Raw genomic sequence first — 57,671 nt, forward strand, 5'->3', positions numbered from 1 at the left:
TCAGCGATATCTATTAGGTAATGCAGCATAAACAAAGCGCCTACCAAATGATAGACGCCTTACTTGAAATCTTTAATTATTTCCACTGTCTACTTGACAGGGGGCAGTTCACTTTATGAACTCCCTTTTATCAATTTTAAACTATTTAGCAATAGAGATTTCTCTGTCATAACCTATAGAAAAATTGGGTTTATTCGACTTTTACATCAAGTTCAAGTTTTAGAAGTTTTGCAACATATTTGGCTGTGCTAGCTTGAAAAGTTAAAGTAATAATGATTGCCATAAATGTAACAGCTGAAATTATTGGTGCGTTATTAATTTTCAAACTAATAATCATTCCGGATAATGCTGCTGGTATAACACCAGTTTCTCTAGTCCACATAAGGTACAATACCTCATTTAGTTTCCATTCAGCCTTTTTATCAAGGATTACTGAAATAAATACGGAAACTGGTCTAGCGACAAATATAAATAATAGAATAACAAATGAAGCATGTATCCAATACTGTCCTAATAACACAAAGTCAATTTGTGTACCTAAAGTAATAAATATCATGATTCTAAGTAAAGAAATAAAAGTATCTTTAAAGTTAACATGTAAATTTAAATTTTCTTTATCCATTTTAAGATTTAAAATTTGCTTATTTCCACAAACCATCCCTACCATAAACGTCGCCATAAATCCACTGAATCCTAAACGTTGTGCTATAACATATGATCCTAAAATGGAGGCAATTACAACTTCAGCAGAATGTCCATGCAAAAAATTGTATTTCTTATCTGAAAGTAATACAGAGATTGCATATCCTACTAATAATCCAACTATGATACCACCACCAGCTGTGATTATAAGTTGGATTACGCTATTACCAAGACTAAAATTTCCTCCTTGAATTATTCCTATTATTGAGAAGGTTATAATAGCACCTGCAGCATCATTAAAAGCTGATTCTGAAATTATTGTTTGTTTTACTTTGTTGCTTATATTTATTTTTTTAAACAATGGGACAAGTACAGAAGGATCTGTTGATGCAATAACTGATCCTAATAATAGTGCAGACATAAAATCTATATTTAGTATTTTATATGCAAAAAAGCCAGTTATGAAAGAGGACACCAAAACACCTACTGTGGCTAGAGTGAATACCGATGTTTTTACCTTATTTAAAACATGTAACTGTACTTCCCTTCCTCCATCATATAAAATATATGCTGCTCCAAATGTAAGTATTAAATGATTTCCAGTAGTAAAGTGATCAAAGTCTAAGATATTAAGAAACGATGGTCCTAAAATTATTCCAGCGACAATAAATAATACGACATCGGGAATAGGAATACTTTTGCTTATTTTCACGCAAACAACACCTGTAAATATTAAAATTGCTAATAGTGTCATTAAGTTTTCTGTTACATTTGCTGCATTTCCACTCATAGTTAAACCTCCTTGATTTGTATTTAGTGTATTCATAACTATAGTTTATCACAATATATAATGATATTTCAATAATTATTGATAGGCATTATCATTGTCATAAAGTTCTGGATTTTAAAACTTGAAAATTTGTAAATTACAACATGTATCTTCGCTATATACATAAATATATATATATTTGTATTAACTGTAAATCTACAACTTAAAGTTTATAAATGTAATATTAAGTGTAATATTAAGTGTAACAATTCATCAATACGAATTTTGCTAATCTTACAAACTGTTTATTGTATAATATCATTGTGAGGACATTACTCTTTTAGAGTTTGCGATTACTACAGAAAAAAATACTAGTGATAATGAGTAATCACTAGTATTTTTGATGGAGATTAGAATAACTTTTTTCTACATATTTAACATCATTTTTATACATTTTGCTAATTGTTGTCCATGCATACCACATACATGAATGCATTGGGCTAATGCTAATCCGAACATTAAAACACCTCTTTAAACTACCTATCTATAATTATAATATAGCCTAAGAATATGTAGATATTATGAAGAAATAAAAATTATTGGGGTATATGCATTATTGTGTATTAAACATAGTAGTGTTTGATAATCAATTATTTAATACACTACTTTACTTACCGTACGAAGTCTGCCTTTAATAGGTTTTTCTTGTAATTCATTAAATACCAACTCACCTTTATTATTTAATATTTCTACAAAGGTAGATACATCAACAATATTAATGATACCTATATCGTCCTTCGTCATGCCTTCAATACTGCAAAGTGTGCCTACGATATCTGCTGCCCTCATCTTTGTTTTCTTACCTGCATTAATATGTAATTTTAGAATCTCTTTGCTGAGCTCTGCGCCTTTTGCTTCTTTAATTTCAGGTTTTGTATCCATTTTATATTCAAATTCTTGTTTAGCATTATCTACGGTTTCTTTTTCTGGGTTTTCCTTTAAAGGAATCTCTTTGCCAATATACTGTTGTATATCATTTAAAAATCTGCTTTCGCGTTGAGTTACAAAAGTGATTGCTCTACCCATTTTGCCTATGCGTCCAGTTCTTCCTATCCTATGAACATAGCTTTCCTTGTCGCAAGGTATGTCATAGTTAATTACAAGCGTAATGTTATCTATGTCTATCCCTCTAGCTGCAACATCCGTAGCTATAAGATATCTGAAATAACCTTTTTTAAAATCATTCATTACCCTTAATCTATCACTTTGTTCCATTCCGCCATGTATTTTCCTGCAAGTATACTCGAGGTCTGCCAGCTCATTATAAACTGAATCCACCTTTAGTTTTGTATTGCAGAAGATTATACAGCTATCAGGGTTTTCTATAGTTGTTAAATCGCTTAAAAGTTCTATTTTATCCTGTTCATTTACGTTATATCTTTCTTGAATAATATTATCTGACGATTTATTTTGTTCCTCTATTTCAATGTATACAGGATCTTTCATGTAATTGTGACACAAAGTATCTATGTCTCTGGGCATTGTTGCTGACAATAACATAGTCACGCGTTCACTGGTTAAACTATTTATTATTATTTCTATCTGATCTACAAATCCCATATTTAGCATTTCATCAGCTTCATCTATTACAAGATACTTTATATTTGATGTATCGAGTGTTCCTTTGTCTAAATGATCTATAATGCGACCAGGGGTACCAACCACTACATGCGTCTTCTGTTGAAGTTCTTTTCTTTGATCGTAAAAAGGAGACTTCCCATAAATTGCAGCTACTTTAAGTCTTTTAAATCTACCTATGTTAAAAATATCTTCTTTAACTTGAATAGCAAGTTCTCTTGTTGGTGTAAGAACTAATGCTTGAGGTTTATTTTCTTCCCAATCTACTAACTGGCAAATAGGGATGGCATAGGCGGCTGTCTTGCCGCTTCCGGTTTGGGACTTTACCACTACATCCTTTTGCGCAAGTACTGCTGGTATAACCTGCTTCTGGACTTTCGTGAAGCCTTTGAAATTCAACAAACTAATTGCTTTTAATAACTCACTGCTTAACTGATAATCGCTAAAGTTTTCTTTTATCATTTGATCATCTCCCAATACATATACTAACCTTTTTATTATATCATACACATGAATGTCAACATAAATAAAACACTGAACAATTATGTTCAGTGTTTTATTAGCGACTATTAATTAAGTTCTACTATGTAACAACTTTGCAACAAAATTTTTTTTAGCTTCTGTTGCTAATACATTCGGTTATTAGAGTTAAAAATTAAGAACTATGTATAGACTAAAGTTTTTCATAAGTGGTTCTTCGACATTTAGGGCATATAGGCAAAGTATTAGAATCTAATTCTAAATGAACTATTTCCCCACAAGTAGAACATTTGTAATCGCCTTTTCCTGGTTTTTGTCCTGAAGTATACATTGTTATCACATCCTTTACATATAAGTATTCAATATTATTTTGTGAAATCCTGCTAGAATACTTTAACTAAATTTAATGTATTTATATAGTTGCGCCAAAGGATGTTTTTGTTAGGATTATTATTAGATATAAGTAAAAAAAAGCTCCACCCTTGTGTTATAACACAAGGGTGAGGCTTATACAAAAAAATAAAAAAACCATTAAATAGTTAAACTATTTAATGGTAAAATACTACTATTAAAGAACAGTAATATTTTCTGCTTGAGGGCCTTTAGGTCCTTTAACTATGTCAAAAGAAACCTTTTGACCTTCATCAAGTGATTTGTAACCATCTGAATTAATTTGAGAGAAATGTGCGAAAACATCTACTCCGTCTTCTCCTGTAATAAAACCAAATCCTTTTTCACCATTAAACCATTTAACTGTACCATTCATATAATGTAAACCTCCGAAATTTTATTTCTTAAACTACTTGTAATAACTACCCAATAAAATTTTGATATCAAAATACTATATTTTAAATGTATTCATTGAAATATATCTGCGCTTCATTATTTACTATTCATTTAAGTCAATTCCTATATTATCACAATATATTATAAAAAGCAAGTTATATCGATTATAATGCTTTAAATATTATTTTTAATGCCCTACTTAGGTATTTGTTAATCCGATATGATATATAATCAACTGGCCGGTCAATACAAAAAGAGGTGGAGACATGGCTAATATAAATACAATCAAATAAAATGAAATGATATACCAATCCATGGATGGATATTTTGATTCCGTAGAGAAAATGGAAGATTACCAGATGTATAGTTTTCAAATCTCTATGCAGGAACAGAAGGAACATATGGCTTTTCAATGGAGTCAGGTATAGATGAGTTATATTTGAATTATGATTTGTATTATTATGAATTTCCAGATATGAAAACTGGGATAATATATACTTTAAGTAAAGTAGAAAAAAATTGTTTATGAGGTGATTATAACTTGCTGCAATAATATAGGAAAATAAATTTCTGAAATTTTATTGAATTTTACATATACTTGTTAAAAAATTACACAATTTTATATTGTTGTATTATTATGATATAATAGAATAATATTCCATGGTAAGTACAGGGGATTTAATTTTTGGGGAAAGCTTTATGTCAAATCAGCGTGCAAATACCCAACCCGTAAACTAGCCTGAGAGGTATAAGGAGGATGAATAATGACCAAATTTAAAAGTCTTAAATCTATTTTTTTAGCATCAGTATTAACAATTGGTGTCTCAACAATTACATCACAAAATGTATTTGCAGCAGCAACAGCTAAAACTTATACTGTGAAAAGTGGGGATTGCTTATCTAGAATAGCGAAAAAGTGTGGACAATCATTAGCTCATTTGAGGAAAGCTAATAATAAATGGAATGATTCCATTTTTCCTGGACAAGTTCTCAAACTTTCAGTAGCAACTAGTTCTACCGTGAAACCGACTTCACAAACTAAGGCGAACTCACTTAAAACTTATACGGTGAAAAGTGGGGATTGCTTATCTTCAATAGCAAAAAAGTGTGGACTATCATTAAATAATTTAAGAAAAGCTAATAACAAATGGAACGATTCCATTTTTTCTGGACAAGTTCTCAAACTCTCAGTAGCAGCTAGTTATACAGTTAAACCAACTACTCAAACGACGAGCAATTCACTTAAAACTTATACGGTGAAAAGTGGAGATAGCTTATCTTTAATAGCGAAAAAGTGTGGACTGTCATTAAATAATTTAAGGAAAGCTAATAATAAATGGAATGATTCTATTTTTCCAGGACAAGTTCTTAAAATTACGGCAACCAGTTCTACTGCTACAAAAAAGTCAACTTCAGTGCATGCCAAACCTGCAATAATAAGATATACAGAAAGTGAATTGAACTTGCTTTCAAGATTAATAACTGCAGAAGCAGGAGGGGAATCTTATAATGCTCAGGTTGCTGTAGGAGCAGTAGTTGTAAATAGAGTTAAGAGCAGCTATTTTCCAAATTCACTTACAGCTGTTATTAAAGAACAAACAAATGGGAGTTATCAATTTAGCCCAGTAAAAAGTGGTAGCATTAATAGACCTGCAAGTGCAATTGCTATGAAGGCTGCATTGGAAGCGCTTAAGGGTAATGACCCAACAAATAATGCATTGTTTTTTTATAATGGCAGTACTCCGCAAAAATTGACTTCACCACAACCAGTTTCCATAATAATTGGAGAACTAACATTTGTACACTTATTAAAAAAATAGTATAGAATATATCTAATGTTTTTTCTGATTGTTTAGTATTTTGTAAGAGAGGTGCAACAAAAGCATAATTCATACATATAGGTATATCAAACGATATATCAGATATTGCTAAATTAGATAGAGAAGGAAAGAGCAACAGTCACTGCTACTAAAAAATAATATAGCAGTACATAATAAGGAATTAAATTGAATGGCACTTGTAGAAACTTTGCAGGTGCTTTTTTAATAGTTTAGTGGAACAGTAATTACTATATATTACATGATTATAAAAAGTTAAATACAAGTAGCATATCTAAGTGTAATCAACTGATTAATTACATATGATTTTACTATTTTATGTTTAATAATTCTAATACTTTTTTTATTGCATATACAATCGCAATTATTCACATTATCCTCTCCAGTTCTATGTTATTATATTCTTAAAAGTATATAATCATCATGTAATCTTCAACTACATTCAACTAAACACCTTTTTTAACTATGACATTAAACATTATACTAATTAAATACGTCATATATGTTATTTCATTTCATCTATTAGCTTAATAAGCAAGCTACTGTTGGATAATGATTATTAGTATCACTGACAGTTTAAAGTATATATTGATTATTTGAATTTTACAAGTGAATATATGGAATTGTTTAGTGAACGGAATAAAGAATAAAAAAAATTAATACCATAATTATACAAACGGGGGGAGGTAAAGCTATGTACCTGTTACTAGTAGATGGATATAAACGGGGAAAAACTATTAGAAAACTAATACAGAAAGAATTAAAAGAAAAATTAAGAAAGGCCAATGTAAATCTGGTTCATTCTAATTGTTTATGGATGAATGTAGATAAAGAAGTATAGGAGGACGATAAGTATAATTATTATGTTTCACAACAAAAGAGCTTGATTTTTTGTATTAATCAACTTATAATTGTACAGTATGTACATGTATGAAAGAAGAATAAAAATTGAAAAATAAAATATAGGTTTAATTAAAATTAATTAATTAAAAGGGAATCAGGTTGAAATCCTGAACTATCTCGTAGCTGTAATAGATGAATTTAAGTACATTATGCCACTTGGAAACGGGGAAGGCGTACTTAAATAATGATTCTTGAGTCAGAAGACCTGCCTGTGTTTTTGCACCGCAAACTCTACGAGTGATAGGGAGGGCTTTATAATGTAAATCTGTTTACGGATTTTATATGATTAAACAGATTTTTAAATCGTTTCCTTTTAACGCTTTAGTTAGAAGGCTTTTTTGTTTTACATAGAATAGTTGGGAATTAAATTAAAAACATATTAATTAGTTATGTTTTATTAAAAAGAGATATACGGAGGTATTATATGCAAGTAATTAAAAGGGATTCGAGAATAAAAAAATTTAAACCAGAGAGAATAGCAACAGCAGCTGGGAAAGCTTATATAGAAGTATATGGAAGAGAAGATAAAGAATTCAATAATCTTGTCTTAAACAAAGTAATTGGCACCCTTGAACAAACGGGAGAAACATTGTTTCCAATAGAAAGAATACAGGATATTATTGTTGATGAAATAAAATTATTAGACAATACAGTAGCACTAGCTTATATAGAATATAGAAATGAGAGAACTTTTGAAAGAGATAAAAAAGGCGAGTTAGATAAAGAAATAGATAATATAATTAATGCAGTGTCAGAGCAGACCAATTCAAACGGCAATCTTGATGGTAGTAAAATTCAAACTATAAGGGCTTTAATTTCAAATGTTGTCGGTAGCAACTATAGCCAAAGACATAAAATACCTAAAAAATATTTAAAGAAACATAAAAAAAGTATATATATACATGATGAGACTTATTTTGGACTACCTCTTTTCAATTGCTGCCTTGTTGATTGGATTAATATGTTTGAAAATGGATTTGACCTAGGTACAACTCTTATAAGAACACCAAATTCCATAGAGACTGCAGTTAATGTATTATCACAAGTAGCAAGCCATATATCTAGTAATACATATGGGGGAACTACATTTCCATCTTTAATAACAGGTCTCACTCCTTATGCAGTTAAAAGTTTAAACAAACATAGAGCAGTAGGTAGGATATGGATTGAAGATAAGATTAAAATAGAGGAATATGCTTGGGATAGGTTAGCTAAAGAAATAGAAGATAGTATGCAATCACTTGAATATGAGGTTCAGACATTAATGACAAGTAGAGCTGAGACCCCATTTTTAACACTCGGAATAAATAATGTAGATTTAAATGCTAGTGATGAAAATCAAAAAATTCAAAAGATGGTAACTGAGGCTATACTAAATCAAAGAATTAAAGGACTAACTGGAGGCGTTACTCCTGTATTTCCTAAACTTGTATATCAGAATACAAAAGGAAATAATCTTAATCCCGGGGATAAATATTACGGCCTATTTAAATTGGCTGTGGTATGTAGTGCACATCGTCAATATCCAGATTATATTAATACCGATAAGGCTATTGAAGTTACTGGTGATTATAAGGAATGTATGGGGTGTAGATCATTCCTCGGAAGCTATTTAGACGAGGAAGGTAATTATAAAACTGCTGGAAGATTTAATTTTGGAGTAATATCAATAAACTTAGTTAGACTTGCAATTGAGGCAAAAGGAAATGAAGATTTATTTTTTAAATCTCTATATGAAGCTTTAGATGATTGTAAGGATTTACTTATGATAAGATATGATATATTAAAGAATGTTAAAGCGAAGCAGGCGCCTATATTATATATGAGTGGAGCAATTGCAAAATTAAATGCAGAAGATACTATAGAGCCATTACTTAATAATGGATATGCTTCGGCGTCGATTGGGTATGTTGGATTACATAATTGTTTAACTGCTTTATATGGCAAAGGGCTTAATGATAAAACAGAAGAAACAGCTAAAAGAGCAACTAAAATCATGAAATACCTCAGAGATTATTGCGATGATAAAAAGGAAGAAACAAAAATAGGATTTAGTTTATATGGATCTCCAGCAGAAACCTTAGCAACTAAATTTTGCGCTGAAGATGTAAAAGATTTTGGAGTTATAGATGGTGTAAATGACAACGGGTATTATGAAAACTCATTTCATTATCCTTCAAACGAATTGATATCACCTTTTGATAAATTAGATTTGGAATCAGAATCATCCTCATTATCGTCTGGTGGAGCAATATCATTTGTAGAACTAGGAGATATGACTAAAAATTTAGTAGCACTAGAAGATATTATAAGATACTCATATGACAAAACTCATTTTTTAGGTATATCTTCAATAAGTGATAAATGTTTAAAGTGTGGATATACAGGAGAAATGTTTACAAAACAGAATAGTGATATAGAGTTTGAATGTCCTATATGTAAAAATGACGATAAAATGTTATTAAGTATAATTAGAAAGCTTTGCGGATACCTAGGGAGCATATTTGAAAGACCAGTGGTTAATGGAAAAATGAAGGAAATTAAGAATAGAAAGAATAATAAAGGCTGTAATTAAGATGAATTATGCAAATATATTCTTTGATGATACTGTAAATGGAATAGGCTTTAGAATATCATTGTTTGTTAGTGGATGTGCGAAGCATCCTCCTTGCATAGGATGCTGGAGTCCTTTAGCGAGGAGCTTTGATTATGGTAAGACTTTTACCAAAGAAACTAAAGATTCTATTATAGAAAGCCTAAAAAAGCCATACATAAAAGGATTATCTATACTAGGAGGAGAACCAATGGATAATTTAGGGGATGGGACTTTGCTAGATTTAGTAAAAACGATTAGTAGAATGTTTCCTGAAAAAACTATATTTTGTTGGAGTGGGTATACTTTTGAAGAACTTATTAAAGACCCTGTTAGATTAGAGTTTCTACAATATATAGATATGTTAAGAGATGGTGAATATATAGAAGAGCTTAAAGACATTACTCAGTATTTAAGTGGTTCAAAAAATCAAAGAATAATAGCAGCTAAGGAAAGCCTCAAACAAAATAAAGTTATTTTTTATATTTAAATTGTTAATATTTTTATTGTTTCAAGACCATACTATCACAAGAGGTGATAGTATGGTCTTGAATTTTGTAATAGGATTAATTATTCCATGGATATTTATTATAATAGCCATGGGTCATTAGAAATAAAGTTTAATTTATACGCTTTAATTTAATGTCATATTTATTCTTATATTTAGCCATCCGAGGATCATTTTTAAAATAACTCTCGTACATACCTTTAGCGACATTTGCAGCATCACTACCATAACCTCCATCAAATATAACTACAGATATTGCAATTTCAGGATTGTTAGCTGGTGCGTAACCTACATACCACCCATAATCTCCTCTGCCCACTTTATTCTGTATATCAGCTGTATTAAATTGTGCAGTACCTGTTTTACCACCTGTAGGTATAGGAAAATCACCAAGTGCTTTAGACGCGGTACCATCTGTATTACCACCTGCACCTGTAACGTTATTCATGCCTTGCATAACTAAATCTCTGGTTTTTGCACTCATATCGGCCTTGTCTAAAACCTTAGGTTTTGTTTTAGATACTAATTTTCCATTAGAATCTTTTATGTTATCAACCATATGAAGTTTGTATCTTGTCCCACCATTCGCAATAGTTGCTATATAATTTGCCATTTGAAGAGGTGTGAAATTGTCCATACCCTGACCAATTGACGCAATATGCATATTGTATGGATAACTTAAATAACTATGTCCTGTCTGTACTGCTTGGAAGTTTACATCGGCTATAATTGCTTGTATATTAGCCTCAGTGAAAATTACTGCTTTATACTTAGGATCAGCCGCAATCAATTGCTTAAATAATTTTTTGTAATTAGACTTTGAAAAAGTTCCTTTTTTTACAGAGTCTTTAATATTATCTTTAATTTCGGTTTTTATCTCTGAAAGTTTTTTTCCATCATAAACAATATCATTATCTCCATCTTTATCGTATAAATCTATCTTTGGAAATATGGAAGTTTTAGATCCAGTACCGCTAGCTCCATTAATTAAATCTTCCTCAACACTTAAAAGATATTGAGATGCAGATAAATTTTTCTGGGATACTGTATTATATACTTGCCCAAAATTTTCATTTATCTCTATACCTGTACCAGGATTTATTGAATTAGGATCGGCACCAAGTCCAAACTGTCGTGCATATTTAGCTAAAATGTCATCTCCATATTTTGATCTTAATAAACCACCCACTTTCATAAAAAATGGGTTACTGGATTTTTCTAATGCACTTACTACGTTTACGACACCAAGAGGACCATCTGTTATGAAATGATCTATAATTCCTCCGCCTATATCAAACTTGCCTTGATCAAGGTATGTGTAATTACCATTTATAACTCCAGTTTCAAGACCTGCAATAGCGGTCATTGGTTTAAAAGTGGAACCTGAAGGAATAAGTGACATAGTTGCATAATTATATAAGTTCTTTGGATAGTAATCAAACTTATCCTTTCTAATTGTGGTATTTCCCTTTATACTTGTGTCTATTGGGAACATATAGTTAATTAAACTTTGTGGTTTTCCCTGAGCTTTTGCCATCTTCTCATAATCTGGATTAAAATATTTTTTTGATTGAGTTTCCGTTAGACCTTGCGCCGTAGAAAAATCATTAGGATTGTAACCTGGCATGCTAGCAAGTGCTAGTATGCCACCAGTGTCGACATCTATGGCTACGGCTGCCCCTCTTGTAGCGTTTGATACATTTAAGCCATTAACAGTTCCTTTATTTTGTAATGTCTTCATCTCACTATTCAAAGCCTTTTCCGTGCTGTACTGTAAATTTGCATCTGTTGTAAGCTGTATATTTTTTCCGGGTGTTGTCTTCGTGCTAGATGATTCATTCTTCACCCTACTTTGATTATCACCCTGCACATCTTCTCCTCCGTTATCTCCTTTGAGAGAACTTTCCATTGCAGCTTCAATCCCAGAACTTCCAACATAATCTGCACTTGTGTCATAACCTTTTGCTGAATATTTTGCCTGATCAGAAGAGTTTATTTTGCTTATATATCCCAAAATCGATGAACCAAGCTTTCCATAGGGATATTGCCTCATAGGCTCGTTTGCTACTTTTATTCCGGGCAATACTGAGAGACTTTGCTCGAAAATAAGTGATGTATTTTTCTTTATATTAGTTGCTATATTAGTTGGTTTATCTTTAGAAAAACCATTCATTTTAACAGCGTCTTCTACAACTAAATATCTTCTTAATACATTCGGTGTTTGTTTAATGTGTAAACTTGATACTCCTTTTATTACACCATATTCATTAAGAAGTTCTTTGTATACATGCTCTGGCGTTAATTTTAAAAGTTCATTATTAAGCGTCGTAGTTTCATATGAGGTTAAATCTGTTTCTTCTTTATTTTTAAATTTCCCTTTCAATATATTATCTTGGAATCCTCTATCTTTTAAAAATCTTAACTGCATGATTTGTATTTCCTTAGGATCACTTGAACTAAATTCAAATCTGTATGGTTCAATCTTTAAAGGAAAACTATCTGTTTGAACTTCTCCATTTCCATCCAAAATGCTAAATACTTTTTGTAGTGTAGGAAATATCGGTGTACCAGCCTTAGCGGTGTATGTAAGATTATAGCCTGGTACTTCAGTTGCAAGTTCTATCCCATTTTTATCTGTTATAAGGCCTCTTGGTGCCTCTACTGTTATATCTTTATGAGCATTAGCGTTTGCTTTATCCTTGTAATGTTGTCCATTTATGACTTGCAAATAATATAACTTTACACCTATTATTGAAAATACAGTTATCATAATTACTACTAGGCCAGTATACCTATTAAGTTTATTTTTTTTGTCCATTGTATCACCACTTTAAACTTTCGCTTTTTATTTTATATATAATAAAACCCTTTTGATATCCAGGTAACACTCCTAAATAAAACAGAGAAAATCATTAAGTCTCCACTATTCCTTTAAACATAATGTTTAAAGGAATAGGGAGACTTAATGTAAGTTATATGCTTCTTATGCATTGTATCGCATTTGAGCACAATTTATTTAGATTTATTTGCAGATTTCTCAGCAATTCTTTCTTTATATTCTTTATCGTGAGTCTCTTGTATCACTTTTTTTAGCGCTTCATTCTTTGCACACTTCTCATCTTGTTCCATCTTTTCTAGAGCTTCTTGTGTAAGTATTTCTTTATTATTACTCATATTATATAATTCCCCCTGATAGTTTCTTGCATTATTAACCATTATCTTAAATTAGTAATCCATTCATTAATTAATTAGAGTTATATTTTCTTTGTTCATAGTAATATAAATCTATTATTAGTTCACCACAGATTTATTAGTAAATAATAGGCCAATGGCTTTCAAGAAAAGCCAGATTAATTTTTGACAGTGTGTACTACTTAAATTATCATAAATCTAACAGTCTTACAATGGTGGAATATGTATTTTTATATTTCAAAGCATTTTTAAACAGCATCATATATAAGCATTAGCCGGCGCATTTGAATGTGTGATTAATGATCTATCTCAATAATATCATACTATTAATAAATATTTAGAAAAATTGATTCAAATCAATTCTTTATTTTTTAATACTAATTATAATAAGGTAATAACATAATTGCCTCAAGCATTATAAGAAATATCGTGAGTAACATATGTTACGGACAATATAATTGGTAAATAGTATACTGATTTTATCAGAAGTATAAAGATTTTGGAAGAGTATAGGAGAAATTATAGGAGAGACTATAAAGTAGTAAGTAATAATTACGCCATATAGGAATAGGTGTAAGGGCAAATAAAACCTACCAGTTTACACATTTATTCTAAAATAGGGTTGTATCAAAAGGTACAACCCTATTTTATATGTTAAATGTCTGAAAGCTTTTTCAAATGCTTTTCAGAGATTTCGTTTATCTTGTCCACTCGTAATTTATATTTAGGAGTATTAACAAGATACTCTGTAGTTAACCATGTCTTCACAATTTCAAGTGCTATCCCTGAACCAATTATTTTTCCACCTATACAAAGAATATTTGTATTAGAATGTGAACGTGCTAATTTTGCACAGAATGGATCCTGACAAACAGCGGCATATAAACCATATATTTTATTAGCAATTAAAGCACTTCCATACCCAACTCCGTCAATAAAAATTCCTCTATCAGCTTTTCCTTCTGCAACAGCTAAGGCTGCAGGATAAATAAAATCTGATAAATCACAAGATTCTTCACTATGGGTTCCATAATCTTGAACTTCATATCCTTCTGCTTCTAAAAACACCTTTACCTCTTTTTTTAAAGAAAATCCAGCATGATCACTTGCAATAGCAATTTTCATTTTATGTAACCTCCATATTGTTTTTTAGTTTTATTATATTAATATTAACACTTGTAAACTTCAAAAGTAAAGTAAGGGTGATTAACACTCATAATTAAACTTTTGCAAAGTATGTAGCTTGCTTGATTTTAATTATCGTTTAAAATTACCCCATTATTAGAGTCTACTGTCACAACGGAGCCTGATTTTAATATATTCATTGCGTCTTTAGCACCTATAATAACTGGAATATCTAAAGAGGATATAAAGGTATTTACATGGCTGTCAATTACAGTTCCTTCAACTACTATTGCTGAAGCATTTTTCAAATGAGGCCTCATATCATTATCTATATGAGGTAGGACTAGAATATTTCCATTTTTAAAGTTTTCATTTATTTGATCTGCGGAAGATGCAACGCAAATTTCACCGGACACTTTTCCTTTAGAGAGTCCAACGCCTTTTACAAGAATATTACCTACTGTTTGAACTTTTAATAGATTGGTTGTTCCAGCTATGCCTACTGGACCTCCAGCTGTTATTACAATGATATCTCCTTGTTTAACTAATTTAATGTCTAAAGCTTTTTTAACTCCAATCTCAAACATTTCTTCAACGTTTGTTGCTGCTCCAACTAGTAATGGAATTACACCCCAGGAGATAGATAGCTGTCTTTGAACTCTTGGATTTGATGTAGTTGCTATTATGGGACAGGATGCCCTAAACCTAGAAATCATTCTAGCGGTTTGTCCAGATTGAGTCGCAGAAATTATTGCGACTGCCTTTAATTGTAAAGCAATTGTACAAGTTGCATAACTTATAGCATTTGTAATATTCTCCATAGTGTCAAATTGAATTGCAGTTAGCTTACTTCCATAATCGATAGACTCGTCTGCCATTTGAGCAATCCTAACCATAGTCTTTACGCTTTCAATAGGATATTTACCCATAGCACTTTCTCCTGAAAGCATAATTGCACTAGTACCATCATATACAGCATTTGCTACATCACTAGATTCGGCTCTAGTTGGTCTTGGATTTTTAATCATCGAATCTAGCATTTGAGTTGCGGTTATTACTGGTTTACCATTTTCATAGCATTTTTTGATTATCATCTTTTGTACAATTGGAACCTCCTCTGTAGGTATTTCTACACCTAAATCTCCTCTGGCAACCATGATGCCATCTGAAACCTTTAATATTTCATCAAAATTACTTACGCCTTCTCTATTCTCAATCTTTGAAATAATCCTTAAATCCTGTCCACCATATTTATTTAATATCTCTCTTACTTCAATTACATTTGAAGCCTTTCTTACAAATGAACAAGCTATAAAATCAAATCCGTTTTCTATGGCAAACTTTATATCTTCAATATCCTGATTTGTTATTGCAGGCAAATGGGTATCTGTTTCAGGAATATTTACTCCCTTGTTATTACTTACGGTTCCACCATTTAATATAATGCAATGGATGTCCTTGCCAATCACCTTTTGTACTTTTATTGCTACAAGTCCGTCATTTATTAATATTGTTGTACCAACCTTAACATCTTTATATAGTTCCTTATGGGAAATAGTTGATTTTTCGTCAGTTCCTAATATATTTTCATTTACAAGTACAAATGCATTATTCTCTTTTAATGTTACTTCACCTTTTTTAAATTTACCTAATCTAATTTCAGGCCCTTTAGTATCAAGCAATAATGGGACTGGAACGTTTAATTTTTCTCTGATTTCCTTTACTCTATCTACTCTTAATTTTTGTTCTGCGTGAGTGCCATGAGAAAAATTTAATCTTGCTACATCCATACCTCCTAGTATTAATTGTTCTAATAAATTATCATCATCTACAGCAGGTCCTAAGGTACATATTATTTTAGTCATTCTCATTGTTTATTATCTCCTCTCATTTGGGTATAAACACATAGCCATCAATCTAAGCAATATTAAATATAGTATGTCATTATCAAATACTGTATTTTCATGTCTATGTAACAAAGATAAGTAGTTTAAGAAGGCTTAATTTCTAAAAGTTTCATTTTTATTTACTCTAGATTATTATATCATTTTTTCATTTTAATAGTCTTAGATCTAAAATTACTCTTGGCAAAAAAACTCAGTGGGTTTTATAATGAATGTAACTTTTGTACTTATATAGTTATCTACTTATGGTACAATTAAGCATGGAGTTAGTAGAAGGTTAAGGTAATACATCCCGGCATTTGAGGGATGGTAAAAAATATAATCGTATTATTATAATATACAGAAATTAATACAATAATATGGAGAGGAAGAGTCCATTGAATTATAATTATTATGGATTTGGTATATAGTTTTATAATCAATGGAATAGTAAGACTTGTTAGTATGATAAAATTGATTAACATAATCCAAAATAAAGAGTTGAAAAATGGAAACAGGGATTTATATAAATAAAACAAAGATAGTGTTTACACTATCCTTATTATAATGGAGGAATTATTATGAAAATGAATGAATTACCTAAATATTTTAAAGAAATTGATAATGTACTATGGTTTGAGGAAGTTGAAGTTGAAAAAAAGAATTTAAAAATTAGTTATAAAGTTAATAAATGTTTTTCATATTCTAAATCTCCATATCAAGAGGTAGCTTTAATTGATACTGATGCATTTGGTCCATGCCTTGTGCTCGATGGTGTTATGCAAACTACTTCTGCAGATGGTTTTATATATAATGAAATGATTACGCATATTCCAGTACTTACTCATAAATGTCCAAAAAATGTTTTGGTAATCGGTGGAGGAGACTGTGGAGCGGTGCGAGAACTATCAAAGTATGATGAACTTGAAACAATTGATATGGTAGAGCTTGACGAGTTAGTGACAAGGGAGTGCATAAAATTTCTTCCGGAAATAAGTGGAGGTTCTGAATTTGATAAAAGGATCAATTTTAAATTTGGAGATGGAGTTGAATATGTAAAGAAAACTGATATTAAATATGATGTAGTAATGGTCGATTCACCAGATCCCGAGGGCCCTGCAAAGGATTTGTTTGGAGAAGAGTTTTATAAGAATGTAAAAAGAACATTAAAAACTGATGGAGTAATGGTATGCCAAAGTGAGTCTCCAATGATTCATCGTAATATAATTGAGAACACAAGAAGGATTTTAAAGAATAACTTTAAGATTGTAAAAACATATATAGCAGTTGTTCCGACTTATCCAGGTGGATTATGGAGTTTCACAATGGCTTCAGATGTTTATGATCCTAGCGATATGGATGTAAATAGATTGCCTATTGATACTCGTTATCTAACAAAGAAGATTGCAAAGGGTTGCTTTGAACTTCCAAATTTCATAAATGACTTAAAATAGATTTCAGTTTTTGTTATAGATTACGTGGTAAGGCTTTTGAGTATGTGTGTTTGTGCTTATATAGTATTGTTTGTTTATTATAATAAATCAAAGAAAACTGATAAAGGGGGAGTTCACTTTGTGAACTTCCCTTCACATTTGGATCACCATTTCGGTTAATCGTAATAAAATTTATAGAAGGAATAATGATAATAATTACTTGTTTTTGGTTAATATATACATTTAACTTTAAGTTCATTCTGAAACATAAAATTAGATATTCAGTGTACATACAGTCAAATAATACAAAAATAATATATAATTAATACAAAAATATTATGTATTATTATAAATCGCATTTAAGAAATTAGATAAAGGATTAAATTTATATAAATGTAATACAAAATTAATATTAAAACATTACATATGAATTGAAATAATATTATATTTATGCTAGAATTATATTATAAATATAAAAATAATTTGATGGGGGTTAAAAAAATGAGCGAAATAATTATGAAAATAGGAAACGATAATGGTAATTCAGAACATGATATAAAAATAAACGGTAAGCTAATAAGTAGACCTAATGTTTATGCCAAGGTAAGAAAGTTACCTAATTTTGATGAAGTCAATAAGGATTATGTACTGCAAAACATTGAAGATAACCTAATTGTTACATGTGAAGATCCAAGTGGTATTTATTATCTAGGGAATTATGCGTTAACCTCGGGTAAAACAGTTAGAAGTATAGAAATTGGAATTGATAATAATAAAGTTGAGAATGATATAATACTTGTTAATACATTGGCAGAAATTGCTGGATATGCAGCAGTAGAATATTTTAATCTGGTTGGAAATTTTGAGGATATTATAAGGACTAAAGTTGATATGACAACTTCATTGCCAGTATCATATTATTCACATAAAAAAGCTTTAGATTTTTCAAATAAATTTTTAGCGAAAAAACATATAGTAACTGTTCATATTGGAAATAGCAATGCTAGAGTTGAAATTGAATTTACTTATGTAAAAACAATTCCTGAAGGAGTTACGGCAACATTTGCATTAAATGTAGCGCCTAAAGAAATGTTTGAAGAACACAATGAGAAATATACTGATGATTTAAATAAAGAATTCTTTACTAATGCTAAAGTGCTTCATGTTGCTATTGGTGAGGGAACTACAGAATATCCAATAACTACAGGAATTGAATTTAATCCTGAATTTATTCAAGGTACTAATAATGGGGTTGGTCATGCAATAGATAAAGCTTTAGAAGAATTCAAAACAGCAAAGGGATTATCTAAATTTACTAGACAAGATTATTCAGAGGTTATTAAAAATAAAAATCACAAATTTCATGAATTTGCGGTAGAATTAGTAGAACAATACGTTGAAGAACAGGCAGAAGAAATATTACTTCATGCTAAACAAGAAATTCAAAAAGCTAATAATGATATTGATGTTGTATGTGTATATGGTGGAGGTTCTATTTTAATGAGAAAATCACTTGAAGAAAATCTGAAAATATTTTGTGATAGAGCTCAAATCAAATTGTTTTATGTGCCAGAGCAATATGCTATAAACTTAGAGTGTGAAGGCTTATATAATTTTACTAACAGTAAAATATTTTCTGTTTTAAAAGATAAATATATAGGGAGTAAATAAAGTAATTATAATAAGATAAAATCCTATATAGGGGAGGTTTTACCCTATATTTTAATGTTACATAAAATATTGTATTAAAAGTTAAAAGAAAGAGGTGTTATTATGGCTACTGAAAAGAAGAGAAGTGGATATTCATTTTCTATTAAGAAAACGGATAATCCAATTATAAAAGAATTTATTACAGCACAAGATAATTTTTCAGAATCAATAAGATATCTGATAATAAAGTATTGTATGGAAAATGGAGTTGAGGATGTTTCATCTAAATTAAATGAATTAATTTATAGTCTAGCATATTCAAATACTAATACTAGTAATTCTAATGAAATGAAACAAAGTAGTACAGAAGAAAAGATAGTTGAAAAGGCTAAAGCAGAAAAGGCAGTAGACGAAATAAGCATAGATTTAGAGAAAGCTGATATACCAAAATGTTATCAATAGAAAATTAATAACAATTTTTATTTAAAAATTTAATTTAATATGTAAGTGCCCATTTTAGTATTAAACATGTAGGATACAGAAGGAGAATATAGTTAGATCTGTGAGATAACAAATCTAACTATATCCTCCTTTTTCTATTTTTAAAGAGATGGGAACAGCTTATTGAGTTAAAGTCTATGTTAAAGAAAGTACTTAAGCTTTACACAGATTGTATATATATGTAAATAGCTGTGTTACAGTAGATATAGACCCCATAGATATTTATGAATTTAGTTCTCCTAATAACTCATCTAATGATTCTTTCAACTTCTTAAGTTTTTCGAAACTGCCACCAAGTTTGCAATACATTGTTTCTGGAACTTGGAGAATATTTTCTTTTAATGCAGTACCTTTTTCTGTTAATTCAATTATTACTGTTCTATCATCTTTTTTATCCCTATATTTTATAATCAATTGCATGCTCTCTAATTTTTTTAAGACAGGAGTAAGCGTCCCTGAATCTAAGTGTAATTTTTGTCCAACTTCTTTAAATGAAATTTTTTCTGCTTCCCATAATACCAACATTGTAATATATTGGGTGTATGTTAGATTATATTGGTCAAGTAGCGGCTTATATAGTTTTATAACTTCTCTTGACGTTGCATAAAGTGAAAAGCATAACTGATTATCAAGTTTAATGTTTTCGTATTTATCCATAATTCAGCCTCCTCTTTTAATTTGAGTAAATCTAATTTTGTAAAATCAATATTATGAATATATCACCATGTTTTTAACTTGTCAAGTGAAAATGATCCATCATTTAAGTTCTGGGCTTTCAATTGTTGTAGAGCAAGACTCACTTAATATAATGGTAAGATATAACTTAAAGAAAATTATGGACAATTTCCGTTTGCTAAATAAAAGCAATAATCGCCCACATGAGTAAAAAGCTTATTATAATTGTGAAATTATTGACAGTTCCTACGAACTTAGTATCATAGCCAAATTCCACTGAGTAAGGAATTACAGTGAAACTTATTGGTAATATAAAACCAATTAGCATAGTTATTTTGAACATTGGATCTATGGGCACTAAATTATAAAGAAGTATACCTACTCCCAATCCAATCAGGTATCTTAAAGCAATTATCTTGGCCATATTTTTTAAGTATGCCTTCTTAAAGGAAAAGCTCAGGTATAAGCCAAGCACCAACAATGCAAGGGGCATATTTGCCTTGGATAGAATGCCTGTAATTTCTATAATCGGCCTTGGGATGCTAAGGCCCAAAAGATTAATTGACAAAGTAACAATGTATGTAAGAAAAGGTATTGAATGTAGTGTTTTAGAGAAAATGTTCTTGTATGAGATTTCGCCTTCGCTACTTGCATATATACTTGCAATAATATAACAAACAGCAAAAACAATGAAGGAATTCCCCATATCAAACATCCCAAAGTATTTAAGCCCTTCTTTGCCCCATATTGACTCAACCAGAGGATATGCGAAAAGCCCAACATTGAAGGAAGGAACTAGCATTGTTAGCATTCCTTTTTCACGTCTCGATTCTCCTTTAAATGCAATGAAGGCTACTATTGCCATAACTAACCCGTATATAAGGCAGATTATAGGAACAAGTAGAAGGTTTTTGTCTATAGACATTGTACTGAAAACATTTATGACAATTGCGGGAAGAGTGACATTAAAAATTAACCTGGATATCACTTCTCCATCGCTTTCCTTTAAAACACCCATCTTCTTTAGAAAGTATCCTAATAAAATAATACTTAATGACATTGCAAACTGTGAGTTAATAGTGTTCATTTGTTGTCTCCTTGTTATGTATTTCAGATTTAATATTTCTACATTATAGCATGGAGTAAATAAAAAAACATCTTAAATTTACAGTTGCAAGAAATAAGAAAGATAAAAGATCGAAGATCAATCTTAATATAAACATTAAACATATAGATATTGTAGGTATTGCGTTATAAGAAATTAATGGTAAACTTATTAATATAGTTAAACGAGCAGAAACAATAAGCTTAAAACACAGGTTCTAAGTGTAAACCGAAAATAAGGAGGGTTTTAGATGAGCTCTAAAGTGGTAATAAAGACAAATTTTGAAGTAAAACAACAAGGTGAACTAAAAAGGAGTTTGCAAGCCAGACATTTAAATATGATTGCGATTGGCGGAGCAATAGGTACTGGATTATTTTTACTTAGTGGAGGAACAATAAGCCAAGCGGGACCTGGAGGTGCAATTGTTGCATATGCAGTTATGGGCATTTTAGTATATTTTTTAATGACATCCCTTGGAGAGATGGCAACATTGTTACCAATTTCAGGATCTTTTGAAACATATGCCACAAGGTTTGTAGACCCTGCATTTGGATTCGCTCTAGGTTGGAATTATTGGTTCTGTTGGTCTACATGTGTGGCCTGCGAATTAGTCGCAGGATCCATCATTGTTAAGTTCTGGCTTCCGCATACTAATGCAACTTTGTGGAGTGTACTGTTCTTAGTTGTTCTATTTATACTTAATCTTGCATCAGCAAGAGCCTATGGAGAAGGTGAATATTGGTTTTCCAGCATTAAAGTTATTACAATAATTGCATTCATAATTGTAGGTACTCTAATGATAGTGGGCATCATGGGTGGCAACTCGCCAGGTTTCTCTAACTTTACAATATCAGATGTTAATGGTAATAAGGGTCCATTCATAGGCGGTATATTTGGGATGGTAAATGTGTTCTTATTGGCGGGATTTTCTTTCTCTGGTACTGAACTAGTGGGTCTTGCTGCAGGTGAGTGTGAAAATCCACAAGTTAATGTTCCAAAAGCTATCAAGATGGTTTTCTGGCGTATTCTTTTATTTTATCTTGGCGCAATCATAGTAATTGGGTTCCTAGTTCCTTTTAATGACCCTAACCTTTTAAAAAGTGATACAGACCAAATAGCATTTAGTCCGTTTACTATGGTGTTTCAACGATCAGGCTTAGCATTTGCTGCAAGCCTAATGAATGCAGTTATTCTTACAGCGGTGCTTTCGGCAGGAAACTCAGGTTTATATGCTTCATCGCGAATGCTTTATGCAATGGCAAAGGAAGGAAAGGCACCTAAACTTTTTGGAAAAGTAAATAAGCGAGGGGTTCCCATGAATGCGCTTTACCTTACAACTCTTGTTGCTTGCTCAGCTTTTCTTGCATCTCTCGTTGGTGATGGTAAAATATATTATGCACTAGTTAACATTTCTGGTATAACAGCTTTCTTTGCATGGTTAGGTATAGCAATATGCCACTATAGATTCAGAAAAGCATATATTGCACAAGGAAGAAAACTTGAAGATTTAAAGTATCGAGCTAAGTGGTTTCCATTTGGACCAATTATGGCTATGGTACTTTGTACTATTGTTATATTTGGTTCAAACATATGGATATTCCAAGCTCCTACCTTTGATTGGTTTAGTTTTATTACAAATTATATGACTATTCCGTTATTTTTAATTTTATATTTTGGTTATAAATTTATAAAGAAGACCAAGATAGTTCCTCTTATGGAGTGTGATTTTGAACATAAAGAATATGAAAAAATAGAATAATATTAATACTTAAAGGAAGGGGAGCTCATATTATGAACTCCCCTTCAATATATATAAATATTTAATTTTGAACTAATGAATTTAGTTATTTATGAGAGTTTATAAATATTATATATAATATGGTTACATTGTGCGAATTATGTTAGTGCTACGTAGTATACTTAGTGTATTGTCATTGTCATTTTGCCAGGGGTTATATTCGTATAAGGTCCAGTTGGAACTTATATATTAATAATGGTTAGACAAATAAACTGAATTTAAAATAGGAGATATAAAAAAATATTAGAAAAATATAGTACAAGGTTAGTTAATGTTAGTGCAAGAAACAGAAAAAATAGATAAAAAAACAATTTGGAGGTGCTAATATTAATAATACATTTTACTATGAAACGATAATTGGGAAAATAGGAATTGCTGAGAATGGTAAGGCTATTACTCATATGTATATTGCAGAAAGAATTCCTGAAGATATACATATGAGTGAAACCAAATTGCTGAAAAAGGCAAATCAACAACTTCAAGAATATCTTATCGGAAAAAGAAAAACATTCGATATACCACTTGCACCTCGTGGCACAGAATTTCAGCAAAAGGTGTGGAATTCATTACAGAAAATCCAGTATGGCAAAACCAACAGTTACAAAGATATAGCGGAAAGTATCGGTAATATAAAAGCAGCTCGTGCAGTAGGGATGGCAAATAATAAAAATCCAATCATTATCTTCATTCCTTGTCATCGTGTAATTGGTGCTAATGGTAAATTGGTTGGTTATGCAGGTGGTTTGGATGTAAAAGAAAAACTTTTAGAAATAGAGAAACAAAATGAGTCATATGTTTGAATCGCACTTAGGAGAAATGGCTGCACTCGCAACAGCGGTATGTTGGACAATTACTGCTGTAACATTTGAAACTGCTGGAAAAAAAGTTGGTTCTATATCTGTAAATTTGATAAGGCTTATTTTTGCATTTACACTAATATCAATATATAATTTATTTTCTAGAGGAATGATTTTACCAATAGATGCCTCAAGTTCTGCGTGGCTATGGTTAACCTTTTCGGGGATAATTGGTTTTGTTATTGGAGATCTATTTCTATTCCAGGCGTTTGTTGTGGTAGGCTCACGTATATCTATGTTAATTATGTCAACGGTACCACCAATAACAGCAATTACTGGATTCATTATTATGGGGGAGAGAATTACTCCATTAGGGTTAGCTGGAATGTTAATAACTATTGTAGGTATTGGTATTGTAATTCTAACTAAAAACCCGGATGATAAAAAGGTGAGGCTTTCCCATCCAATAAAGGGTCTAGTATATGCTTTCATAGGGGCATTAGGACAAGCTTTTGGACTTGTTTTTAGCAAATTTGGTATGGGGTCATATGATCCCTTTGCTGCAACTCAAATTAGAATTATTGCAGCAATTATTGGGTTTTCAATAGTTATCACTATATCAAGAAACTGGGGGAAGGTATTTGTGGCTTTTAAAGATATGAGGGCTATGAAGTATATTTCAATTGGTTCATTATTTGGACCATTTGTAGGTGTATCATTATCTTTGCTAGCTGTTCAACATGCATCAACTGGCATAGTTTCAACAATTACTTCTATTACTCCGATACTATTAATACCAGTATCAATAATTATATTTAAGGAAAAAGTAATTCCAAAAGAAATATTTGGAGCAATTATAACTTTGTTAGGTATTTCACTTTTGTTTATATAAGTAAAAACAACAGCCTAATATACTTATTAAAATAATATGATCGAAAATGTTGTATACGAAAGATTTATTATAAAAGTTAATGCCACATAAAAGATTTTTTATTTATGTCCATTGTATTTTATTAAAATATCCTCAATTTTTTTATTCTCACAAAGCTCTAAGGGAGTGTATCCTAAAGAATTTCTTGTGTTTATATCAAAGCCTAAACTTATGAGAGCTTTTAAAAATTCTTCGAAATGTTCATCAAAGCAGTTAATATAATCATCATGAAGAAGTGTATTTTTATATTTGTCCTTTATATTAATATCCGCACCATATTTTACAAGAAGACTTAGAAGCTCCACAGAATAATTAAAGCTGCAGTAAAATACAGGAGTTTTACCGGAGATGTTAAATGCATTAACTTCGGCACCTTTTTTAAGCATCATAGTTATTACATCTATATGAGGTGTTATCCTTGCACAAAGTTTATGAAGAGGAGTTTCTAAGAATTTACTATGATGGCTGTTAATATTAGCATTGTTATCTATTAAAAGCTCAATTATTTTAAAATAATTATTTTGACAATTATTAATAGTATAGTGAAGTATACTTTCAGAATTAAAGTCAGAATTTGAATCTTTTTCTACATTCAAATAATTTTTTACTTCATCTATGTTGCCTTCTTGAATAGATCTATAAATTGATTTTGGTTCCCCGGAGAATATATTACCGAATATTTTCATGTTGATTACCTCCTGTTAATTAAATATATTAGCACGCTTAAATATAAAAAAATATCAGTCTTTGGTGTTAGATCGTAGCTTTAAAATCAGTTTATTACTTTTATAATGTTATTTTAACATATTACCTAAAGTATTATGATAAAACAGTTGCAGAAATTGATATAGATAATAAAACAATGAAAATTTGAGTGTAAATACGCGTTGAAATGCTTAACATATATAATGTTAAACGTAGAGCCTAGTTAGGTTCTATAATAATTATAGTAAAGGGGATTAGAATCTTGGTAAATAATAAATTACAAGGACATATTTTAGAAATTATTGATAAGCAAATGAGGGACAATGACCCTAAATGTACAAAAGAAGTTTTTGTTAAATTAATAGGTATTGGTTATGAACAAAACAATGCAAAAAAAATGATTGCAGTAATTTTAATAGAAGAACTATACTATATTATGAAAAATGAGGAGTTATTTAATGAAGAAAGGTATAGTAATAACTTAGCTAATATGTTAGAGCACAAAGATGAAGAAAATAAAGAAGAATTAGAAAAAATAATAAACGATGAAATAATTCAAAGTAAAATAACAAATGAAAATAAGATAGGTAGAAATTCTTTATGTTCATGTGGTAGTGGGAAGAAATATAAAAATTGTTGTGGCAAATAAAGATAAACAATATAATAGAACCTCATCAAAAGTATTGATATTGGGTTCTACAGTTTTTATAGTAGGAAAATAGTAAAACAAATTCCCTAATTCGACGATGATGATTTTATCATTTTTTATTTTAATGAAAATTAAGAATCTAATCACCTAGGAGAAAAGGAGAATTGCTAAATGATAAGAGGTAAAAAGGATAAAAATAAAAATAACAAAGGTACCATTTAAGATTTCATACTCTTGTTCAGATGTATATTTAGTTCTTCTGGACATAAAAATGCTCCCCTTAAAAAGTAGATAAATTTTTATTTTTTAATCTGTCTACTTTAAGGGGAGCATACCATTTGTTAGGCTAGTGCCTTTCTTTTACATGATTTTTACTGGTGTTCCTACAGGTACTAAATTGTAAAGCTCAATTATATTGTTGTTATAAGTTCTGATACATCCATTAGAAACCGCTTTGCCGATAGAACTTGGGTTATTAGTGCCATGAATTCCATAGTCTCCATTAGGAGCACTTAAACCTAACCATCTAGAACCAAAAGGCCCGCCTGGGTTATGAGCTTTATTTATAATTTTGAAATTTCCTTTGGGTGTAGGGGTAGAAGGTTTACCGACTGCTATAGGATATGTCTTAAATAACTTCCCTTCCTTGAATAAAGTTAACTTTCTGCTAGCAACATTAACGGTAATGGTGTATAGAGAAGCACGGTAGAGATCTTGTACGTTGAAATAGCGTATAAACATATTACCTCCAGATATAGATTAGTCTTGTTTATATTATGTTAAAAAATATAGATTGTGAAAATAATGAAACAAACTGGTGAGACAGCATATGGTATCAAGTTCACAAAATTTAAAAATGAATTATAATTCAAAAATATTATTTTTAAGGAAAATTACAGTATAATTAAACTACATTATAGTATTGAAAGGAGAATTAACATGGAAATAGGATCAGTTGCTGCTATGGGGGTATATATACTTATTTTGCTTTCAATAGGCTACTATTCTTACAGAAAAACAAACGATATTTCAGACTACATGATAGGTGGCAGAGGGCTTGGACCTATGGTAACAGCACTATCTGCTGGCGCAAGCGATATGAGTGGCTGGATGATAATGGGGCTGGACCTGTTCTTTTACTAAGTCTTTATTGGAAGAAAATGACGAAATGGGGAGCTCTATCAGGTATGGTTGTGGGAGGTCTAACAGTTATTGTATGGATTGTTTCTGGATTATCTACTTATATATATGAAATGGTCCCAGGCTTTATATTATCGCTTATAGCTGTTATAGTTGTTAGCACTATAACTGAAAAACGAGAAGAGTCTATAAATAAGGAATTTAGGGAAATGGAAGAAATATTATCAAACTTTAAGTAAAATATTGAGTTCTCTTGTATATACATAATCATGAAAATACATATCATCATGATGCTACTGCAAATACTCATACAGGCAATTGTTAAACACTATTTAGAAAAAAATTGTGCGTTAAAACAATTTTAATATTAGAATTGTTTTAATGTATATTTGTGTCTTTTATATTTTCTACAGCAAAGCACTAAGAATGCTACATTCCTTTAAATTATCTTAAAAGGAGTGTAGCATTTTTATTTAACCTTCTTAACCATTTTACACAAAAGGTTAAGTTGATTATTAGTTGAAATGAATGCTATTTTAGTACTTTTCTTATAAGTTTCGTTCTATTTCCATAAGGAGGGAAAATAAGATTTATATCTATAGAAGTACTTTTCTTAAGTATACTTTTTATATGAGAGAAGGTTTCAAAACTATCCTTACCATGATATGAACCCATTCCAGAATTTCCGACTCCACCAAAAGGCATATTAGAACTTGCAACATGTGATATAGTATCATTTATAGCGCCTCCTCCAAAGGAAATCCTGCTTAGGACTGTAGCTTCAACGTTTTTATCTTCTGTGAAAACGTATAGTGATAAAGGTTTCGGTCTATCATTTATTATTTCAATAACTTCTTCTAACTCTTCATATTCAAGTATTGGCATAATCGGCCCGAAGATCTCATCTTGCATAACAGCATCCTGCCAATTCACTTTATCAATAATTGTTGGTTCAATGTACAAAGTACCGGCATTTGAATGTCCACCATAAATAATTTTGCTTTTATCCTTCTGAATTATTGCCGCCAATCTTTCAAATTGCCTTCTGTTTACAATTCTGCCATAATCACCGCTCTTAGAAGCATCCTCACCATAAAAACTTACCACGGTGCTTTTTAATTTTTCTATAAAACTTTCTTTTATAGATTTATGCACAAGTAAATAATCAGGAGCTATACAGGTTTGTCCTGTATTTATCAGTTTGCCCCATAATATTCTTTTAACAGCTAAATCTAAATTAGCAGTTCTATCCACTATTACTGGACTTTTTCCACCAAGTTCAAGAGTTACAGGTACAAGGTTTTCAGCAGCTGCTTTCATCACTATTCTTCCAACAGGTACACTACCGGTAAAGAATATATAATCAAAGGGTAAACTTATAAGAGTTGAAGTAATCTCTTTTTCACCTTCAATAACACGTATATATTTTTCTTCAAAGGTTTCTTCAATGATTTTTTTTACTAAATCTGAAACAGTAGACGTACTTTCAGAGGGTTTTAAAATAGCACAATTTCCAGCAGCTATAGCACCTACCAGAGGTTCAATTAAAAGTTGAAATGGATAATTATAAGGACCTATAATAAGCACTGTTCCATAGGGTTCATGCATAACATAACCCTTAGATGGAAATTGATGCAAGGGCGTTCTCACTTTTTTAGTCTTACCCCAATTCTTTGAATGTTTAATAAAATTACCTATGCTATCTAAAACAAAACCAATCTCAGTGCCGTAAGCTTCGAATTCACTTTTACCTAAATCCCTGTACAAGGCATTTATTATCTCTTTTTCATGTTTTCTTATTGTGTTTTTTAACCTCTTAAGTGCAGAGATTCTATAATCTATGTTCCTTGTTTCACCTGTATGAAAAAAAATATTTTGTTCGTTAAGCATACTTTGCGCTAAAGATTGGTCAATTATGTTCATATTAAACCTCCATTCGATTATCAAATTATTGTTGAACGAGACTATTTAAATTGAATTCATAAATTTAATTTACAATATCTTATAATCATTCTACCATTATCTAGTTAATTAGAATTTTAATTGTAAACAAAAAAAATATAAGCACAGGCGAGATAGCCTGTGCCATATTATTAATTAGCTTCTTTCAAATATTTCTTGAAATTCAACTGCCTCAAGTTTTTCTTTTACTAAAAGCTCTTCAGCAACAGCATTAAGTTTACTTCTATTGTCAGTTAAAAGTGTCAATGCTTTTTCATATGCTTTGTCTATAAGTTTCTTTATCTCTTGATCTATTTTGTATGCGACTTCTTCACTATATTTTCTATCTTTGCCAATGTCTCTTCCAAGGAATACCTCGTCACCACCTGAACCAAACGCTATTGGTCCAAGAGTGTCGCTCATTCCATAGTCCATTACCATTTGTCTTGCTATCCCAGTTGCTCTTTCAATATCATTGCTAGCACCAGTACTTATATCTCCAATAACTAGTTTTTCTGCAACTCTACCACCTAGTAGGCCCACAATTTCATCTTCGAGTCTTGACCTAGACATGTATGATCTGTCTTCAGCTGGAAGACGCATAGTATAACCGCCAGCCCTTCCTCTTGGAACTATACTTATCTGGTGAACAGGATCTAACTTTGGAAGTAAATTCATTACAATTGCATGCCCTGCTTCATGATATGCTGTAAGCTTTCTATCATCCTCGCTTACTACTCTGCTTTTCTTTTCAGGTCCAGCCATTATTCTTGTAGCTGCTTCTTCAAGTTCTTCCATTCCTATAAGCTTTTTATTTCTTCGAACAGATAAAAGTGCTGATTCATTCATTAAGTTTTCAATGTCTGCACCTGTAAATCCAGGTGTTCTTTTCGCAAGAACGCTAAGTTTAACATCTGGTTCAAGATGCTTATTTTTAGAATGAACTGCAAAAATTTCTTCTCTACCTTTTCTATCAGGAACTCCAACAAGTATTTGTCTGTCAAATCTACCTGGTCTTAGTAATGCTGGGTCAAGTACATCTGATCTATTGGTAGCGGCAATCATTATTATGCCTTCATTTTCACCAAAACCATCCATCTCAACTAACAGTTGATTTAATGTTTGTTCTCGTTCATCATTTCCTCCACCAACGCCTGCTCCTCTTTGTCTTCCAACAGCGTCAATTTCATCTATGAAAATTATACAAGGTGAATTCTTTTTTGCCTGCTCAAATAAATCTCGCACTCTAGAAGCTCCCACGCCTACAAACATTTCTACAAAGTCTGAACCTGAAATGCTGAAAAATGGGACTCCGGCCTCTCCTGAAATAGCTCTTGCAAGAAGTGTCTTCCCAGTTCCTGGAGGTCCTATAAGTAAAACTCCCTTTGGAATACGAGCACCCATTTCCATATATCTTTTAGGTTGCTTTAGGAAATCGACTATCTCTGCAAGCTCAGCTTTTTCTTCATCTGCTCCTGCAACATCATTAAAACTAACTTTTTTCTTATCTGGATCCACAAGTTTTGCTTTGCTTTTACCAAACTTCATTACACCACCGCTTCCACCGGCACCCTTCGATTGTTTCATAAATATAAATCCAAATCCTACAAGCATTAATATGAATAGTAAATTAGGTAAAAACTGCAACCATACTAACGTACTGGATGGTTTTAGGTATGTTTCCTGAACAGCTGGATTCTTCGGATGATCTTTAATAAACTGAAATAATCTAGTAGATGGAACAATAGTTTTATATGTAGTTCCATTTTTTAAAGTTCCCGAAACTGACATCTGATCTTCTTGAACCACGAAGCTTTTTATAGTATTATTTGTCCAATTGTTCTGAAATTGATTAAAATTAATAATTGTTGAAGTCTGATCTGTTTTAGCAAGCATAAATACTGCAATAATAACAAAAATTATAGCCCAAACAGCAATACTTGATTTCTTTTTCATCAGAGAACACCTCTCTTTCTAAATATACACTTAAATTTTTTTATGTTCTTGTCATTCACTTATTGTATACTTAACACTATTAAAAAATTCTATTGATTTCATAATAGTGTCTATAAATATTATTAACTTATTAAAGTAGCCACTTTATCAGCAGTTGTTTCTAGAAGCTAAGAATGAATTTCTTCTCTAGTTTTAGAGGATAGTAGGACATTTTCGATTTTCTAAGTCCATCAATACCCAAGTCTTGTTCTCTATTTATTATTTCTGCATTATTAAAACATTTATCTATTAATGTTTTTGCGATAAAACTATATATGCCATTTATATTTTTATCACCTTTTTCAATATGAATTACAGCAAGTTTTTCGTTCAAACTTTCACCAATACTAAATGCCGCTACTTTTCCATCAACATATACTGCTACTCCATTAAGATTTAATAAATTCATATTATTAATTATATCCTTTATTGCCAGAAGTTCATAATAAAGTTTAATATTTTTTTCATTTGTTTCCTCATACCACCTTTCAGCGGCATGGCTAACATCCTTAATTACTCTTTCATCACTTATGTCAACTACTTCATAATCGTAAGTCTTAATAAAAGCGTTGTAGTGATTCTTTTTTGAATGAAGCTTTTTACCTGAAAAAGTCATAAGTTTTTTAGCTTCATATAAATAATCAAAGTTATCTCTATCTTCTTCTATACAAAATTCGTTTTTTTCGTTAAGTAAAAGATTAAATTCCGCTATAAAGCTCTCCTCTAAATCTTTAAATAAATATTTCATATCATTTTCTTCTCTATATTCTTTTAATTTCTCTATAATCTCTCCTAAGTCTTCACTTACGTATCCTAAAGGCTGCATGAAATGATAGTTTCCATCAAAGTCCTTCTTTTTTAGTATAAGAGCTTGCTTATATATGGTATATTGAATATCACAGGCATCTTTCCAAATATATAGGCTTGTAAAAGAATATTCACAACTCAAGAATTTGTATGGAGAAATATATTTGTCTATACTGTTTTTATCTTCTAAACATAATTTTTTAAATATCATAGAACTTCCACCCTTCGATTCCTATCGTTTATAAATGAGAGTATATCATAGCAAATAATAAAACACAATAGTTTCAAAACTATAATGTTCTGTTATGTTGAAAAAATACTTTCATTGTGATATATTTATGGAAAACAGTGAATGGAGGTTAAGGGATGGATATAATAAATAAATCCGATTTCATTGAAAATGTTGAAGGAAAAGTCCCAGGTAAGATTGGAAGACCTGTAGATAAACTGCGTGATCTAGCTATTCTTAGGGCTGCGTTGGAGCTTGTAGCGGAGAATGGGTATGATTCGGTCACCATGGATTCTATTGCATTAAGGGCCCATGCAGGAAAAGCTACCTTATACCGTAGATGGAAATCTAAACCGTATCTTATAGCAGAAGCCATAAGATTCATGATGCCTTGTGAGCAGAAGGTTGATACTGAACGCTGTGGAGACAAATTGAGAGATTATTTATGTGAATCACTTAGCATATATTTCGGGATAAGAGATGAGGTTAGGCAAAAGGTAATGCTGTCCATCGCAACAGCAATAAACAGAGATAAATTATTAGCCGAAGCACTCCACTTGGATTGCATAACCAATCAAACATTTATATTTAGTGATGCCATAGAGTGTACCATAAATAAGAAATTAGAAAAACAACAATTGAAACTTCTCACAGATGTGGGTCCAGCATTATTATTTTATCAACTCATAATTACTGGCGAACCCATTAAAATGAAATATGTAGAACATATTGTTGATCATTTAATAATTCCGCTTATAGAACTTAATAAAAAATGAAAAGCTCCCTTTCGAGAAATTAAATTTGTGATATAAATCATTAGCAAACAAATTGTGTTCACAATTTGGATTATTGTTAAACGTAATAATAAATAAGTAAAGTGAGGAAAATGTGATATGAGTATTAAATATATAAAAAAAATGCCTACTGCAAAGGAAATCATGGAAGAAATGCCTTTATCAAATCATATTAAAGATATCAAAAAAAGTAGAGACATTGAAATAAGGAAAGTTTTTGAGAATGAATCTGATAAGTTTCTCCTTATAATTGGACCATGCTCGGCTGATAACGAAGACTCGGTGTGTGAATATATAGGAAAGCTTGCAGAAGTTCAGGAAAAAGTAAAAGATTCTATCATTATTATACCTAGAATTTATACAAACAAACCGAGAACTACGGGTGAAGGATATAAAGGTATGGCATCTCAACCAGACCCAAGTAAAGAAGCTGATATGGATGCAGGATTAAGGGCCATTAGAAAACTTCATATAAAAGCACTAAGTGAATATCACATGCCTGCTGCAGACGAAATGTTATATCCAGAAAATTATACATATCTTTCAGATTTATTAAGTTATCATGCAGTTGGAGCTCGCTCTGTAGAAAATCAGCAACATAGATTTGCCGTAAGTGGCATTGATATGCCTGTTGGCATGAAGAATCCAACTAGTGGAGATCTAACTGTAATGCTAAATTCCATTAAAGCTGCACAGGATGGTCATACTTTTATATATAGTGGCTTTCAGGTTGAAACATCAGGAAACCCTCTTGCACATGCTGTTTTAAGGGGAGCTGTGGATTCTTATGGTAAAAACATCCCAAATTATCATTATGAAGATTTGATTAATATTGCTAAAGAATATGAAAAACAGCAACTTCTAAATACCTCTATTATTGTAGATACTAATCATGCAAATTCAATGAAGCTTTATAAAGAGCAACCAAGAATAGCAAGAGAAGTGTTAATGAGTAGGAAAGATGACTCTCTACTTAAAAAAATGATAAAAGGATTTATGATTGAAAGTTACATTGTAGAAGGTAAACAAGATGTAGGGTGTGGCACTTATGGTAAATCCATAACAGATGCATGTTTAGGATGGGAAGATACTGAAAAATTAATTTATTATATTGCTGAAAATTTATAGAAGTTTTATGTAACAGCAAAAGTTTACTTTATAGAGCAATCTGTGGGGTAGGCTTTTTTTAGCTAATTAAGTGCAGCGATGCCATCCATAGTCATGTATCCATCCAAAAATCCTTTTTAAACCACCTCCTTTTAAAATAAAAAAAGTTTAGCATTTTAATATTGTAAATTGAAGCAAACAAAAAACACTATGATTTCTCATAGCATTTTTTTAAGTGAAGATGAATAATTTTTCTCTAAAAGAACTCCAGAACGGAACCAGTTAATAGCATTCTATATTAGTTTCATTATAATAGACTTTTAGGCAGTTACCATTTCTTAAATTAACTTTAATTGATATATCTTTTCCAGGTTCATTACATTCTTGAAACCCCGTAATAAGATCTTTGGATTGTTTGCTTTTCAATTCTAAATAGTCTTGAAATAATATTTCATGTTTATACATTATTAAAATCCCCCTCTAACTCTTTATTTCCAAATTAGTTTATTCCTTATTTACATTATTTACCACAATAAAATTATTTATACATAACAATTAAAGTTAAGTTATTATATGTGACAGATGAAACAAATATTTATTTTAAATTTTAGAATTTACTTATTTTTTCTTTCTTTTTATAAACCAGATATAAACGACATCTATATTGGCATAGTTTTACATCTCCTAAATCAAATTTATTTTACCACCAACCAAACATTTCTTATATGCTATAATTTGTTAAAACATTATCTTCATTAATTCAACTATATTGGTTAAAATATGATAAAATAAGACACCAATATACATATTATAACATGTATATTTATTCTTGTATATATTATATTATGAATTTATAGAAAAAATTACAAATATACATAAATATACATAAATATACAAAAGAGCGGAGGTCAAAATGAAAAACCTATTTAAAAGATATATATTAGAAATTAAGATAGGAATGACTTGTGAAGCACCGGTTATTCCTAAACGGGAAAAGATACTATCCTTTTTACTTAAGAAGATAAAATTTAAAAATTAAATTTAATGCACAAAAGAATTAGAATAGAATGTATATTAAACATAGACAGCTGTTTTTGGGGTATAATAAATTAACAAAATAACAAACCTTATCTTGAAAGTATTCATTGTGAATATTAATTTAGAAGGTAGCAGTTGCAAATTCCTTTAAAATGTAAAAGATCTAAAAAAACATGGAAAGAGTAGGTAAAAGTCATGAAAAACGATACAAACAAAAATATGGAACTGATGAAAAAAATTATTGAAGAAAGAAAAGCTAAATCTTCACAGCAAAAAAATACTAAGAGACCAGCAATTTACGGAACACAAAGTCCAGCATCTGGTAATGGTGGAGGGTTAGTTGGTAAATAATCTATAAGTATAGAATAAAAGTTATCATAAATAACAAGGGAATTCGAACAAATACCCTTGTTTATTTTTATATTACTTTATGCCTGTTTCAAGGATTCACTCAAATAGGGCGTACAAAAGCCACCTTCATAAAGGTGGCTTTTTATACTATAAATATTAATTATCAATCAACCGTGTTATATTATCTCACCTTTCAAAAATTGAAGTAGATTCATCTTCATTTAAGGCATACTCTTTTGGTTTTATTGAAATGTTGGAAATTACAAAAGCTAGTGAAGCAGGTATAAGCCATGAGAATCCTGCACCTGCTAGAGGAATAAAGTTAATAAATCCAATACTATTTGCATATATACCATTTATAGTATCTAAAATACTTATAATCAGCGTTGTATATGTAGTTATAGCAACAACTTTATTACTTTTAACTTTATCACCAAGCAATGTAATAAATATTTGAACAATTATAATTGGATATAAAATTTGTAAAACAGGACCTGCCAATGTAATTATACTATCAACGTTGTTTGTAGCGATTAATCCACTTACGGCGACCATAATAACAGCAGCAGTTTTGTAAGATACTTTGTTCTTTGAAAGATTAGCAAAAAAATTTGCTCCACTTGCGAGTAATCCTATAGCAGTTGTTAAGCATGCAAGAGAAACACATAAACTAAGAAGAACTGCACCAACACTGCCTAGGTCTAACTTAACAAGTTCTGTAACTAGATTAGTTCTAGTTATATTTGCTGGGAACAAAGTACTTGTTTGTGTTCCAAGATACATAAGTCCAGCATATACAAAGGTTAAACCCGCTACAGCAACTATTGCTGATTTTATAGTCATCTTCATTATATCATTTGCATTTTCATAACCTTTTGCTTTAACAGATGAAATAATTATTCCTGCAAATATAACAGAAGCCATAGCATCCATTGTTTGATAACCTTCTATTAAAGCTTTTGAGAATCCGCCTTTGTAAGATGTATTTACAATTGGTCCAATAGGATCTATTATTCCTTTAAAAATAATTATAGCTAACATTAATAAAAGTGTGGGGGTAAGTATTTTACCTATATTATCAATTATTGAAGAAGGTTTGAGTACAAATGCAAGTGCTATTGCAAAATACAATATAACTACTATGTTTTGTGGTACAGATGGAAATATAGGATGTATTCCAAGTTCGAAAGTTGTTGCGGCGGTTCTTGGGATTGCCAATAACGGGCCTATAACAAGAATTAAAGCTATGCCTGTTATTATAGCAAATTTTTTACCTACTCTATTGGCCATTTTGTCGTAAGTACCATTAATTTTGGCACAGGCAATTACTCCAAGTAGTGGAAGACCAACTCCTGTAATGAGAAAGCCTATTATAGATGCAAAAAATGCGCTTCCTGCAGTTTTTCCTAAGAATGGTGGAAAAACTAGGTTTCCTGCACCGAAAAACATTGCAAATAGTGCAAAACCTATAACCACGGAATGTTTTGTTGAATCTTTCATTTATGTATGCCTCCAAGATGAATTAATTTATGTAATTTAAAAATAATCAAATTAGTTACATTATAACTATCTTTCTTAACAAAGCAAAGAATAATAACTTTTAGTTTCCATTAAAGGTAAAAAGGTATAGCGAAATACCTCTAAGGATATAAGACAAACTGCAACGTTTAAGGTACCAGGTGAAATAGTTTCTATTTTTATGGAAGTTTATCTATCCTGTAATAACATATTAATAATACAAATATAATACAAATATAATATAATATAAAAAGCTGTAATTTGATAAATTAAAAATGTTTTGGTTGGTGGAAAAAACATCAGTAGTAAATGTAAGAAGATGTTGATATTATAATTATTTGTAAAAACTAAAATGAAAATCAAAAGGAGAGTTGATTTGAACAATCTAGAAATATTAAGAAAAAGAAATAAGCTCATGGCAGAAATAATGTGGATAATGTCAACAATATACATCGGATTTTCTGCTTTATCTGGAGTTGATAAAAAGGCTTGATTTTAGGCGGAATCAATGACCAAAACACAAAAATGGGAAATATTATTATAAGTTTTAAAGATTTAGAAGAGTTCATTAGCGAACTTAGAAAGGTAAAAGCCTGAGGGGTAAAGTGTAATTGAAATGTCTATTATTATACTTTACAAAATTAACAAGGGAATTCGAACACATTCCCTTGTTAATTTTAAGAGATGAGATTAATCAAAAAGATGTGGGAGTCTACTATCCTTATACGGCACAACTATCAACAATTTTTCCTTTGTTTGTTATTAAGGGTTTAGCTACTTGTGTCATTGAGATTGGGTCTAATATTTCTCCTAATTCCTCTGCAGTTAAAATTCCTTCGCTTAAAACAATTCCTTTAACTGATAGGCCAGTTTTTAAAGCTATTTTTGCAATATCAGCTGATTTTTTGTATCCAATATAAGGACAAAGTGCGGTTACTATTCCTATACTACCATTTAGAAGATCTGCGCATCGTTCTTTGTTAGCGGTAATTCCCACAATACAATTATCTACAAATGTCGTAGTTGCATTTTTAAGAGTTTCAACAGATTCAAATAAGTTATAGAAAAGAACAGGTTCAAAGGCATTAAGCTCTAATTGTCCTGCTTCTGCTGCCATAGTTATTGTAAAATCATTTCCTATAATATTAAAAGCAACTTGAGAAACTACTTCTGGAATAGTAGGATTTATTTTACCTGGCATAATTGATGATCCATTTTGCTTTGATGGTAAATTTATTTCGCCTATACCAGTTTTAGGGCCACTTGATAATAGTCTTAAATCATTTGCCATCTTAGATAGATTTACTGCACAGGTTTTTAGGGCACCTGATACACATACAAATCCATCAAGATTTTGAGTTGCGTCAATTAAGTCTTCGGCTTGAACCACATTAAATCCGGTTACTTTTTGAAGGTTAGATATAATATTATCTAAATATTCTGGGCTCGCATTTATAGAAGTTCCTATAGCAGTGGCGCCAATATTTAAAGTAAGCATTTCCTTCTCAGCATTAATTAGCCTATTAACATCACGTTTTATCATTGAAGCATATGCGTGAAATGATTGACCAAGTCTAATTGGGACTGCATCTTGAAGTTGAGTACGTCCCATTTTTATAATATTATCAAACTCTAAAGATTTTAATTCAAGAGCATTATACAGCCTTTTAAGTTCTGCAGTCGCTTTTGGTAACATTTTTAGAATTGCAATTTTTCCAGCAGTGGGGAATACATCATTGGTAGATTGAGCCATATTTACATGATCATTAGGACTAACAATGCTATAATTACCTTTAGTCCCGCCAAGTAACTCAATAGCTCTGTTCGCAATAACTTCATTAGCATTCATATTTGTAGAAGTACCTGCACCACCTTGAATTGGATCAACAATAAATTGATCATGAAACTTTCCAGATATAATTTCATCACAAGCATTTATAATTGCATTCGCGATTTTAGTATCTAACATATCTGAATCTCTATTTGTAATAGCGGCTGATTTTTTTATCTCCGCAAGACTTACTATAAGTGCTGGGTAGATTGCTCTATTTGTAATATGAAAATTATTATGAGCTCTTAATGTTTGAATACCATAATAAGCATCCATTGCTACTTTCATATTTCCTATTAAATCAGATTCTATTCTTGTTTCCATATAAATTCCTTCTTTCTTATTTTTTCGTATTTCTAATATATGCAGATTAACATGGTTTCATATGTATGTAAATGACTAGGGGGAAGTTGTGAATAAAAGCTAAAAATAAGCATGTTATACTTAATTTAAATTAAATTAAATACAATTGGAGTTAACTTTATTAAGTGGATATTTAGATGATTTATGTTAGAGGAGAGCAATTACTACTGAATATGATGTGAATAATTTATATTGAAAGTAGTATTTTGGATACTATATAAGTTGAAAAACACAATGCAAAGTTAATATATTTAATGAATCGTATAGGAATGGATTGCATATTCGTATTAATGACCTTATTATATTAATGTATCCGTAATAAAATCGAGATATAGGTAATTTTAATATAGCAATAAATTAATGCTATATTAAAGAAGATTATGACAGTGTTATTAGCTAAATATAACAATGTATATATGTATAGAACAGTATAAACATACATTACTATAATTTTAAAGCTTCAACTATTAATAAAAGGAAAGGGGTGAATGTTAGTAAGGAATGCATAAATGGGATGAATCTTACTAATACCTAATATATGGACAAAATTGATTTAAAACTTATTGAACTTTTACAAAGAAATGCACGTAATTCGCTTAAACATTTAGCACAAGAGGTGTTTTTATCAACTCCAGCCGTGTCAGCTCGTGTTTTAAAGCTTGAAGAGGCAGGAGTTATTACAGGATATTCTGCACATGTTGATCCACTAAAATTAGGATATAACATTAAAGCCTTTATAAACTTAGAAATGTCACCAAAACAAAAACCAGAATTTTATCCTTTTGTAGAAACATGTCCTAATGTACTTGAATGCAACTGTGTAACAGGAAAGTATTCAATGCTTATTACAGTCGCTTATCATACAACTGTAGAACTTGATGCCTTTATCAACGAATTGCAGAAATTTGGCAATACAGAAACACAAATTGTGTTTTCAACAGCAGTTGAACATAGAGAAATTGATGTATCTACTTAAGATAACAAATTTAAATTACCAAAAGCATAAGATTTTAGGGTGCGGCGACTGAGAAGTAAGAACCTAGTGGATTCAACGATTATTAAAAGGGGAGTTCACTTTGTGAACTCCAAGCCCAGCATCATGAAATGTTGGAGGGTTAGTTGGTAAATAATTATTTGATTAATCCTTCTGCTACATTAATTATAAAGTCTTGGACGTTTGTAACTAATGTCTTAACTTCTAATGTTCCTCTATCAGATAATTTGTTAACAGAGAACTCTTGTATATCTATAGAATATATATATACTGGTCTAACAACCCCATTTTTTACAGTGTACGATGGAGTCATATTTCCTGCAGCTATCGTATGAAGTACTGATGATAAACATATGAGCATAGTTGCCGCTCGTGTATGTTTTCTCATGGCATTTTGAGATTCATACACATTATCATAAACATTTGGCAATGTATATCTATCTCTTATACTACTAGCAAGTACCACAGGAACATCATTTTCTACACACGCTTTTAATATACCATCCTTAACCACTCCCGAATTTATAAGCTCGACCAGTGATCCTGCGCGTCTAGCCTCATTTATAGTTGCAATATAGTTATAGTGAGCATTTTCATGAGACTCAAAAGTTTCCTGACCTGATATTGTTTTGAACATTGCTTTTTCTAAATCATAAGTAGCAAGGGTATTTCCAGATAAAACAGCTTGAGCATACCCATTTTCGACTATTGACGCAAAGGCAGCTCTTGATTTATCATCTAATGCAATTGAGGGTCCTAAAACCCAAACTATTTTTCCAGCATGTTCCTTTTCGTATTGCATAACTTCATATAATTCATCGTAATCTTTAGAGAAGGCTGTTTCTCTTGATCGCCCACTTCTAAATGCAAAGGTATCAGCATCTCCATCCTCAGTAGCAAACCCTCCAGTATACATATATATACCTTCACTTCCATCTTCAGTTCTTCCTACGATAACTTTATCGCCAACCTTTAAATTTCTAAATTCCACAACATTTATGTCATCATCTGGAGTAACAATTGCAACGCTATCCATACGGCTTTCATTAGCTATTACCCATTTACCCTTAATCTTAAAATATTCAGGATATATTGATAATGCATGATAATCTTTATGAGCAACGCCTTCTTTAAGTACTTCTTCAATTTTACAGTCCGGAGTATTAACAAAGAAATATTGCGAGAAATCCGGCGGTGTAAACTTTGGTAATTTAAAAGTCATTTAAGATCTCCTCCTTACTAATATAATAATGTATGTAATATTAACACAAGTTTTTTTGAACATTAACGACAAAATCTTGGACATTAGTAACTATTGTTTTAACACCTATGTATTCTCTAGCGACTGATACTTGATTAACTGCATATTCAGCAATGTCTACAGAATAAAAATATACTGGTCTTACTTTTCCCTCTACAACTCTATAAGATGAAGCTAAGTTTGCAGTTGCTACTGAGTGAAGAATCGTAGCTAGACAAATTATTACTGTTGCTTTATCTGTTTCTTCTTTCATAGCATCGAGTCCACAAGATACATCATGATAAACCGGTGGAAGGGGCCCATCATCCCTTATTGATCCAGCAAGAACTATAGGTATATTCTTCTCTATACAGGTTTTCATAAATCCATCTTTTATATTTCCTTCATCAAGTAATGCCTCTATAGAACCAGCGCGTCTAGCCTCATTTATTAGATCTAAATGGTTATAATGGCCCATTTCAACAGATTTTTGAGTATATATATTTTGACCTAAGGCTGTTTCGAATAATCCTCCCTCGAGATCATGGGTTGCCATAGCATTCCCAGCCATAAGAGCATTTACATAACCATTATCAGCAAGGTCTGATAATGCAGCTCTAGTATCATAATCAAAAACCACAGCTGGGCCTAGAACCCAAACTATATGTCCATTATTTTCTTTTTCATATTCTAGTAATTCATATAATTCTTTATAATCGCTTGAAAATGAAGACTCAACAGATCTTCCTGTTCCTATCTTTGGTAAGTTATCAAATCCACTAATATGCTTGTATATACCTTCACTTCCATCTTTAGATTTTCCTAAAACAACTTTATCGTAAGCTTTAAGGTTTCTAAATTCTACGATTTCTACAGTGTTGTTATTCCTAACAACAGCAGTACATTCTATAGATGTTTGGGTTGGAAGAACCCATTGTCCTTTAATTTTAAAATATTCAGGTGATATAGAAGTTATTAAGAAACCTTTAGGAGCAACTCCATTTTTTTTAACTTCACCTATTCTAACATCTGGTGCGCTAGCAAAAAAGCTCTGGGAGAAATCTGGTGATGCGAACTTTGGTAATTGAAAACTCATTTGAACGTTCCTCCTTTATGGTAATAGTATTTAAAATAATGTACATATTACATTATAAAATATAATATCTTGATTTACAACGAGTATTGTCGCCCCATTTTGAAGTATACCCTTATAGGTAGACAAAATGATATAGGACACATAATTCTTGTATAACCATTATTGTTGTGACTTGCGCCGAAGTTACCATTCGAATTAACTTATATTTAATTTCATGACTTACAGTAAACAAAAAAGGAATTGGGCAAGATATTGCGCCAATTCCTTTTTGAAATATTATCTAAATTTACAATATATAGCTTAATAATAGCATTATGTTAAGTGCAGCTACTATAAGTCCAATAATCCAAAGAGTAATTTTATCAAATCTAGTGTTAGCATACTTGCCCATAACTTTTTTAGAAGAAGTTAGATATATCTGAAGGAATATAGTTATAGGAAGTTGTATACTTAAGAGCATTTGTGAGTAGATGAGCCCTTTAAATGGTTCTGTTATAAAAAATATAACTATTGCAGCACCAACTAAAGTAATCCCTACACCAAGTTTAGTATGAATATCATGAATATCATATGGTTCCCCAAACATCCCTGCAAAAATACTACCACCAGCCATACCTGCAGTAACTGATGAAGATATTCCAGCAAAGAGCAACGCTAAAGCAAAGACCACTGATGCTGTGTTTCCAAGTAACGGTGTCAGCATTTGTTGAGCTTGATTAAGCTCTGTAACTTGAACTTTCTGCGAGAAGAAAGTAGCGGCCGCAATAAGAATCATAGCACTATTTATAGCCCAGCCTACTATCATTGAAAAAAAAGTGTCCATAAATTCATATTTAAGTTGTTTCTTTATTACACTCTCATCTTTTAAATTCCACTGACGACTTTGTATTATTTCCGAATGAAGAAATAGATTATGTGGCATTACAACTGCGCCTAGAACACTCATTATTATTGGAATAGACCCCGTAGGAAAAGAAGGTTTAACCCAGCTTATCATAGCCTTTCCCCATTCGATATGCACAAGGCTTAATTCGAATATAAAAGATATTCCTATTATAGAAACAAAGCCAATAATCCATTTTTCTAGTTTTTTATAAGAATTTGTAAATAACATCCATAAAATCAAACATAAAACTAGTACTGTTCCGAGTTTTATAGGTATACCAAATAACATGTTTAAAGCAATAGCACCACCAAGCAGTTCTGCAAGGGCAGTAGATACTGCAGCTAGCACAGCAGAACCAAGCACCAATTTGTTCAGTCTTGGTTTTAATGTGGAGGTAGATGCTTCTGATATGCAACTACCTGTAACAATTCCAAGATGGGCGGCATTATGTTGAAGAACAATAAGCATAATAGTTGAAAGAGTTACCATCCAAAGTAGAGTATAGCCAAAATTAGCACCAGCAGAAACGTTCGCTGCCCAATTTCCGGGGTCTATAAACCCTACAGTTACTAGTAACCCAGGTCCAATATACTTTAAGAAATCTAATGCCATAAGTTTAGGTTTATGACCTTTTTTTGAAAGAATTTTAGTAAATGAAAAACTCATTATAGCACATCCGTCCTTTATTATTATATAACACATATTATATAGTAATTATTATTTAAATCAACATTAAAATCCTATTACCAAAATAAAAACAATAAGTCGATTAAACTGTAATATTTTAAATAGGCATCCCACAAATAGGATATGTTTGATGTTTAAAATTTATATATAAACTAATGAAGATTATTTAAAAACAGTTAAGAAACGTAAGTAGGAAATGAATTATGCGAATTAAGGAGGTTTTTAATCGAAATTAAAAGTACCAATTATTATATTGATACTTTTGTAATTAGATTATTTAATTTAATACGCAGTTTAAAGAGAATCCAGAAATGTTTCGTATGTATCTTCAAATGAGTCGTATGGACTGGGATTTCCACCGTTTGTGCTTTTACATTGGTTGTCGCTATATTCCTGCCCAATTGCGAAAAGTTCTCCAATAGTTATAGGATGTCCTGCATCGCATGCTATTTTACAAAAGGTATCCATGGGGTCAGACGCTGAACGGGTTGCAAGCAGTCTCTTTTTTAGAAAAGGGTCTTTTTTAGTATCAGAATAGAGTAGTTCCAATTCAACAATTGTTTTGTTCATGATTACAGCTCCTTACTTTAAATTAATATTATTATAGCACTATAGCAGAATGCAAGCTAATGGATGATAACATATATGCAGCCTTTACAATTCCCGCGGATTATTTACAATGGTTTTATTTTAATAGTAATTACTATTATTTTAAATGATTTTACCTAAGTAAACGTATTATCAACCCGTTTGAGAAGTTGCTAAGCCCTTATATATCATAGTATAATTTTAACTTAGGTTAAAATTATGAGTTGTTTTAGGAGATGAAAGAATTATATGGGGTCAGATATTATAGTAGGAGTTATAGGCATTGTGATAATAGCAATGGGAATAATGGGATTTATAAAAGAAATGACATTACTAAAGGTAGAATGTGAAGAAACAAGGATAGAAAATGAAAAAACTAACATGCAATTGGCTAAAAATATTATTTGTTAAATAAAAAAAGTTTAGCAATCTAGACTGGTACATATAGACTAGACAGTGATATGCTCCCCTTAAAGTAGACAGATTAAATAATAAAAATCTGTTACTAGAAAGGGGAGCATTTTTATGCCTAAAAGAACTAAATAGCAAAACAAATTGTGTTCACAATTTGTTCGCGACACTTGAAGGCGTTTATGAGTGAAGCGAAGTTGCTATTTAGTACAGCTAAATCTGCAAATGAATTATATTTAAAATTCACAAGGAATAATAGAGTTATATATAGAAGTAATATAAGAAAAGGTATAGATATTCATAGTGGGTCATTTCAACCCAATCTACATACCAAGTTTTTCTACGTATTAGATCCAAATGGATTAAAAATCCAGTTCGTGGAGAATATTATAGAATAAAAAGAAGTGATAATTCCCCAAGTACCTGAGCCATTACATAAATCGGAAGCAAAACAGACAATCTGTGTTGTTACTAACACGGAGCTCGCTAATGATAGAAGTTTAATTAAAATAGTTATTGTCAATGGTCTTGTGCATTAATTATAACTTTTAAGGAGATGTAAACTATGGAACAATATTATCTTAGTTTTGATGCAGGAACTCAAAGTGTAAAAGTGGCTGTATACAATGAAAATATGAAATGTATAGCGAAATCATCAAATCAGACGACTATGAAATATCCGCATCCAGGATGGGTTGAGATGGATGCGGATGAATATTTGTCACTTACAAAGCTGGGTATGAAACAGTGCATCCAGCAATTAAAGAAACAGGGAATCAATCCGAGCTTAATCAAAGCAATTATGGGTGATGGAATTATCTGCGGAATCGTCGGTATAGATGAGAGTGGAAAGGCAATCACACCTTATATAAACTATTTAGATTCAAGAACACAAAGTGATGCTGAAGATCTTAAAAAAATGGATTTGGATATTTGGGGAAAAGAAACGGGGAATGCTAATCCCAGTTGTATGTTCCCCGCATTACATGCAAGATGGCTATTAGCCAATAATAAAGAGTTTAAGGAAAGAGGCAAAAAATTTGTTCACAATGCTCCTTATATTCTGTTAAGCCTTGCGGGCTTAGAAAGCAACGATGCTTTTGTTGACTGGGGAGCAATGTCAGGTTGGGGTCTTGGATACCATGTATACGAAAAGAAATGGTCTGATGAACAGCTTGCTATATTAGGAATCGATAAAAGCTATCTGCCTAAAATTGTAAAGCCTTGGGATATTATTGGAACTTTATCGGAAGAAGCAGCAAAGGAAACTGGGTGCCCGGTTGGTATTCCAATTTGTGCTGGTGCAGGTGACACAATGCAGTCCATACTGGGAAGCGGAGTCATTGAAGCAAACAAGGCTGTGGATGTTGCCGGAACATGCGCTATGTTCTGTGTTTCTACAAATGGAATTATTCCGGAACTAAGCAAAAAAGGGAGCGGACTGATTTTTAACAGCGGTACCTTGGAAAATACATATTTTTATTGGGGATTTGTAAGGACTGGAGGTTTAGCACTCCGCTGGTTTAAGGATAACATTTGTCAAAAATCACATGATGACAGCTATTATCAGTTGTTAAGTAAAGGAGCAGAAAAAGTTGTACCGGGATGCAATGATGTTATTTTTTTACCGTACTTAACTGGCGGATATGGCGAATTTTCAAACGTCAAAGGTTGTTTTCTGAACATGACTTTGGATACAGACAAGTTTGTTTTATGGAGAGCTGTCCTTGAATCAATTGCCTATGATTATATGGAAATCACAGATGCTTATCGAAATGCTGGTATTGAAATAAACAGAATTACCATTACTGAGGGTGGAAGCAGAGATAATCTGTGGAATCAAATTAAAGCAGATGTTATGGAAAGTGAGGCAATCACATTAGAAATTCTAGGTGGTGCTGTACTGACAAATTGTATTATTGCTGCATATGCAACCGGAGATATAGAAGATTTAAAACATGCACTTATTAGTAATTTGAGTATTATTAATACATACACTCCAAACAGTAATAATTCAGAAATATATAAAAATCAATACAAAATTAAAAAAGATGTATTAAAAAAGTTGAGCAATTAGCAAAAAATCACTAAATAAATTAAATGATTGGAGATGGAAGTTATTATGAATTTAAAAATACAAAAGACAGATAAATTAGCTATATTACCGCAATATGCCCATTTAGGAGACGCTGGTATGGATCTGTTTTCTATAGAAGATAGGGAAATTGCTCCAGGCGATACTGCACTAATTCATACAGGCATAAAAATTGAATTGCCTAAAAGCACAGAAGCACAAATTAGACCTAGGAGTGGTTTAGCTCTTAAAAATTCAATAACAGTACTTAATACTCCTGGAACAATTGATGAAGGATATAGGGGTGAAGTAGCTGTAATACTTATAAATCATGGTAAACACATATTTAAAGTTGAAAGACATATGAAGGTTGCTCAAATGGTTATTAAACCTGTCATAAGAGTTAATGTTATAGAAGTGGAGAACTTATCTGAAACTGAACGAGCAGAAGGTGGATTTGGATCTACAGGGCTTAAATAATAAGTATGGTTGTTATAATGAAACACCTACAATAATATGTTATGATAATAAGTTCATAGTTTTATGCTCCACTCCTTAATAAGCATCTAATACTTATTAAGGAGTGGAGCTTTTGCTTTATATTAATATTGAAATCTTTATAGAATCCTTATAAATGTTGTTTGTGTAACTAATAGTGAATTTATTTAATACAATGGAGAGAAGGGGGGATGATTTACGTTAATGGGAACAATCATGCTGATTATCGCTATAATTACTGAAATTGTATTTGCAGTGTTCTGCATATGTACGAAATCTCTTAACAAAAATATCAGGAGCATTATGGGCATTGGCGCATTCGCGGTGTTTGTGATATCCCTACTGACATCGGTCATTCGCTGGAACTATCGATGGAAATGTCTTTTTGCCCTGCTTCTCGTGTGGGCGATCATCGGCAGTATAAGCCTGATAAAGGTAAAGTTGCAAAACAAAAAGACTGCGGATGGGAAAATGATCGTAAAAGACTCCGTTAAAGTCGACGGTAGGACAGCGAAAATTCAGTATAAGTGCAGATACGTCATACGCAAGGCTGTCGCTATGCTGCTGCTTGTAGCCATTGCGCTGATTCCCGCACTGGTCTTTACTGAAAATGAGCCTATAGGAAAGACCGGCGAGCACAAGGTCGCAACAGCAATATATACTTATACCGACGAAAACCGTATAGAAACCTACACTGATACTGGAGAAAATAGAAAGTTAAACGTGGAGTTCTGGTATCCTGAGGATTACGACGGAACATATCCGCTTGTAGTATTCTCACATGGTAGTTTTGGTATAAAATCAAGTAACGAGTCCCTTTATAATGAGCTTGCTTCTCATGGATATGTTGTGTGCTCAATCGATCATACATATCAATGTTTATCTACTACTGACGTGGATGGAAACAAAACTTCAATTGATAAGGGATTCATGCAGGAAATCTTCACCCAAGACGCACATTCTGAAAAACAGAAGTGCTATGAGCTTTATCAAAAGTGGATGGGAATTCGCACTGGCGACATTAATTTTGTGATAGATTATATCCTTGCAGAAGCAGAAAAAAATGATGCGGATACAGTATACAAACTTGTAGACACCGCAAAAATCGGAGTTATGGGACATTCTCTCGGCGGATCTGCGGCTCTTGGCATAGGAAGGATGCGCGACGACATCAGTGCTGTGATCGCGCTTGAGTCCCCGTTCATGTGCGATATTGAGGGCGTCAAAGACGATGAGTTTGTTTTTTTAGATGAGGTTTATCCGGCGCCTGTACTTAACGTGTATTCGGATAATTCGTGGAGTCATCTTTCCGAATGGGCTCAGTATGCGGAAAATTATGCGATGCTTTCAAATACGAAAGCAACCGCTTTTAATGTATATATAAGCGGGGTTGGGCATCTTACCTTGACAGACTTAGCTTTGACGAGTCCATTCTTGACGCGTTTTCTCAACCGACGGAAATCAACTACTGATACCGATTACTGCTTAAAAACGATAAGCAAGGTCTGCCTTGAATTTTTCGACTGCTATCTGAAGGGAGAGTGCAAGTTTACATCAGGCGGGACGTATTAGGAGATTATTATTAACGATGGGTTACTAAAATGTAGGTTTATTGCAAATTAACAGAGAAATTTGTTGATTACACTTTTGACATTTTGAATTGGGGTTGCGCCCTAGAATTTGCTATCAAGTATTACTATACTTACTCTTGATGAGATGCTAATAGAGAAGGAACTTGTTAAAAAAACAAGCTCCTTCTCTATTAGTGAAAATAATTATTTTGTTTATTTTCTATTCTTTGTAATTTGAAAGTGTAGTAGTAACTGTCTGTAATGCAGATTGCACAGCATTAAGAGTATTCTGGATTTGTTGTCTATTCTCTTCTTTTTCTACTGTGTTTATTGCTTCATTAAGACTAGTACTTGAAGTTTGAAGTTTGTGATATACATCTTCAACGTGTTGTCTTGCATTTTTTTCCATATTAATTTCCTCCTTCATTTCTTAATAATACGGTTATAGTATTTGAATTTAACTAAAAAAAATACTTAAATAATCAAAGTTTATAGTAAACATAAATTTCCAGTTGATTCAAAATAGAAAGTAATTTCTTTACATTTATATTGTATGACATCAGGAGAAATTATTTTTCAGGGGCATACATGGAGTAGAAATGATCTTTCTTATATTGGAACTTTAATTGAATCTCCACCGCTTTATGAAAATCTTACGGCGGTTGAAAACCTGAAAGTCCGAACCATTCTTTTAGGACTATTATCAAAGGAAATGCTGAATTGTTATCTGATTCAACAATAAATAAGGAGCAGCAGGAATACGTTAATTATATTTCAAAAAACAGCAGACAGATTGAGAAGTATATTAAAATTCTAATCGAAATTTCAAATTCAGAAAAAACTCTCTTTCTACAACTTAAAGAAATAGATTCTATAATTTTTATTGATACAATCCACAAAGGGACTTAAAGTTGAATTCATTAAAAGTGACGTACCTAAGTCAATTATGATTGACCAATCCTTACTTTACCGTGCCATTATGAATGTCATTTCAAATGCAGTTGATTATTCCTCTAATAAAGGGAAGGTTTGTTTTGAGATAAAGTTAGTAGATAATAAAATAAAATTTATAACAACAGACAGTGGTAAGGGTTTTTCAAGAGAGGATATTAAATCAGCCACAAAACAATTTTATATGGGCGATTCTAGCCGCGTATCAAAAATTCATTTCGGGATAGGCTTGTACATTACCGAATCATTTGTAAAGTTGCATGGGAGAGCGCTTTATATAGCTAATTCACCTATCACTGGCGGCGTACAGGTGACAATAGAAATACCAACTTATTAATGTAGTTATATCACAAATAAAATAAAAATAGGTCGCACTTCAAATGCAGTTCGTTATAAACAACTGTAAGAATTATTAAAGAGATTAGATGATTTTTTCTTTATTATTTTTAGTTTGTATCTTCAAAAACTTGTAAAACTGTATTCACAATCTGATCAATTGTCGGAAAATAAGATGGGTGTTTCGAATTACCATTTTCGACAAAAATAAAACCATCATTTTTTAATGTCCGTACATTACGCTGCACGCTTGGGCTATTGTACATCATGTCGTTGATATGTGTGGCAATGACTTTTGGTCCGCGCATCGACATAATGGTCGTGGACAGCAAATCATCGGAAATCCCATTAGCAGCTTTCCCCAAAATATTAGCGGAAGCGGGAGCAATCAAAAGTAAATCTGTCTTTTGGGAAAGCGACTTATGGTTATTGTCCCATGTTTTAGGCGGATCAAAGGATTGTATTTGGATGGGATGATCAACACTGCGCTGCAACATGAGCGGTGTAACAAAATTTGTGGCATTTTCCGTCATAACAACATATACGTCCCCATGCTGTTTTCTTAGTTCATTAATTATATTTAAAGCCTGCACGGCCGGGCTACACCCAGTAACAGAAACTACGATTTTTTTGCCATTTAGCATATTTACACATCCTTTTCATATTTACGGCAATATAATATTGAGTTTACTATCTATGTCGTTTTTTCCTATAATTATGGCACATTGCCTGTCAAATCAAATAAGCTCATATTTCAGATCCATTTCTTGTCCATATTCTCAATTTTCTCAATTTTGTAAATGTTAACACTATTATGGCCATACTGTCAAGGTTAAAATAAGGCTTTTAATATGTAGCATTTGCTTAATTAAGATTCCAAAGAGTTAGAAACAAAATACAGAAATTGGTAACGATTTTAATTACTGTATTAAATTTGCTCACGAACCTCGAGGGTGATTATGAGTGAAGCGAATTTGCTAAAAATCAACTAAATTACAGAAAAGAATTGATAGGAATACATTCCTTAAAATCTATTTTAAATAGAATATATTTTAAAGATATACAGAGTTATTAAAAGTGATTTTAATTATATTCACACAAAATTATTTAAAAAACTATAACTTTTACATGTTTTCATGCTATATTTTATAAATAAGTTAAGGAGGAGTTGTAATGTTTGTAGCTGATAATAAAGACAATCGAATACAAGATTTAGAGTATGCATTGAAAGAGATGGGATTGAAATATGAGTCATTAAAATACAATTCACATAAAAAGTTGAAAGAATTGCTATTTTGTTATAATAAAGGTAACTATTAGTCTGTTATTTATGAAACGGGAGGAAAAATATGCATAAATTCATAAAAGGTATGTTAAAATTTATAATATTTATATTTATAGTTCTATGTATTAGTTGGTTTGGATTAAAGTATTACTTTAGTCATGTCAACATAATTGCTAATAAGGTGCGTGCTGACGTGCTCACTCAAGTACAAGCTCATCATAGCCAGTTATTAACGTACAAAGATATACCGGAAATGTATCGAAATGCTATTATCTCAACTGAGGATCGCAGTTTTTTCACAAACAAAGGGATAGATGTCAAAGGAACCATACGGGCAGTTTTTGTGGACATTGGAAGTGGGCAAACCCTTCAAGGTGGCTCTACAATTACGCAACAGTTGATTCATAACACACCTTTAAGTAATACAGCAAAATCATTAACGTGGAAATTACGTGAGAGTGTCTTTGCCATTGGGTTGTATGATACGATGAGTAAGCAAGAAACATTTGCATTTTACACCAATGTTATATACTTCGGACATGGGGCTAATGGATTGTACCAAGCAGCAGAGACTTACTTTGGAAAAGCTCCATCGGAATTGAACGCAGGAGAACTGACCATGCTTGCTGGCCTTCCAAATGCTCCAAGTGTCTATGATCCATATAAAAATAGGACACTTGCCCTTGAAAGGCAACATCTTGTGGTTCAAAATATGGTTGAGAACGGAGTGATTAGTGAACTTCAAGCGACACAGATTATCAGCGAACCCATTGTGTTGAAATGAATTTTTTCAGGAATCGGTAATGTAGAGGGCAATTTCTGTTTGTTTTAGCAGTTGAACATAGAGGAATTGATGTATCTACCTAAGGGAAACCTATTGTAATACTAAAAGGTAAGGTAAAGCAGCTTGTTAAAAAGTTTGAATATAAATTACATATAAGCACATCCCATAAAAAGAAAACTGCAATTGATTTTGCAGTTTTGGAGGAGGATAAAAATGAAAATCGCAACAACACAGATAATGAGAAAGATTGATAGCTATTGTATAGACGTTTTAGGGATCCCGGGTATTGTACTAATGGAAAATGCAGCACTAAAGGTAATGAAAAATATACGGTCAAATAATAAAAAATTCGTAATTGTTTGCTCCAGTGGGAATAACGGTGGAGATGGTTTTGCAGTAGCAAGGCATCTTTTAAATAGAGGAAGTTATGTCGAGATATTTTCTCTTGGCTCAGAGGAAAGTATGAGCGCAGATACCTTGGTCAATCTTAATATTATAAGAAATATGGGTATGAAAATAATAAAAGTAAATAACAATGAGGATCTGGAAGTTTTAAGAGAAAGCATAATTAACTGCGAAACTACTATTGATGCAATTTTTGGAACAGGATTATCTAGAGAAGTTGAAGGCATTTATTCTTTAGCAATTACAATTATAAATGAGAATAGTAAGTATATTTTATCTATTGATGTCCCATCAGGATTTGAGTGCAATAGTGGAAAAGTGATGGGAAATTGCATTAAAAGTAATAAAACAGTTACATTTGAACTTTATAAAAAGGGTTTTCTTGGATATGACACGGATTCCTTTACTGGAGAAATTGTTATTGAGAAGATTGGAATACCAAGAAGTGTAGTAGATAAATTTCATGAAAATGAATATATAATGGATATAGACTTTATTAAAAAGTTAATTAAGCAAAGAAATAAGTATTCACATAAAGGTGATTATGGAAGAACACTTATTTTGGCAGGATCTCTAGGATTTACAGGTGCTGCGTATATTTCAACACAGGCTGCTGTTCGAAGTGGAGCTGGGCTTGTTACACTATGCTGTGATAGCTCAATCCAAAACATACTAAGTGGGAAATTAGTTGAAGCGATGACTGCCTCAACTAATGATGAAAAAAGATTAGATTCGTTAATAACTAAGAGTAATTGTATTGCAATTGGTCCAGGACTAGGAAATAATCACAGTACTCTAAAATCACTTCAAAAAATTTTATTGAATTCTAAATGTCCTGTTGTAATTGATTCAGATGGTTTAAATGTGCTTGAGGGGAACCTTGAAATGCTTAAAAATAAGAAATGTCAGATAGTTCTTACACCTCATATGGGGGAAATGGCAAGAATATCGGGGTTTTCAATAGATGAAATAAATGAAAACAAAATAGATATAGCAAAAAAATTCGCAAAAAAACACGATGTTGTTTTGTTACTTAAAGGATTTAATACAATAATTACGGATGGTAAAACCCTGCAAATTAATCCTACTGGGAGTAGTGCAATGGCATCAGGGGGAATGGGAGACTGCTTAACTGGTATTATAGCGTCTTTCATATCTCAAGGTTATGACATATTGACTGCAGCATGTGTTGGTGCATATGTTCACGGTTACTGCGGGGATAAACTTTCAAAGAAAATGTTTTGTGTAAATGCAAATCATATTTTAGAGGCACTCCCTTCTATAATAAAAGAAATTCAAGATTTAGAATAATATTATTAATGATATAAAAAGATATTTTATAGCATAAAACCTCAATATTTCCGGGGAAATTAAATTTAATTGTAATAAAATGGTATTAAGAGAAGCAATCTAAAAAATTCACAATATTTTTCGAAAACATTATCATTCAAGAAAGGATGAAGACATGACCAATAAAAATACCAACAACAAAAAGTAGGCGCTACTCAAAGGGGAGTTTGTGGGGTATAATAAATTAGTAAAATAACAAGACATACCTTTAAAATATTTATTGTAAATTAATTTAGAAGGAATCGGTTATAAAGTATTTTTAAAGATATAAAAAATAAAAAAAAGAAGGTAAAAATATGAAAAATGATATAAACAAAAACATGGAAATAATGAAAAAAGTTATTGAAGAAAAAAAAGCGAAATCTTCTATGCAAAAAAATTCTAAGCGAGCATCGATACATGGAACACAGAGCCCATCATCAGGTAATGGTGGAGGGTTAGTTGGTAAAAATAATAGGGGGCAATAAATTCCTTTGTTATTTTTATAAGATGAATTCTTCTGATAAAAGTAAAAACTTCCAATTTTCGCTAAAGTTTTTAATGAATAAATAGGTTAAATTTAGCTCAAATATGATATTATAAGTGTATAATAACTAAAATCGTAGGAGCTTAATATTCTAGAGAACATTTAAAAGATGGTTTCGATATCGTAAGCTAATCAAAATTTATGATTATAGGGTAGCAAAAATGGAATTGAAACCCTAAAATATATTAAAATTGATAAAATCATAGATATGTTAACAAGTGTATAATATCAAGTGGATTTTTGTTAAATGAAGTAATAATAAATAAGTAAAGTGAGGAAAGTAATATGAATATCAAATTTACAAAAAGAATACCTACTGCAGAGGAAATTATGGAAGAAATCCCTCTAACAAATTCTATTAAAGAGATTAAAAAAAATAGAGATATTGAGATAAGGAAAGTTTTTGAGAATGAATCTGATAAGTTTCTCCTTATAATTGGGCCATGCTCGGCTGACAACGAAGATTCAGTTTGTGAATACATAGGAAAGCTTGCAAAAGTTCAGGAAAAAGTAAAAGATTCTATTATTATTATACCTAGAATTTATACAAATAAACCTAGAACCACAGGTGAAGGATATAAAGGTATGGCCTCTCAACCAGACCCAAGTAAAGAACCTGATATGGTTGCAGGATTAAAGGCCATCAGAAAACTTCATATAAAAGCATTAAGTGAATATCATATGCCGGCGGCAGACGAAATGTTATATCCAGAGAATTATACATATCTTTCAGATTTATTAGGGTATATCGCAGTTGGAGCTCGCTCTGTAGAAAATCAGCAACATAGATTTACAGTAAGTGGTGTTGATATGCCTGTAGGGATGAAGAATCCAACTGGTGGAGATCTAAGCGTAATGCTAAATTCAATTAAAGCTGCACAGGATGGTCATACTTTTATATATAACGGCTTTCAGGTTGAAACATCAGGAAACCCTTTTGCACATGCTGTTTTAAGAGGAGCTGTGGACTCTTATGGTAAAAATATTCCCAATTACCATTATGAAGATTTGATTAATATTGCTAAAGAATATGAAAATCATAAACTTTTTAATCCTTCTATTATTGTAGATACTAATCATGCAAATTCAATGAAGCATTATGAAGAGCAACCAAGAATAGCTAGAGAAGTGTTAATGAGTAGGAAATATGATTCTCTACTTAAAAAAATGATAAAAGGATTTATGATTGAAAGTTACCTTGTAGAAGGTAAACAAGATGTAGGGTGTGGCACTTATGGAAAATCAATAACCGATGCATGTTTAGGATGGAAAGATACTGAAAAATTAATTTATTATATTGCTGAAAATTTATAGAAGCTTTTATAGCAAAGAACTCTGAGGAATTACACTCGGAGTTTTTACTTTTTGTACAGATGTAAAAGAAAACTAAGTATTAAATAAATATCCTTAAATGAATGTGCTGGTATTGTAGCGAGATAACAGAGAGTATATTATATATGAAAATGAAACAGGATTGGTGCCTATTTATAAACATCAGCGTCTGAGAAATTCGCAGGAAATACAATTTAAGCAGTTAGGAAAGGAGTAAACAAAAAATGAAGTATTTGGTTATTGGAGCAGGTGGCACGGGGGGATGCATTGGAGCCTATATGGCGGAAGCGGGGAAAGATGTTACGCTGATTGCCAGAGGTAAACATCTCGAAAGTATTCAGAAAAGTGGACTTAAGGTAGAAACTACTTGGAAAGGAAATTATACTGTTTCACCGATAAAAACATATGATATGGAACATTATCAGGAACAACCAGATGTGATTTTTGTTTGTGTGAAAGGCTATTCTCTGGTGGATACAGTTCCTTTTATTAAACGGGTTGCCCATAAGAATACCGTAGTGATTCCGATTCTAAACATTTATGGAACTGGAGGGAAATTGCAGAAAATGTTGCCGAAACTTTTAGTTACAGACGGTTGCATTTATGTATCTGCCAATATTAAAGAGCATGGAACTCTTCTGATGCATGGTGAAATTTTCAAAATTGTTTATGGGATTCGTAACGCATCAGAATATAGACCTGTTTTAAAACAGATAGAACAGGATTTGAAAGAGAGTAATATTCTTGGAGTTTTATCAGATGATATCAGGAGGGATGCTTTGCAGAAATTTTCTTATGTATCAGCAATGGCAGCTTGTGGCTTATATTATGATGCAGAAGCAGCACCTATGCAGAAATCGGGAGAAATCAGAGATACTTTTGTTGCATTAATCAAGGAAATAGATGCTCTGGCTATAGCTATGGGGATTTATTTTACGGTAG

General features: G+C 31.5%; 54 protein-coding genes, 4 pseudogenes and 1 riboswitch (1 of these 59 running past the window's edge). Of the genes and pseudogenes, 34 read left to right on the forward strand and 24 right to left on the reverse strand.

Translation table 11 applies throughout. The features are described 5' to 3' along the window. Positions 1 to 190 precede the first annotated feature (190 nt). The 4 genes from LGK95_RS16735 to LGK95_RS16750 form a co-directional block, all read right to left on the reverse strand. Positions 191 to 1,432, reverse strand: coding sequence for a cation:proton antiporter (locus LGK95_RS16735; protein ID WP_226125951.1), 1,242 nt, complete (start codon positions 1,430 to 1,432; stop codon positions 191 to 193). Between the two features lie 633 nt (positions 1,433 to 2,065). Then, positions 2,066 to 3,511, reverse strand: coding sequence for a DEAD/DEAH box helicase (locus tag LGK95_RS16740; protein ID WP_226125958.1), 1,446 nt, complete (start codon positions 3,509 to 3,511; stop codon positions 2,066 to 2,068). A 211-nt stretch (positions 3,512 to 3,722) separates the two neighbouring features. Next, the gene (locus LGK95_RS16745) at positions 3,723 to 3,860 is read right to left on the reverse strand and encodes a zinc ribbon-containing protein (protein WP_226125960.1); all 138 of its coding nucleotides are present in this window, start codon (positions 3,858 to 3,860) and stop codon (positions 3,723 to 3,725) included. 237 nt (positions 3,861 to 4,097) lie between these two features. After that, the gene (locus tag LGK95_RS16750; protein ID WP_071611355.1) at positions 4,098 to 4,295 is read right to left on the reverse strand and encodes a cold shock domain-containing protein; all 198 of its coding nucleotides are present in this window, start codon (positions 4,293 to 4,295) and stop codon (positions 4,098 to 4,100) included. Between the two features lie 319 nt (positions 4,296 to 4,614). Between LGK95_RS16750 and LGK95_RS22490 the strand changes: the two genes are divergently transcribed. From LGK95_RS22490 to nrdG, 5 genes are all read left to right on the forward strand, one after another. Further along, a complete protein-coding gene (locus LGK95_RS22490) occupies positions 4,615 to 4,743 on the forward strand; it encodes a hypothetical protein (RefSeq protein WP_264174591.1) in 129 nt (42 codons plus the stop codon). Between the two features lie 336 nt (positions 4,744 to 5,079). Next, positions 5,080 to 6,135 (forward strand): LysM peptidoglycan-binding domain-containing protein, encoded by a 1,056-nt coding sequence (locus tag LGK95_RS16755; RefSeq protein ID WP_226125961.1) that lies wholly within the window; start codon positions 5,080 to 5,082, stop codon positions 6,133 to 6,135. A 712-nt stretch (positions 6,136 to 6,847) separates the two neighbouring features. Further along, positions 6,848 to 6,994 (forward strand): hypothetical protein, encoded by a 147-nt coding sequence (locus LGK95_RS16760; RefSeq protein ID WP_226125965.1) that lies wholly within the window; start codon positions 6,848 to 6,850, stop codon positions 6,992 to 6,994. Positions 6,995 to 7,100: 106 nt separating this feature from the next. Beyond that, positions 7,101 to 7,283: riboswitch (cobalamin riboswitch) on the forward strand. A gap of 197 nt (positions 7,284 to 7,480) precedes the next feature. After that, a complete protein-coding gene (gene nrdD, locus LGK95_RS16765; protein ID WP_226125966.1) occupies positions 7,481 to 9,631 on the forward strand; it encodes an anaerobic ribonucleoside-triphosphate reductase in 2,151 nt (716 codons plus the stop codon). Between the two features lies 1 nt (position 9,632). Then, positions 9,633 to 10,139 carry an anaerobic ribonucleoside-triphosphate reductase activating protein gene (nrdG, locus tag LGK95_RS16770; protein ID WP_226125967.1) on the forward strand — a complete coding sequence of 169 codons (507 nt, stop codon included), beginning with the start codon at positions 9,633 to 9,635 and terminating at the stop codon, positions 10,137 to 10,139. A gap of 130 nt (positions 10,140 to 10,269) precedes the next feature. Here nrdG and LGK95_RS16775 read toward each other — a convergent pair whose 3' ends face one another. From LGK95_RS16775 to pyk, 4 genes are all read right to left on the reverse strand, one after another. After that, entirely contained in the window at positions 10,270 to 12,975 is a 2,706-nt protein-coding gene (locus LGK95_RS16775) for a peptidoglycan D,D-transpeptidase FtsI family protein (RefSeq protein ID WP_226125969.1), read from the reverse strand. Between the two features lie 194 nt (positions 12,976 to 13,169). Further along, entirely contained in the window at positions 13,170 to 13,331 is a 162-nt protein-coding gene (locus tag LGK95_RS16780) for a hypothetical protein (RefSeq protein WP_226125970.1), read from the reverse strand. 672 nt (positions 13,332 to 14,003) lie between these two features. Further along, positions 14,004 to 14,474 carry a ribose 5-phosphate isomerase B gene (rpiB, locus tag LGK95_RS16785; protein ID WP_226125971.1) on the reverse strand — a complete coding sequence of 157 codons (471 nt, stop codon included), beginning with the start codon at positions 14,472 to 14,474 and terminating at the stop codon, positions 14,004 to 14,006. A 128-nt stretch (positions 14,475 to 14,602) separates the two neighbouring features. Then, entirely contained in the window at positions 14,603 to 16,345 is a 1,743-nt protein-coding gene (gene pyk / locus LGK95_RS16790) for a pyruvate kinase (RefSeq protein ID WP_226125973.1), read from the reverse strand. Between the two features lie 593 nt (positions 16,346 to 16,938). Between pyk and speE the strand changes: the two genes are divergently transcribed. The 3 genes from speE to LGK95_RS16805 all read left to right on the forward strand — a co-directional run bounded on the left by speE (position 16,939) and on the right by LGK95_RS16805 (position 19,902). Then, positions 16,939 to 17,811 carry a polyamine aminopropyltransferase gene (gene speE / locus LGK95_RS16795; RefSeq protein ID WP_226125975.1) on the forward strand — a complete coding sequence of 291 codons (873 nt, stop codon included), beginning with the start codon at positions 16,939 to 16,941 and terminating at the stop codon, positions 17,809 to 17,811. A gap of 480 nt (positions 17,812 to 18,291) precedes the next feature. After that, the gene (locus LGK95_RS16800; RefSeq protein ID WP_226125976.1) at positions 18,292 to 19,461 is read left to right on the forward strand and encodes a ParM/StbA family protein; all 1,170 of its coding nucleotides are present in this window, start codon (positions 18,292 to 18,294) and stop codon (positions 19,459 to 19,461) included. Positions 19,462 to 19,563: 102 nt separating this feature from the next. After that, on the forward strand, positions 19,564 to 19,902 hold the full coding sequence (locus LGK95_RS16805; protein WP_226125977.1) for a hypothetical protein: 339 nt from the start codon (positions 19,564 to 19,566) through the stop codon (positions 19,900 to 19,902). 261 nt (positions 19,903 to 20,163) lie between these two features. Here the strand turns inward: LGK95_RS16805 and LGK95_RS16810 are convergent, their stop codons facing one another. Together LGK95_RS16810 and LGK95_RS16815 are read right to left on the reverse strand one after the other, a co-directional pair. Then, a complete protein-coding gene (locus LGK95_RS16810) occupies positions 20,164 to 20,598 on the reverse strand; it encodes a MarR family winged helix-turn-helix transcriptional regulator (RefSeq protein ID WP_226125979.1) in 435 nt (144 codons plus the stop codon). A gap of 196 nt (positions 20,599 to 20,794) precedes the next feature. Then, positions 20,795 to 21,703, reverse strand: coding sequence for an AEC family transporter (locus LGK95_RS16815; RefSeq protein WP_226125981.1), 909 nt, complete (start codon positions 21,701 to 21,703; stop codon positions 20,795 to 20,797). 268 nt (positions 21,704 to 21,971) lie between these two features. Here LGK95_RS16815 and LGK95_RS16820 point away from each other — a divergent pair, with 268 nt between their 5' ends. The 3 genes from LGK95_RS16820 (at position 21,972) to LGK95_RS16830 (ending at position 25,208) form a co-directional block, all read left to right on the forward strand. Then, entirely contained in the window at positions 21,972 to 23,480 is a 1,509-nt protein-coding gene (locus LGK95_RS16820) for an amino acid permease (RefSeq protein WP_226125983.1), read from the forward strand. A gap of 365 nt (positions 23,481 to 23,845) precedes the next feature. Then, positions 23,846 to 24,319, forward strand: a complete 474-nt coding sequence (locus LGK95_RS16825; RefSeq protein WP_226126052.1) for a methylated-DNA--[protein]-cysteine S-methyltransferase — start codon at positions 23,846 to 23,848, stop codon at positions 24,317 to 24,319. Further along, positions 24,303 to 25,208, forward strand: coding sequence for a DMT family transporter (locus LGK95_RS16830; RefSeq protein WP_226125984.1), 906 nt, complete (start codon positions 24,303 to 24,305; stop codon positions 25,206 to 25,208). Before LGK95_RS16825 ends, LGK95_RS16830 begins: the two co-directional genes overlap by 17 nt. Before the next feature lie 98 nt (positions 25,209 to 25,306). Here the strand turns inward: LGK95_RS16830 and LGK95_RS16835 are convergent, their stop codons facing one another. Next, positions 25,307 to 25,933, reverse strand: coding sequence for an ankyrin repeat domain-containing protein (locus LGK95_RS16835; protein ID WP_226125986.1), 627 nt, complete (start codon positions 25,931 to 25,933; stop codon positions 25,307 to 25,309). Between the two features lie 584 nt (positions 25,934 to 26,517). On the opposite strand from LGK95_RS16835, the pseudogene LGK95_RS22860 reads away from it, so the two are divergent. Next, positions 26,518 to 26,601, forward strand: a pseudogene (locus tag LGK95_RS22860) (SEC-C metal-binding domain-containing protein); the annotation flags it as partial. Between the two features lie 360 nt (positions 26,602 to 26,961). Here the strand turns inward: LGK95_RS22860 and LGK95_RS16845 are convergent. Next, positions 26,962 to 27,342, reverse strand: coding sequence for a L,D-transpeptidase (locus LGK95_RS16845; RefSeq protein ID WP_226125990.1), 381 nt, complete (start codon positions 27,340 to 27,342; stop codon positions 26,962 to 26,964). 222 nt (positions 27,343 to 27,564) lie between these two features. Between LGK95_RS16845 and LGK95_RS16850 the strand changes: the two are divergent. Beyond that, positions 27,565 to 27,726: pseudogene (locus LGK95_RS16850) on the forward strand (sodium:proline symporter); the annotation flags it as partial. Next, positions 27,708 to 27,980 (forward strand): sodium:solute symporter family transporter, encoded by a 273-nt coding sequence (locus LGK95_RS16855; protein WP_226126058.1) that lies wholly within the window; start codon positions 27,708 to 27,710, stop codon positions 27,978 to 27,980. The pseudogene LGK95_RS16850 and the gene LGK95_RS16855, both read left to right, overlap by 19 nt. Before the next feature lie 292 nt (positions 27,981 to 28,272). On the opposite strand, the gene LGK95_RS16860 is transcribed toward LGK95_RS16855, so the two are convergent. The 3 genes from LGK95_RS16860 to LGK95_RS16870 form a co-directional block, all read right to left on the reverse strand. Further along, entirely contained in the window at positions 28,273 to 29,664 is a 1,392-nt protein-coding gene (locus tag LGK95_RS16860; protein WP_226125993.1) for an aldehyde dehydrogenase, read from the reverse strand. 174 nt (positions 29,665 to 29,838) lie between these two features. Beyond that, positions 29,839 to 31,638, reverse strand: a complete 1,800-nt coding sequence (gene ftsH / locus LGK95_RS16865; protein WP_226125999.1) for an ATP-dependent zinc metalloprotease FtsH — start codon at positions 31,636 to 31,638, stop codon at positions 29,839 to 29,841. Positions 31,639 to 31,798: 160 nt separating this feature from the next. Continuing rightward, positions 31,799 to 32,695 carry a DUF2156 domain-containing protein gene (locus LGK95_RS16870; RefSeq protein ID WP_226126001.1) on the reverse strand — a complete coding sequence of 299 codons (897 nt, stop codon included), beginning with the start codon at positions 32,693 to 32,695 and terminating at the stop codon, positions 31,799 to 31,801. A 155-nt stretch (positions 32,696 to 32,850) separates the two neighbouring features. On the opposite strand from LGK95_RS16870, the gene LGK95_RS16875 reads away from it, so the two are divergent. Together LGK95_RS16875 and LGK95_RS16880 are read left to right on the forward strand one after the other, a co-directional pair. Next, positions 32,851 to 33,489 carry a TetR/AcrR family transcriptional regulator gene (locus LGK95_RS16875; protein ID WP_226126003.1) on the forward strand — a complete coding sequence of 213 codons (639 nt, stop codon included), beginning with the start codon at positions 32,851 to 32,853 and terminating at the stop codon, positions 33,487 to 33,489. Between the two features lie 117 nt (positions 33,490 to 33,606). Next, on the forward strand, positions 33,607 to 34,635 hold the full coding sequence (locus LGK95_RS16880) for a 3-deoxy-7-phosphoheptulonate synthase (RefSeq protein WP_226126005.1): 1,029 nt from the start codon (positions 33,607 to 33,609) through the stop codon (positions 34,633 to 34,635). A 261-nt stretch (positions 34,636 to 34,896) separates the two neighbouring features. On the opposite strand, the gene LGK95_RS16885 is transcribed toward LGK95_RS16880, so the two are convergent. Then, the gene (locus LGK95_RS16885) at positions 34,897 to 35,079 is read right to left on the reverse strand and encodes a hypothetical protein (protein ID WP_226126006.1); all 183 of its coding nucleotides are present in this window, start codon (positions 35,077 to 35,079) and stop codon (positions 34,897 to 34,899) included. Positions 35,080 to 35,527: 448 nt separating this feature from the next. On the opposite strand from LGK95_RS16885, the gene LGK95_RS22495 reads away from it, so the two are divergent. Together LGK95_RS22495 and LGK95_RS16890 are read left to right on the forward strand one after the other, a co-directional pair. Then, the gene (locus LGK95_RS22495; protein ID WP_264174592.1) at positions 35,528 to 35,653 is read left to right on the forward strand and encodes a hypothetical protein; all 126 of its coding nucleotides are present in this window, start codon (positions 35,528 to 35,530) and stop codon (positions 35,651 to 35,653) included. A 194-nt stretch (positions 35,654 to 35,847) separates the two neighbouring features. Continuing rightward, complete coding sequence (locus LGK95_RS16890) at positions 35,848 to 36,003, forward strand: hypothetical protein (protein WP_226126008.1); 156 nt, start codon at positions 35,848 to 35,850, stop codon at positions 36,001 to 36,003. Between the two features lie 186 nt (positions 36,004 to 36,189). Here LGK95_RS16890 and brnQ read toward each other — a convergent pair whose 3' ends face one another. Further along, positions 36,190 to 37,503, reverse strand: coding sequence for a branched-chain amino acid transport system II carrier protein (gene brnQ / locus LGK95_RS16895; protein WP_226126009.1), 1,314 nt, complete (start codon positions 37,501 to 37,503; stop codon positions 36,190 to 36,192). A gap of 370 nt (positions 37,504 to 37,873) precedes the next feature. On the opposite strand from brnQ, the gene LGK95_RS16900 reads away from it, so the two are divergent. After that, a complete protein-coding gene (locus tag LGK95_RS16900; RefSeq protein ID WP_226126011.1) occupies positions 37,874 to 38,014 on the forward strand; it encodes a hypothetical protein in 141 nt (46 codons plus the stop codon). 228 nt (positions 38,015 to 38,242) lie between these two features. On the opposite strand, the gene LGK95_RS16905 is transcribed toward LGK95_RS16900, so the two are convergent. Beyond that, positions 38,243 to 39,676 carry an aspartate ammonia-lyase gene (locus tag LGK95_RS16905; protein ID WP_226126012.1) on the reverse strand — a complete coding sequence of 478 codons (1,434 nt, stop codon included), beginning with the start codon at positions 39,674 to 39,676 and terminating at the stop codon, positions 38,243 to 38,245. A 577-nt stretch (positions 39,677 to 40,253) separates the two neighbouring features. On the opposite strand from LGK95_RS16905, the gene LGK95_RS16910 reads away from it, so the two are divergent. Continuing rightward, the gene (locus tag LGK95_RS16910) at positions 40,254 to 40,691 is read left to right on the forward strand and encodes an Lrp/AsnC family transcriptional regulator (RefSeq protein ID WP_226126014.1); all 438 of its coding nucleotides are present in this window, start codon (positions 40,254 to 40,256) and stop codon (positions 40,689 to 40,691) included. A gap of 154 nt (positions 40,692 to 40,845) precedes the next feature. Here LGK95_RS16910 and LGK95_RS16915 read toward each other — a convergent pair whose 3' ends face one another. The 4 genes from LGK95_RS16915 to LGK95_RS16930 all read right to left on the reverse strand — a co-directional run bounded on the left by LGK95_RS16915 (position 40,846) and on the right by LGK95_RS16930 (position 45,188). After that, on the reverse strand, positions 40,846 to 41,931 hold the full coding sequence (locus LGK95_RS16915) for an ornithine cyclodeaminase family domain (RefSeq protein WP_226126015.1): 1,086 nt from the start codon (positions 41,929 to 41,931) through the stop codon (positions 40,846 to 40,848). A gap of 40 nt (positions 41,932 to 41,971) precedes the next feature. Next, complete coding sequence (locus LGK95_RS16920) at positions 41,972 to 43,045, reverse strand: ornithine cyclodeaminase family domain (RefSeq protein WP_226126017.1); 1,074 nt, start codon at positions 43,043 to 43,045, stop codon at positions 41,972 to 41,974. Between the two features lie 286 nt (positions 43,046 to 43,331). Further along, entirely contained in the window at positions 43,332 to 44,597 is a 1,266-nt protein-coding gene (locus LGK95_RS16925; protein ID WP_226126018.1) for an Nramp family divalent metal transporter, read from the reverse strand. A 315-nt stretch (positions 44,598 to 44,912) separates the two neighbouring features. Continuing rightward, on the reverse strand, positions 44,913 to 45,188 hold the full coding sequence (locus LGK95_RS16930) for a hypothetical protein (protein WP_226126019.1): 276 nt from the start codon (positions 45,186 to 45,188) through the stop codon (positions 44,913 to 44,915). Positions 45,189 to 45,455: 267 nt separating this feature from the next. Here LGK95_RS16930 and LGK95_RS16935 point away from each other — a divergent pair, with 267 nt between their 5' ends. From LGK95_RS16935 to LGK95_RS16955, 5 genes and pseudogenes are all read left to right on the forward strand, one after another. Continuing rightward, entirely contained in the window at positions 45,456 to 45,617 is a 162-nt protein-coding gene (locus tag LGK95_RS16935; protein WP_226126021.1) for a hypothetical protein, read from the forward strand. Between the two features lie 284 nt (positions 45,618 to 45,901). Next, a pseudogene (locus LGK95_RS16940) lies at positions 45,902 to 46,015 on the forward strand (VOC family protein); the annotation flags it as partial. Positions 46,016 to 46,182: 167 nt separating this feature from the next. Then, a complete protein-coding gene (locus LGK95_RS16945; protein ID WP_226126023.1) occupies positions 46,183 to 47,694 on the forward strand; it encodes an FGGY-family carbohydrate kinase in 1,512 nt (503 codons plus the stop codon). Between the two features lie 42 nt (positions 47,695 to 47,736). Beyond that, positions 47,737 to 48,171, forward strand: a complete 435-nt coding sequence (dut, locus tag LGK95_RS16950; RefSeq protein ID WP_226126059.1) for a dUTP diphosphatase — start codon at positions 47,737 to 47,739, stop codon at positions 48,169 to 48,171. Positions 48,172 to 48,393: 222 nt separating this feature from the next. Further along, complete coding sequence (locus tag LGK95_RS16955) at positions 48,394 to 49,761, forward strand: alpha/beta hydrolase family protein (RefSeq protein WP_226126024.1); 1,368 nt, start codon at positions 48,394 to 48,396, stop codon at positions 49,759 to 49,761. Between the two features lie 219 nt (positions 49,762 to 49,980). On the opposite strand, the gene LGK95_RS16960 is transcribed toward LGK95_RS16955, so the two are convergent. Beyond that, the gene (locus LGK95_RS16960) at positions 49,981 to 50,169 is read right to left on the reverse strand and encodes an EscE/YscE/SsaE family type III secretion system needle protein co-chaperone (protein WP_226126026.1); all 189 of its coding nucleotides are present in this window, start codon (positions 50,167 to 50,169) and stop codon (positions 49,981 to 49,983) included. A gap of 147 nt (positions 50,170 to 50,316) precedes the next feature. On the opposite strand from LGK95_RS16960, the pseudogene LGK95_RS22865 reads away from it, so the two are divergent. From LGK95_RS22865 to LGK95_RS16965, 3 genes and pseudogenes are all read left to right on the forward strand, one after another. Then, a pseudogene (locus LGK95_RS22865) lies at positions 50,317 to 50,460 on the forward strand (lantibiotic ABC transporter ATP-binding protein); the annotation flags it as partial. Positions 50,461 to 50,480: 20 nt separating this feature from the next. Beyond that, a complete protein-coding gene (locus LGK95_RS22870) occupies positions 50,481 to 50,669 on the forward strand; it encodes a hypothetical protein (protein ID WP_404814469.1) in 189 nt (62 codons plus the stop codon). Further along, positions 50,644 to 51,048, forward strand: a complete 405-nt coding sequence (locus LGK95_RS16965; RefSeq protein WP_226126028.1) for an ATP-binding protein — start codon at positions 50,644 to 50,646, stop codon at positions 51,046 to 51,048. Before LGK95_RS22870 ends, LGK95_RS16965 begins: the two co-directional genes overlap by 26 nt. Before the next feature lie 109 nt (positions 51,049 to 51,157). Here LGK95_RS16965 and LGK95_RS16970 read toward each other — a convergent pair whose 3' ends face one another. Continuing rightward, positions 51,158 to 51,691 carry a flavoprotein gene (locus tag LGK95_RS16970; RefSeq protein ID WP_226126029.1) on the reverse strand — a complete coding sequence of 178 codons (534 nt, stop codon included), beginning with the start codon at positions 51,689 to 51,691 and terminating at the stop codon, positions 51,158 to 51,160. Between the two features lie 529 nt (positions 51,692 to 52,220). Here LGK95_RS16970 and LGK95_RS16975 point away from each other — a divergent pair. The 6 genes from LGK95_RS16975 to LGK95_RS17000 form a co-directional block, all read left to right on the forward strand. Then, positions 52,221 to 52,367 carry a hypothetical protein gene (locus LGK95_RS16975; RefSeq protein ID WP_226126031.1) on the forward strand — a complete coding sequence of 49 codons (147 nt, stop codon included), beginning with the start codon at positions 52,221 to 52,223 and terminating at the stop codon, positions 52,365 to 52,367. 29 nt (positions 52,368 to 52,396) lie between these two features. After that, on the forward strand, positions 52,397 to 53,116 hold the full coding sequence (locus LGK95_RS16980) for a biosynthetic peptidoglycan transglycosylase (protein WP_226126033.1): 720 nt from the start codon (positions 52,397 to 52,399) through the stop codon (positions 53,114 to 53,116). A 213-nt stretch (positions 53,117 to 53,329) separates the two neighbouring features. Beyond that, entirely contained in the window at positions 53,330 to 54,832 is a 1,503-nt protein-coding gene (locus tag LGK95_RS16985) for an NAD(P)H-hydrate dehydratase (protein ID WP_226126035.1), read from the forward strand. A gap of 335 nt (positions 54,833 to 55,167) precedes the next feature. Continuing rightward, on the forward strand, positions 55,168 to 55,338 hold the full coding sequence (locus tag LGK95_RS16990; RefSeq protein ID WP_226126041.1) for a hypothetical protein: 171 nt from the start codon (positions 55,168 to 55,170) through the stop codon (positions 55,336 to 55,338). Positions 55,339 to 55,682: 344 nt separating this feature from the next. Next, on the forward strand, positions 55,683 to 56,711 hold the full coding sequence (locus LGK95_RS16995) for a 3-deoxy-7-phosphoheptulonate synthase (protein ID WP_226126043.1): 1,029 nt from the start codon (positions 55,683 to 55,685) through the stop codon (positions 56,709 to 56,711). Positions 56,712 to 56,953: 242 nt separating this feature from the next. Continuing rightward, on the forward strand, positions 56,954 to 57,671 hold the 5' portion of the coding sequence (locus tag LGK95_RS17000; protein ID WP_226126045.1) for a ketopantoate reductase family protein. It continues 203 nt past the right edge of the window; only the first 718 of its 921 coding nucleotides appear in the window; it begins with the start codon at positions 56,954 to 56,956; the stop codon falls past the right edge of the window.

The sequence above is a fragment of the Clostridium algoriphilum genome (assembly GCF_020443705.1).
GTDB lineage: Bacteria > Bacillota > Clostridia > Clostridiales > Clostridiaceae > Clostridium_AD > Clostridium_AD algoriphilum.

Coding starts and splice junctions, on each gene's coding strand:
- LGK95_RS16735 (WP_226125951.1), bottom strand. CDS start 1,432: ATGAGTGGAAATGCAGCAAATGTAACAGAAAACTTAATGACACTATTA.
- LGK95_RS16740 (WP_226125958.1), bottom strand. CDS start 3,511: ATGATAAAAGAAAACTTTAGCGATTATCAGTTAAGCAGTGAGTTATTA.
- LGK95_RS16745 (WP_226125960.1), bottom strand. CDS start 3,860: ATGTATACTTCAGGACAAAAACCAGGAAAAGGCGATTACAAATGTTCT.
- LGK95_RS16750 (WP_071611355.1), bottom strand. CDS start 4,295: ATGAATGGTACAGTTAAATGGTTTAATGGTGAAAAAGGATTTGGTTTT.
- LGK95_RS22490 (WP_264174591.1), top strand. CDS start 4,615: ATGATATACCAATCCATGGATGGATATTTTGATTCCGTAGAGAAAATG.
- LGK95_RS16755 (WP_226125961.1), top strand. CDS start 5,080: ATGACCAAATTTAAAAGTCTTAAATCTATTTTTTTAGCATCAGTATTA.
- LGK95_RS16760 (WP_226125965.1), top strand. CDS start 6,848: ATGTACCTGTTACTAGTAGATGGATATAAACGGGGAAAAACTATTAGA.
- nrdD (WP_226125966.1), top strand. CDS start 7,481: ATGCAAGTAATTAAAAGGGATTCGAGAATAAAAAAATTTAAACCAGAG.
- nrdG (WP_226125967.1), top strand. CDS start 9,633: ATGAATTATGCAAATATATTCTTTGATGATACTGTAAATGGAATAGGC.
- LGK95_RS16775 (WP_226125969.1), bottom strand. CDS start 12,975: ATGGACAAAAAAAATAAACTTAATAGGTATACTGGCCTAGTAGTAATT.
- LGK95_RS16780 (WP_226125970.1), bottom strand. CDS start 13,331: ATGAGTAATAATAAAGAAATACTTACACAAGAAGCTCTAGAAAAGATG.
- rpiB (WP_226125971.1), bottom strand. CDS start 14,474: ATGAAAATTGCTATTGCAAGTGATCATGCTGGATTTTCTTTAAAAAAA.
- pyk (WP_226125973.1), bottom strand. CDS start 16,345: ATGAGAATGACTAAAATAATATGTACCTTAGGACCTGCTGTAGATGAT.
- speE (WP_226125975.1), top strand. CDS start 16,939: ATGAAAATGAATGAATTACCTAAATATTTTAAAGAAATTGATAATGTA.
- LGK95_RS16800 (WP_226125976.1), top strand. CDS start 18,292: ATGAGCGAAATAATTATGAAAATAGGAAACGATAATGGTAATTCAGAA.
- LGK95_RS16805 (WP_226125977.1), top strand. CDS start 19,564: ATGGCTACTGAAAAGAAGAGAAGTGGATATTCATTTTCTATTAAGAAA.
- LGK95_RS16810 (WP_226125979.1), bottom strand. CDS start 20,598: ATGGATAAATACGAAAACATTAAACTTGATAATCAGTTATGCTTTTCA.
- LGK95_RS16815 (WP_226125981.1), bottom strand. CDS start 21,703: ATGAACACTATTAACTCACAGTTTGCAATGTCATTAAGTATTATTTTA.
- LGK95_RS16820 (WP_226125983.1), top strand. CDS start 21,972: ATGAGCTCTAAAGTGGTAATAAAGACAAATTTTGAAGTAAAACAACAA.
- LGK95_RS16830 (WP_226125984.1), top strand. CDS start 24,303: ATGAGTCATATGTTTGAATCGCACTTAGGAGAAATGGCTGCACTCGCA.
- LGK95_RS16835 (WP_226125986.1), bottom strand. CDS start 25,933: ATGAAAATATTCGGTAATATATTCTCCGGGGAACCAAAATCAATTTAT.
- LGK95_RS16845 (WP_226125990.1), bottom strand. CDS start 27,342: ATGTTTATACGCTATTTCAACGTACAAGATCTCTACCGTGCTTCTCTA.
- LGK95_RS16860 (WP_226125993.1), bottom strand. CDS start 29,664: ATGAACATAATTGACCAATCTTTAGCGCAAAGTATGCTTAACGAACAA.
- ftsH (WP_226125999.1), bottom strand. CDS start 31,638: ATGAAAAAGAAATCAAGTATTGCTGTTTGGGCTATAATTTTTGTTATT.
- LGK95_RS16870 (WP_226126001.1), bottom strand. CDS start 32,695: ATGATATTTAAAAAATTATGTTTAGAAGATAAAAACAGTATAGACAAA.
- LGK95_RS16875 (WP_226126003.1), top strand. CDS start 32,851: ATGGATATAATAAATAAATCCGATTTCATTGAAAATGTTGAAGGAAAA.
- LGK95_RS16880 (WP_226126005.1), top strand. CDS start 33,607: ATGAGTATTAAATATATAAAAAAAATGCCTACTGCAAAGGAAATCATG.
- LGK95_RS16885 (WP_226126006.1), bottom strand. CDS start 35,079: ATGTATAAACATGAAATATTATTTCAAGACTATTTAGAATTGAAAAGC.
- LGK95_RS22495 (WP_264174592.1), top strand. CDS start 35,528: ATGAAAAACCTATTTAAAAGATATATATTAGAAATTAAGATAGGAATG.
- LGK95_RS16890 (WP_226126008.1), top strand. CDS start 35,848: ATGAAAAACGATACAAACAAAAATATGGAACTGATGAAAAAAATTATT.
- brnQ (WP_226126009.1), bottom strand. CDS start 37,503: ATGAAAGATTCAACAAAACATTCCGTGGTTATAGGTTTTGCACTATTT.
- LGK95_RS16900 (WP_226126011.1), top strand. CDS start 37,874: ATGAAAATCAAAAGGAGAGTTGATTTGAACAATCTAGAAATATTAAGA.
- LGK95_RS16905 (WP_226126012.1), bottom strand. CDS start 39,676: ATGGAAACAAGAATAGAATCTGATTTAATAGGAAATATGAAAGTAGCA.
- LGK95_RS16910 (WP_226126014.1), top strand. CDS start 40,254: ATGGACAAAATTGATTTAAAACTTATTGAACTTTTACAAAGAAATGCA.
- LGK95_RS16915 (WP_226126015.1), bottom strand. CDS start 41,931: ATGACTTTTAAATTACCAAAGTTTACACCGCCGGATTTCTCGCAATAT.
- LGK95_RS16920 (WP_226126017.1), bottom strand. CDS start 43,045: ATGAGTTTTCAATTACCAAAGTTCGCATCACCAGATTTCTCCCAGAGC.
- LGK95_RS16925 (WP_226126018.1), bottom strand. CDS start 44,597: ATGAGTTTTTCATTTACTAAAATTCTTTCAAAAAAAGGTCATAAACCT.
- LGK95_RS16930 (WP_226126019.1), bottom strand. CDS start 45,188: ATGAACAAAACAATTGTTGAATTGGAACTACTCTATTCTGATACTAAA.
- LGK95_RS16935 (WP_226126021.1), top strand. CDS start 45,456: ATGGGGTCAGATATTATAGTAGGAGTTATAGGCATTGTGATAATAGCA.
- LGK95_RS16945 (WP_226126023.1), top strand. CDS start 46,183: ATGGAACAATATTATCTTAGTTTTGATGCAGGAACTCAAAGTGTAAAA.
- LGK95_RS16955 (WP_226126024.1), top strand. CDS start 48,394: ATGGGAACAATCATGCTGATTATCGCTATAATTACTGAAATTGTATTT.
- LGK95_RS16960 (WP_226126026.1), bottom strand. CDS start 50,169: ATGGAAAAAAATGCAAGACAACACGTTGAAGATGTATATCACAAACTT.
- LGK95_RS16970 (WP_226126029.1), bottom strand. CDS start 51,691: ATGCTAAATGGCAAAAAAATCGTAGTTTCTGTTACTGGGTGTAGCCCG.
- LGK95_RS16975 (WP_226126031.1), top strand. CDS start 52,221: ATGTTTGTAGCTGATAATAAAGACAATCGAATACAAGATTTAGAGTAT.
- LGK95_RS16980 (WP_226126033.1), top strand. CDS start 52,397: ATGCATAAATTCATAAAAGGTATGTTAAAATTTATAATATTTATATTT.
- LGK95_RS16985 (WP_226126035.1), top strand. CDS start 53,330: ATGAAAATCGCAACAACACAGATAATGAGAAAGATTGATAGCTATTGT.
- LGK95_RS16990 (WP_226126041.1), top strand. CDS start 55,168: ATGAAAAATGATATAAACAAAAACATGGAAATAATGAAAAAAGTTATT.
- LGK95_RS16995 (WP_226126043.1), top strand. CDS start 55,683: ATGAATATCAAATTTACAAAAAGAATACCTACTGCAGAGGAAATTATG.